A 57,192-nucleotide genomic window follows, 5' to 3' on the forward strand; every position below is an offset into this window, starting at 1 on the left:
CGGAGGCTGCGGTTGCGGCAGCGGCTTCGGTGGCGGCTTCGGTGGCGGCTTCGGTGGTGGTTTCGGCGGCGGCTTTGGAGGCGGTTTCGGCAGCGGCGGTTTCGGCAAGGGTGGCGGCTACGGCGGAGGTTCCGGCTCCGGCGGCGGTCACGGTGGCGGCAGCGGACACTGAGGCCGCTGGACGGCGCCCGCCGCACCGTCCTACGACGACGACAATCGCGCAATGCAGGCGCTTCCTGGCCAGCGTTGGCGGTGACGCCCGGTCCCCCGGTCGGGCGTCACCGCCCCTCGCCGAAAAGCTTAGAGCATCTCGAGCGGCTGCTTGCTGCGCGGCGGACGGAAGTGCGCATCGATCGCCGCGAGGTCGTCGGCGGAAAGCGGCAGGTCGAGCGCGCGCCGGTTGTCGCGCACATGTTCGATGCGCCCGGACTTCGGAATCGCGAACACACCGGGCTGGCGCAACACCCACGCGAGCGCGACCTGAATCGACGAGACGCCGTGCTTCTGCGCGAGATCGTCGAGCGGCGAGCGCCTGGGCAGGCGCGCATGATCGACGGGGCTATACGCCATCGCGGGCATCTTGCGGCCGGCGAGCCACGGCAGCAGATCGAATTCCGGCCCGCGCCGCGCGACGTTGTAGAGAATCTGATTCGTCGCGCATGCATCGCCGCCAGGTACGCCGACGAGTTCTTCCATGTCGTCGACATCGAAATTGCTCACGCCCCAGTGGCGAATCTTGCCGTCGCGCTGCAGCGCTTCGAAGCCGGCCACTGTTTCTTCGAGCGGCACGGAGCCGCGCCAGTGCAGCAGATACAGATCGAGGCGATCGGTCTTCAGCCGCCTGAGCGACTGCTCGCAGGCATGCTGCACGCCGCGCTTGCTCGCGTTGTGCGGATAGACCTTGCTGACGAGAAACACGTCGTCGCGCAGGCCTTGCAGCGCTTCGCCGACTAGCGACTCCGTGGCGCCCTCACCGTACATTTCCGCGGTATCGACGAGTGTCATGCCGAGTTCGATGCCGGCGCGCAGCGCTTCGATTTCGGCCTTGCGCCGCGACGGATGCTCGCCCATTTCCCACGTGCCCTGCCCCAGCTTCGGGATGCGCTCGCCGTCGGGCAGCGTCACGCTGGCAATGTCGTTCGTCATGATTGCGTCCTCGCGGATGATGTCGTGAAGGTCGATGCAGTCAACCCGATGAGTGTAGCGCTTCGTCGCGACGCGCATCGGCGTCCCGGCAAAACCCCGCTATAACGCCGCGCGCCAATGACATAGAATTGCCGCTTGCCCTTCTTGCGCCCGTCACATGAACTCAGCCTCGGAAGACCGCTGGCGCGATCTGCGCCCGGACCCGGAAAACGATACGCCGCTGTACCTTCAGCTCGCCCGCAAGCTCGGCAACGCGATCCACGAAAACCGCTGGAACGCAGGCGAAGCGCTGCCTTCGGAGCGCGTGCTGTCGGATGCGCTCGGCGTGTCGCGCATCACGGCGCGCAAGGCGATCGCGCTGCTCGTCGAACAAGGGCTGATCCGCCGCTCGCAAGGCGCGGGGAGTTTCATCACGCCACGCTACGAAGACCCGCTGTCGCGGCTGTCGAGCTTCAGCGAAATGCTGCGCCGGCGCGGCTTCACACCAAGCTCGCAATGGCTGTCGCGCGAAATCGTGCCCGCCAACCGCGAAGAAGTCATCCAGCTCGGGCTCTCGCCCGCTGCCGCCGTCGCGCGACTGCGCCGCCTGCGTCTGGCCGATGGCATCGTGATGGCCGTCGAAAACTCCACGTTTCCCGCGTCGGTCATTCCCGACCCGCAGGCGGTCGGCGATTCGCTGTACACCTATCTGGAACAGCGCGGCTTGACGATCGTGCGCGCGTTGCAACATTTTCGCGCGGTCAACGCGAGCGACGAGATCGCGCAGCAAATGAGCATTGCGCCGAACGATGCGCTGCTGCTGATCACACGCGTTGGCTACACCTCCGACCAGCGCGCCATCGAGCTCACCGACACCTACTGCCGCAACGACTACTACGACTTTGTCGCGGAGCTGCGCAAATAGGGCTCACGAATCGGGCTCACGAATAAAGCTCACTGCGAGAGCTCACTGCGCGCACGACGAGAGCACGAGGTTCAATCGTCCCAGCTTGCCGCATGCGTGCCGATGGGCACGGGCGGCCGCGCATAAAACGCGGGCGTCTCCGACAGGCGCTCGGCGGGCGCCGCCGCTCGCACGCGGCCAAACGGCGAATCGACGTCGTGGAGGGCGTCCTGCACGTCGCCGAAGGTAACGTCGGGCACGCGCCAGCCGTCCTCGATCTGTCCCATCGACTGCAGCCAGCGCCCCGTCTGCGCGAGCGACAGCCGCACATGCCAGCTGCCGCCCTCTTGCGCGCGGCGCGCGAGCGCGACCATTGCGCCGAATGCGGCCAGATAGCCCGTGGCGTGATCGAGCGCCTGACACGGCAGATGCTTCGGTCCATCGACGCCCGCCGCGCGGCTCTCCGTGTACGCGATGCCGCTTGCCGACTGCACGAGGCTGTCGAAGCCGCGCCGCGTCGCCCACGGACCCGCGTGCCCATATGCCGACACCGACACGCAAACGATGCCCGGCCTGATGCCCGCCAGCGTGTCAGGATCGAAGCCGCGCGCCGCCAACGAACCCGGCCGATACGCCTGCAGGAACACATCCGCTTGCTGCGCGAGCGCTCGAGTTGCGCGCGCGCGGCCGCATCGCGCAGATCGAGCGTCGCCGAGCGCTTGCCGCGGCCATTGTCGATCACGAGCGGCGCGATGTTCGGCAGATGCGGGCCGTTGATCAGCAGCACGTCGGCGCCATGCTGCGCGAGCGCGCGCCCCGCCACCGGCCCCGCGATGATGCGCGACAGGTCGAGCACCCGCGTGCCCGACAATGGCCGCTGCGCCGCGCCTGCGCCAGGCGCTTGCGGCGGCGCGTCCCCGATCCGTTCGATTTCGAACAGCGGCAGATTGGCGATCGCCTTCGCCTGATCGAGCGCCGCCCATTCTCGCGGCGAGCGGATCAACGCGGCGCACAGGCCCGCATCGGCGAGCGTTTGATCGAGCGTTGCGCCATCCCATTCACGAATCGCTTGCGCGACGGCGCCGGGGTCGCCGTCGCAGCAGAGTACCTTCAGCACGCCCTGCAGATGATGCGGAAAATTCGTGTGCAACTGAATCCAGCGCCCGTCGCGCGTCGCGTAGAAGCCGGTGACGGCGTGACGCAGCTCGGGCGGCGAGCCGTCGTTCACACGCAGATAGCGCTCGCTGCGAAACGCGACGAGCGCGCGCGGCACGCTGACGTCGACGCGCTGCATGCGGCCCGTGCGCAGCCTGAAGCAGTTCGCGGCCGCGAGGCCGACAGCCGCAATCGACGCGCTCGCAAGCGTGCCGACGCGAAACACGGAAGGCAAGGCGGGGTCGCCGCCGTCGATGTGGGCATGCGCGAGCAAGGTGGAATCGCAGCCAGCCACGGACCACAGATGATCGAGAGCGAGTTCGGGCGTCATGATGAGCGGACCTGTTTCGATGAAGTGCGTGGCCCAGTCTAGATTTGTGCCGCGCCTCGATCAATCTTGATTAATATAATCAATATATATCGATTTCTTTGGCTTTCCCGCTCCGATATGACCCAGCCCGTGGTGAACCAGCGCATGTCCGTGCCGCGTTATCTGTCCGCCGACGAAGCCGCCGCGATGCTCGGCATCAGCGTGACGACGCTCTATGCGTACGTGAGCCGCGGCATGCTGCGCTCGTCGCCCGATGCCGGCAGCAAGCGGCGCCTCTACGACGAAAGCGAGGTGCGGCGGCTCGCGCGCCGCAAGGCGGACGGCAAGCGCGCCGGCAAGGTTGCGCAAAAGGTGCTGGACTGGGGCGTGCCCGTGCTCGAATCGTCGATCACGCTGATCGCCGACGGCAAGCTGCTTTACCGCGGCCGCGACGCGGTGGGACTTGCGCGCACGGCGACGCTCGAAGACGTGGCGGCGCTGCTGTGGGAATGCAGCGCGCGGCGCATCGCCGAAGCGCCCGCCGCGCCGCTTGCCGCCGCGCAATGGTCGGCGTGGCTGAAGCTGTGGAGCGACAGCGCGCCGCTCGATCGCGCGCTGGTGCTGTTGCCCGCCGCCGCCGCGCAGATGCCGCGCGTCTGGGCGCTCGGCCGCGACGCGCAGCTCGACAACGCCTGCGTGCTGATCCGGCTGCTGGCAGCCGCGATGATTTCCGCCGCGCCGTCGAACGAACCGCTGCACAAGCAGCTCGCCGCCGCGTGGGGCGTGCGCAATCGCGCGCAGGTCAATCTGCTGAGAGCGGCGCTCGTCGCGTGCGCCGATCATGAACTGAATGCCTCGACCTTCACGGTCCGCTGCATCACGTCGACGGGCACGCATCTGTTCGGCGCCGTCGCGGGCGGGTTGGCCGCGCTATCGGGGCCGCGGCACGGCGGCGAGACGGCACGCATCGCCGCATTGTTCGACGAGGCCGCGCGCGCCGCCGACCTCGACCGGTATCTGGCGACGCGGCTCGCGCATCATGAAGTCGGCGCGCCGGGCGCGGTGATTTCCGGCTTCGGGCATCCGCTCTATCCGGACGGCGACCCGCGCGCGCGCTGCTGCTCGATCTGCTCGACGAATCCGCGCCCGCCCGCTCGCCGCTTGCGCAAGTGCAAAGGCTCGCGCGCGCCGTACATGACACGACGGGCGCCGCGCCGACCGTCGATTACGCGCTGGCGGCTATCGAGCGCGTGCTCGGACTGCCCGCCGGCGCGGCCTTCACGCTGTTCGCCGTGGGCCGCGTGACGGGCTGGATCGCGCACGCGCTGGAGCAGACCAGCGACGGCCGTCTGATCCGTCCGCGCGCGAGGTACGTCGGCGCGTACGAAGCGGACTGATTTGCCGGCTGCGGCGTCTCAGGCCGTCGCGTCTCAGACCGTCATCAGCCAGCGCGGCATCCACGTCCAGCGTGCCGGGCGCTGCCGCTGCACACGAACCGTGTCGTCCGCGCCGCCCGCTACCGACAGCGACAGCCGCGCACCGTCGCGCCCCGCGCTCAGCCATGCCACGGCCCCGCGCTTCAGTTCGTACGATTCGCCCGCCGCGAGCCAATAGTCTTCGGCATCGCCTTCGACGGTCAGCCAGAGTTCACCCGCCAGCACGTTCACGGCGAGCGGCTGCGCGACGCGCCAGGCGCTGGCCGGCTCGCCGCGTTCGAGTTCGAAAGTCCGGATTTCACGCATCGCTCGCTCCTTGAAGTGCTTTTTCGCTTGCATCCATTATTGGCGTGCGATGATGTCCGTCACATGCACAGTCCTGAACAGTTTCAGAAGAACTGTACAGTCGTAAAACCTGACAGTTGCCGGCGATTCAACCATGACAGCCCGCAACCGGGAACACGCCCATGAAACTAGACATCGACCTGAACCGCGAAACAGGCGTCCCCCTCACGGAACAGATCGTGAGCGGCGTGCAGGAATGGATACGCTCGCGCACCGCGCATCCCGGCGCGAAGCTGCCGTCGATCCGCCAGTTCGCCGCCGACAACGACATCAGCCGCTTCCCGGTGATCGAGGCGTACGACCGTCTGGTGTCGCTCGGCTATCTGGATTCGCGGCCCGGGTCGGGCTTCTACGTGGCCGAACGGCATCGTGCGATGAGCGCGCAGGGCGCTTCGGACCCGCGCCGCGCCGAGGACGAATCGGTGCACATCATGCAGCAGTTCAACCATCCGGGCGAAGCGCTGAAGCTCGGCAGCGGGTTCATTCCCGAAGCGTGGCGCGACATGGACAGCCTCGCGCAGGCCATTCGCCACGTGTCGCGCACGGACGGCGCGAGCATGATCGATTACGCGACGCCGCTCGGCAACGCGACCTTGCGCGAGCATCTGCAGACACGCGTCGCGCAGCTCGGCATCGAGGCGCAAGCGTCGCAGATCCTGATCACGATCGGCGCAAGCCAGGCGATGGACCTGGTCATGCGCTACATGCTCAAGCCCGGCGACACGATCTTTGTCGAAGATCCCGGCTACTACAATTTCAACGGCTTGCTGAAGCTGCATGGCGTGAAGCTCGTCGGCATTCCGCGCACGCGCACGGGCCCCGATCTCGACGCGCTGCACGTGCAGTTGCAGCAGCACCGGCCGAAGCTCTTCTTCGTCAACACGGTGTTCCACAACCCGACGGGCACGACGATCGCGCCGCCCGTCGCGTTCCGTCTGCTCGCGCTCGCGCGCGAGCACGGCTTCAAGATTCTCGAAGACGACATCTACGCCGACTTCCAGGCCGACGCCACGGACCGCCTCGCCACGCTCGACCAGCTCGAACACGTGATCTACATCGGCGGGCTGTCGAAGACGCTGTCGTCGTCGTTGCGCATCGGCTATGTGATCGCGGACCACGCGACCATCAAGGATCTCGCCGACATCAAGATGCTGACGAGCATCGGCGGCTCGCGTTTCGCGGAGGCCGTGACCGTCGCGCTGCTCGAACGTGGCATGTACCGCAAGCATCTGGAAAGGTTGCGGCGGCGCATGCGCGACGCCCTCGGCGCGACGGCGCAGGCGCTCGAAATGAGCGGCTGGGAAGTGTTCGAGACCCCGCTCGGCGGCAAGTTCGTGTGGGCGCGCGTGCCGCACGTCGAGGATGCGCAACGGCTCGTCGAATGCGGCGCGCCGCTCGGCGTGACGGTGGCGCCCGGCAGCTACTTCCGCCCGAACGCGGAACCGAGCCCGTGGATACGCATCAACGCCGCGTTCGCGAACGAGCCGCGCGCGCGCAAATTCTTCGAGGCAGCCGCGCAACTGGCGCCATAGCAGAGAGTCCGGGCGCAACGCTTGCTGGCTCGCGTGAGCGTCAATCGCTGCCGCCCACTCGCGAAGCCGGGACTCGCGAACCGTAGACCGCCATGTTTTTTCCTTAGAATGTGGCTCCCCGCCCTGCCGCCCTGCTCACGCCTTCATGTCCGACCCGACCGAATCCGCCCCAGCCGCACGCAGCCAGCCCGCATCGAAGACAGCACCCACGGCCCGCTCGCTCACCGTGATGCTGTGGATCGTCGCGACGGGCTTCTTCATGCAGACGCTCGACTCGACGATCGTCAACACCGCGCTGCCCGCGATGGCGACGAGCCTCGGCGAATTGCCGTTGCGCATGCAATCGGTGGTGATCGCGTATTCGCTGACGATGGCCGTGATGATCCCCGTATCCGGCTGGCTCGCCGACAAGCTCGGCACGCGGCGCGTGTTCATGAGCGCGATCCTCGTGTTCACGATCGGCTCGCTGCTCTGCGCGAACGCGCAGACGCTCACGCAGCTTGTGTGCTATCGCGTGCTGCAGGGCGTGGGCGGCGCGATGCTGTTGCCCGTCGGGCGGCTTGCCGTGCTGCGCGTGTTTCCCGCCGAACGCTATCTGCCCGCGCTGTCGTTCGTCGCAATTCCGGGGCTGATCGGGCCGCTGATCGGGCCGACGCTCGGCGGCTGGCTCGTCAAGATCGCGTCGTGGCACTGGATCTTTCTGATCAACGTGCCCGTCGGCATCATCGGCGTGATTGCGACGTTCGTCTTCATGCCCGACAGCCGCAATCCCGACACCGGGAAGTTCGACATCAAAGGCTATTTGCTGCTGATCGTCGGCATGGTGTCGATCTCGATGGCGCTCGACGGCCGTACCGAGTTTTCGATCCAGCACGCCACGGTCCTGATGCTGCTGATTCTTTCGCTCGGCTGTTTCGTCGCCTACGGCCTGCACGCGGTGCGCGCGGCGAACCCGATCTTCTCGCTCGATCTGTTCAAGATCCACACGTTCAGCGTCGGGCTGCTCGGCAATCTGTTCGCGCGCATCGGCAGCGGCGCAATGCCGTATCTGATTCCGCTGCTGTTGCAGGTGAGCCTCGGCTACAGCGCATTCGAAGCCGGCCTCATGATGCTGCCTGTCGCCGCCGCGGGCATGTCGTCCAAGCGGCTCGTCACGCGCCTGATCATGAAGTACGGCTACCGGCGCGTGCTGGTGACGAACACGGTGCTGGTCGGCCTCGCGATGGCGAGCTTCTCGCTTGTCAGCGCGCATCAGCCGCTGTGGCTGCGCCTCGTGCAACTGGCGTTCTTCGGCGGCGTCAATTCGATGCAATTCACCGCGATGAACACGCTCACGCTGAAAGACCTCGGCACGGGCGGCGCAAGCAGCGGCAACAGCCTGTTCTCGCTCGTGCAGATGCTCGCGATGAGCCTCGGCGTGACCGTCGCGGGCGCGTTGCTGACCACCTTCACAGGGCTGATGCCGCGCGTCACGGCGGCCAATTCGCTGCCCGCCTTTCACGCGACCTTCCTGTGTGTCGGGCTGATCACGGCGGCGACGTCGTGGATCTTCGCGCAGTTGTCGGCCGACATCCGGCAGCCCGTGCGGCGTTCCGATCCGCAAGAGCGCACATGACGCGGCGCGCGCCGCGAACCTGATCGGGGCGCGCGACGCACCATCGATGTGCGCTTCGCGCCTCGCGCGCATGACAGCGGCGGCGTTCCCGGCGCACAATCGAGGGCGCCGCGCGGCGGGCGGCCCGCATGCGCCCTGCAGATGACCCGCAGGTGCCCCTGTTAGCGGCGCAATCCACGGCGGCCTTGCGGCGAAACGCGCAGTGCGGCGCCATGCGCATGTTTCTTGCTGTCCTATCCTGTAAACTTGAAGTCTTCGCGCATATCGCGCGGCCCGCCTCGCTTCTCAAACGACGACCGACACGATGAGCATGATCGAACTCGATCCTCCCGGCTTCCAGCCTCCGCGCCCCGTAGCAGGCGATGAAGGCTCGCGCCGCACCGTCCGGTATGGCGGCTACACGGTTTTCAGCGTGTTTCAGCCGGTTTTCTCGGTGTCGCACCGTCGTGCGATCGGCTATCACGCGTCGCTGCGCGCGCACGACGAAAACGGCAAGCAGGTGCCGTCGGCCGAAGTCTTCACACAGGCCGCGCGGCGCGGCGATCTGCTCGAACTGGGCCGCCTTGCAGAGTCGCTGCATCTGGGCAACTTCAACGCGTTCGACAGTCACGACGAATGGCTCTTCCTGAGCCTGCACCCCGCCGCACTGATGGACACGAGTTACGGCGACGCGCTGCTCGCGGGCCTCAAGGCGCTCGGCTTGCCGCCGCAACGCGTGGTGCTGGAGGTGTCCGAACAGGCAGGCGGCGAAACCACGCGCTTCGCGGACATCATCGACTCGTTGCGCAAGTCGGGCTTTCTGATCGCGCTCGACGGCTTCGGCGCGAAGCATTCGAACATCGACCGCGTGTGGAATCTGCGGCCCGATATCGTCACGCTGGACCGCTGCATCCTCGCGCAAGCCAGCGAGCATTCGCATATCGAGCGCGTGCTGCCCGGCATCGTGTCGATGCTGCACGAGTCAGGACAACTGGTGCTGATGGGCGGCCTGACGACGGAGCGCGACGCGCTGATCGCGCTCGAATGCAATGTCGATTTCGTGCAGGGCACTTTCTTTGCGGCGCCAAGCGTCGAGCCCGTCGCGCGTCAGGCGACGGTGAAGCTGATGGACGAACTGTCGGCGGCGCTGCGCACGCGTGGCCGAGCGCGAACGCGCGCAGTCCGAGCGCCTGGCGCCGTTCGTCACGGCGCTTGAAGCCGCGAGCGCGCAACTCGTCGAAGGCGAATCGATGGCGGACGCCACGGCGCCGCTGCTCGCGCTGCGCGAAACGGCCCGCTGCTTTCTGCTCGATGGCTCGGGCCGTCAGATCGGCGACAACGTGCTGCCCACCGGCCGCGCGTCGCAACGCGCGAAGCGATTCCGGCCGCTGCTCCATTCGGAAGGCGCAAGCTGGGAGCGTCGCCCGTATTTCATCGCTGCCGTGCGCGCGCCCGGTCAGGTCCATCTGACGCCGCCGTATCTGTCGATCAACGAGGCGCACCTGTGCGTGACGGCGTCGATCGCGGCGGAAACGGTGCGCGGCATGCAGGTGCTATGCGTCGATATCAACTGGGAAGTGGCCGCGCATCGTAACTGACGCAGCCTGGCTGCTGACGGGCTGCAGCAGCCGCATGACGGCCGCGCGTCCGAATACGCGCGTGGCGGGCGCGAGCCTTATCGCCGCCGTCACGATGCGCAGCGCGACGATGCGCTCATCCTCGCCGATCGTGATGTCGAGCAGCGCGTCGAACTCGCCGTCGCGCATCAGCGCCACCGCCTGCGCACCGTTCATCGACACCGTCTCTACCTGATCGCCACGGCTTCTCATCGCGAGCGTCGCCGCGACCTGCTCGGCCGTCGCGACGGCATCGACGGTTTCGGGCGCGTCGCTGATCACGCTCGGCACGTCGCAGAACAGACGGACGAGGCCCGCGCGGTCGTGCGTCTCCAGCGCCGCCCGCAAGCGCTCGACGATGCGCGCATGCGCGGCGGGATCGGCGGGCTTGTCAGCGGGCTTGTCGGCGTACTTTTCGCCGCGCTTACCCGCATACTTGTCGGTGCACTTCAAGGGCACGCCTGCGCGCTTCAGACGCTCTTTCGCGCGATGCACCATCTGCCGGCAGTGCGCGGGCGTCCTCGCGAGAATCTTCGCGATCTCCGCGTAATCGCAATCGAAGGCTTCGTGCAGCACGAAGGCGGCGCGCTCCTCGGGCTTGAGCCGTTCGAGCAGCAGCATCAGGCCGTACGACATCTGCATGGCCTGCAACGCCACGTCTTCCGCCGATGGCGCGAGCCCCTCGATCCACGGCTCCGGCATCCATGCGCTCGCACGCGTCGCGCGCTCGATCCGCAGATGCCGCAAGCGATCGATGGCAAGACGCGTCGCGATGGTCGTGAGCCACGCGGCGGACGAGCGCAGCTCGCTGGCGTCGGCGGCATGCCATCGGAGCCATGCGTCCTGCACGATATCTTCCGCTTCCGCGCGGCTGCCGAGCATCCGGTACGCGAGTGCGAACAGCTTCGCGCGCATCGCCTCGAATTCCGCTGCCTTGGTTCTGTCCGTCCGGTCCATGCGTCCCGCTCCTGTCGCTTTGTCTCGTCTGTTGACGGCCAAGCCGCCTGCAATGTGACAGGTCGGCGCAAAAATTTTTTCGTCGGTCTGCCTGTCACATCGCGCCGCGCTTTCGCGTCATGCGACTGAACCCGCCCCGTGCGGGCCATTCAGCCAATCAGCGAGGCAACGCATGCACCGTCCGTTTTCTTCCACCACCTATTCCGGTCTCAATCTCGTGCCGACCGTGATTGAGCAATCGAGCCGCGGCGAGCGCGCCTACGACATCTACTCGCGTCTGCTGCGCGAGCGGATCGTGTTTCTGGTCGGCCCCGTCAACGATCAATCGGCGAGCCTGATCGTCGCGCAACTGCTGTTTCTCGAATCGGAGAACCCCGATAAGGATATTTCGTTTTACATCAATTCGCCGGGCGGTTCCGTCTACGACGGCCTCGCGATCTTCGACACGATGCAGTTCATCAAGCCCGACGTATCGACGCTGTGCACCGGCTTTGCGGCCAGCATGGGCAGTTTCCTGCTGGCGGCGGGCGCGCCCGGCAAGCGCTTCGCGCTGCCGAACGCGCGCATCATGATTCATCAGCCGTCGGGCGGCGGCCAGGGCACGGCGTCCGACGTCGGGATTCATGCGAAAGAAGTGCTGTACCTGCGCGAGCGGCTCAACAGCGTGCTGGCGCAGCGCACCGGTCAAAGCATCGCGCAGATCGAGAAAGACACCGACCGTGACAACTTCATGTCAGCCGCTGCGGCCAAAGCGTACGGCATCGTCGACGATGTGCTCACGACGCGCGCGCCCGCTTCCGTCGATATGCTGCGCAGCGCCGGCTGACGACGCGCCTTTTCCCGTGCGGCGCGGCGCGGCGCACGCTGCGCAGCGGGAACAGCAATTGCGTGGCGATGGTATTCGCGTGATGGCGAGGCGGCGCCCGACCGTGCCAATGCTCGATCGATGCGGCATTGTGTGAGACGATCGAGCCTGCACTTCCACTGGAGAAGCATATGGCGTCATCCCAGGATACCGTCAGCATGGCGCTGTTCTGTGATTTCGAAAACGTGGCGCTCGGCGTGCGCGACGCGAAATACGAGAAATTCGACATCAAGCTGGTTCTCGAACGACTGCTGCTCAAAGGCAGCATTGTCGTGAAGAAAGCGTATTGCGACTGGGACCGCTACAAGGGCTTCAAGGCCGCGATGCACGAAGCGAACTTCGAGCTGATCGAAATTCCGCACGTGCGGCAGTCGGGCAAGAACTCCGCGGACATTCGCCTCGTCGTCGACGCACTCGATCTTTGCTACACGAAGTCGCACGTGAATACATTCGTGATCATCAGCGGCGATTCGGATTTTTCGCCGCTGGTGTCGAAGCTGCGCGAAAACGCGAAGCAGGTGATCGGCGTGGGCGTGCAGCGCTCCACGTCCGATCTGCTGACGGCCAACTGCGACGAATTCATCTTCTATGACGATCTCGTGCGCGAAAGCCAGCGCGCCGCCGCCAAGCGCGACAACGTGAAGGCTGCGCAACAACAGGCCGCGCAGCAGGCATCGAAACGCGCCGATGGCGAGAAGCGCAAGGAAGATCTGGAAACGCGCAAGACCAAGGCAATCGACCTTGCGGTGCAGACCTTCGACGCGCTCGCATCCGAGCGCGGCGACAGCGGCAAGATCTGGGCCTCTGTGCTGAAGAATGCGATCAAGCGCCGCAAGCCCGATTTCAACGAGACGTACTACGGGTTTCGCGCGTTCGGCAATCTGCTCGAAGAGGCGCAGTCGCGCGGTCTGCTCGAAGTGGGCCGCGACGAGAAGTCGGGCACGTTCGTCTATCGCAGCGCCGGGGCCGCGGCTGCGCCTGTCGAGGTCGTGACGCCGCGCCCGCTCATCGAGGAACGCGGCTACGAACCCGGCGACGAATGGGCAGCGTTGCCCGCTGCCGCAGAAATCGTCGATATCGAAGAGGCGGCTGTCGCGGGTGCGCCTGCCGATCAGGGCGTCGCAGAACGGGAGACGGCTGAAGCCGCGCCGTCCTCTGGCGCGACCGAGCGCGCGGAAAGCGGCCAGGACGAGAAGCGTCACAAGGGTCGCGGCGCGCGCAAGACCGCGGCGAAGAAGGCAAAGAAAGCGAAGCCCGCGAACGCTGCCGAAAGCGATTCGGGCTTGCCGCTCTTCGCCGAAGCGCAGGCCGTGCCCGCGCCGCAGGCTGCCGCGCCGGAATCGCACACGCCAGTCGTCGCGGAAGAACAACCCGCATCGAAAGCATCAGCCGCAAAGAAACCTTCGCGCAAGTCCGCGACGCGCAGCCGCCGGCCTCGCAAGACGGAAGCAACGAGCGAGCCGGAGTAAGCCGCTCCTGATCGCGATGCATCAACGCGAACGCCGCTCGATGAGCGGCGTTTTTTTATGACGCTTCGTTTTGCTGCCGCGCATTCGTCGGCACGCGCTTTCAATGGAACGCAAATGCAGCGCGTTGCTCACGCGACACAATGCGTGTAGGGAAGAGAGAAAAATTTCACACCTTCTTGTGAGGAAAGAAAACCTTGTTGTAACACCAAGCGCCATTGAGAATATTCCGATAGAAGCCACCCTGAGCGAACACGAAGATGAGCACTCCCCACACCGCGGGGCCGACCTCGATCCGATAAGGTCGGGCAATTGGAATCGCAGTCCGGGCCGTCGTCGGCGACGGCCCCGTGCCGGTTCAATGTGCATGATGCACATCATCTTCATCATTTAATCAGGAACACGAAGTATGAAAAAGATCGCATTTCCGCTGGTCATTGCAGCCATGAGTCTTGCAAGCGTCGCGGCACACGCTGGCTCGAGCAACGGCGGCGTGGTGACCATCAACGGCCAGCTGATGGCGAACACCTGCACGGTGAGCGGCAACGGCCAGGGCGCCAACTTTACCGTCACGCTGCCGACGCTGTCCGCTGCGGAACTGTCGGCTGCGGGCGCGACGGCGGGTGCGACGGGCTTCAACATCGCCCTTTCCAGCTGCACGCCGGCTACGGGCAATGTGCACACGTTCTGGGAATACGGCACCAACACGCTGGCTGACGGCAACCTGAAGAACAATGGCACGGCCACGAACGTGGAAGTCCAGCTGCTCGACTACAACGGCTCGCAAAAAGTTCTTAACGTCAGCAAGGCAGACGGTGCGCAAAACGCGCAGTCAGTGGCGATCGCGAGCGGCAACGCCAGCCTGCAATATGCGGCGCAGTACGCTTCGCCCGCGGGCGGCGCGACGGCCGGCACCGTGACGACAACGGTGACCTACTCGATGGTCTACCAGTAAGCACTGTCGCACCCGGCAACTGACGATGCATCTCATCTGATCAGGATGCCTATCCAAATGCTGTCGATCACGACGATGCAGAACGTGATCGACGGCATCGCAAGTGCAAAAACGCAGAAGTGCTCGAGCGCTACTCCCCGGCATGTCCGTGAGGGCGCGTAGCGATCACCTGTCTGTACACGTCTTGCCGAGCGCAAACGGGCGCCGCGCACCCGCACGGCGTCCGTCATCGAAGGCCCGTTTTCTGTTGAGTGTCATGAGTATCCGAAGAATCGTTTCTTGCGCATTGGGCGCCACCATGCTGGCCCTGGGTCTGATGTTGTCGTTTGCGGCGGACGCGTCGGTCGTGATCGCCGGCACGCGCGTGGTCTACAACGCCGCCGACAGCGAAGTGACGCTCAAGCTTTCCAACGTCGGCAAATCGCCCGCGCTGACGCAGATCTGGCTCGACAAGGGCGACCTGAAGGCCGACCCGAGCAAGCTCGATCTGCCGTTCATGCTGACGCCGCCGCTCGCACGCATCGATCCCGGCAAATCGCAGACCATCCGCATCGCCTACACGGGTGAAGCGATGCCGCAGGATCGCGAAACGCTGTTGTGGTTCAACGTGCTCGAAGTGCCGCCCAAGCCGACGGCGGACCAGGCGGGAACGAACCACGTGCAGCTCGCATTCCGCTCGCGCCTGAAGTTCTTTTTCCGTCCGGCTGGCCTTGCTGGCAAGTCCGACGATGCGCCCGAGCGCCTGACCTGGCGCGTCGCCGAGCAGAACGGCCGTCCGGCGCTGCTGGTTTCGAACCCGACGCCGTATCACGTGACGATCATCGAGGCTCAGGTCGGCGAAGGCGAACACGCGCCCAGGTTCGACGACGGCGGCATGGTGGCGCCCGGCGGCCAGCTCGCGCTGCCGCTGTCCGCTGCGCCCGCTGCTGGCGGCAAGGTGTCGTTCACCACGCTCAACGACTACGGCGGCCCTGTGAAGCACGAGGCGGCACTTCCGTAGCCATCACCGGCTGCTTACACCCTGACGAATGCTGACGAACGCCGGCACGAACGGCTCAGAGATTCGTCAACCGTCTGGACTGAGCGTCGAGGGATGAAGCCTTCGTCGCTCGCCGCATCACCGCACGCATTTTCCGCGAGGTAGACGCTTCGGATGCCGATGGCTTCTTGCATCGGCAGGGGCCGGTCTTGCCTGCGAATCCGGCTCACTATGAACAACTGCAACTCGAAAACGAAATTCCGGGCAGTCCACGCCAGTCCTTTCAGGCTAAGCCAGGCGAGCGTCGCCGTGCTGCTCGCGTTGTCCGCTGCGCATGCGCGGGCGGAAGGCGCGCATACGGCTGGCAGGCAGGCAGACGTCTTTCCACCCGCCGATGTGCTCGATTCCTCCGCATCGCATCAGGGCAATGCCGGTGCTCTGACAAGCGCGACGCCCACGGCGCCTGCGCCTTCCGCGGGGCAAGACGCACCGGAAACGGCGCGCACGCGCACGAGCGCATCGCCGATGAAGCTGACGCTGGCCACGCCGTCGAACGCATCTGCAACCGCGAGCAAACCTTCACCGTCCGCTGCGCAATCGACCGCCTCGACCGAGCCCGCCGCCGTCGAGTTCAACCCACAGTTCCTGACGGGCACGGGCGCGGCGCAGACCGACATCAGCCGCTTCGACAAGGGCAACGTCGCGCTGCCTGGGCGCTATCGCGCGGCGCTGTATGTGAACCAGGTGTGGGTCGGCACGGCGGAAATCACGCTGCGCCAGCTGGACGCGCCCGGCCACCCTGTGCGTCCCGTATTCGATCGCGATCTTCTCGCACGCATCGGCGTGGACATGACGCGCCTTCCCGCTAACACGCTCGCCATGCTCGACGGCGCGAGCGATCACCGCGGCACGCCCCTGCCCGACCTGATTCCGCAAGCGACGGCATCATTCGACATGGGCGAGCAACGCCTCGACGTGAGCGTGCCGCAAGCGATGATGAGCCGCAACGCGCGCGGCTGGGTCGATCCTAAGTTCTGGGACGACGGCATGCCCGCCGCCGTGCTGCAATACAACGCGAACGTCTATCACAGCAACGCCGCCGGCTTCGCGAACACGCAGAGCTACGTCGGCCTGACGGCGGGCGCGAACATCGGCGCATGGCGCTTTCGCTACAACGGCAACGTCACGAACTCGACCCTCGCGGGCACGCATGTGCAAAGCATGCAAACGTACGCGCAGCGCTCGTTCGCGCCGATCAAAAGCCAGCTCACGGTGGGCGACGCATTCACCGACGGCACGATCTTCGATTCGTTCGGCGTGCGCGGCGTGCAGCTCAGCACCGACGACCGCATGTATCCGGAGTCGCAGCGCGGCTACGCGCCGACTGTGCGCGGCATCGCGAACACCAATGCGAAGGTTCAGGTGAGGCAGAGCGGCAACATCATCTACGAAACGACGGTGCCGCCCGGCCCGTTCGAGATCAACGATCTCTATCCGACCGGCTATGGCGGCGATCTGCAGGTCGTCGTGACGGAGGCCGACGGCAGCCAGCACATCGCATCGCTGCCGTACTCGGCGCCCGTCAACGCGCTGCGCGAAGGGCGATGGCGCTACAGCGTGTCGGCTGGGCAGTACCGCAACACGAGCCTGAACACGCATCCGTTCGTGTTCGAAGGCGGCGTGCAACGCGGTCTGAACAACTTCGTCACGCTGTACGGCGGCAGCGTGCTGGGCGAAGACTATGTGTCCGCGGCGGCAGGCGTTGCGCTCGATACGCCCGTCGGTGCATTCGGCTTCGATGTGACGCAGGCGAGCACGGATCTACACAGCTTGGGCAATCGCAGCGGACAGAGTTTGCGCCTGTCGTTCTCGCGCACCTTCGCGCCGACGGACACGGCCGTCACGCTGGCCGCGTATCGCTATTCGACGAGCGGCTTCCTCGACTATCAGGACGCGATGACGCTGCGCGATCTCGCGCTGCACGGCACGGCGTTCACGAACAACGGCATCCAGAAAGGCCGCCTGCAACTGACGCTGAACCAGACGCTCGGCAAGTACGGTTCGGTCTATGCATCGGGCTACACGCAGAATTACTGGAACAAGACAGGCCGCGACACCGCCTTCCAGGTCGGCTACAACACCAACGTGGGCCGGGTGGGCGTCAACGTGTCGGCGTCGCGCGAACTCGAAGTGAACACGGCGCGCTGGGACAACCGCATGATGCTCAACCTCAGCATTCCGCTCAACATCGGCTCGACGGTCGCGAACACGCAGACGAGCTTCACGCACGACTCGAACGACAACAGCAACCAGATTCAGGAGACTTTTTCGGGCGCGGCCGGCAAGGACTTCGACATCAACTACGGCGTCACGGCGGGACGCACATGGGGCAGCACGTCGGGCAACAGCATCAATGCGAACGTCGGCTATCTCACGCGCTGGTCGCAGTTGCGCGCCAACGCGGGTTATGCGAACGGCTACACGCAAGGCGGCTTCGGCGCGACAGGCTCGATCGTCGGCTATGACGGCGGCGTCGTGCTCACGCCGCAAACGGGCGACACCTATGCCGTGATCGAGGCGAAAGATGCCGCTGGCGCCCGCATCGCCACATCGCCGGGCGTGCGGCTGAACGGCCGCGGACAGGCCGCCGTGGCGGGCATGCAGCCGTATTCGCTGAACAACATCGAGATCGATACGAAGGGGTTGCCGCTCGGCGTGCAACTGAAAACCACGGAGCACCGCTTCGCGCCGACAGCGGGCTCGGTGGTGCGCGTGAAGTTCGATACCGAGGATCGCGGCCGCGCCGTGCTCATGCGCGTGCGGCGTCTTGACGGCGACGCGGTGCCGTTCGGCGCCGATGTCATCGATGCAGGCGGCAATCTCGTCGGCACGGTCAGTCAGGGTAGCCGCGCGATGTTTTACATGAAGACGCCTGAAGGTCAATTCCGCATCAAGTGGGGCGACAGCAATACGCAGAGTTGCACGGTGCGCTACGCGCTGCCAAAGAACGCCAAGGCGACATCCACACCCGCCGCGCCGACTGTATTCGCCGATGCCGTCTGCGAGTAAGCCCATGTCCGGCCGCTTGTGCGCAACGGCCTTCTTCAATCTTCGTGGAGAACCTCCCAGATGCGAACACTCAAACTGCTGACGGGCGTGCTCGTCGCAGCCGCTGTCACTGCCACTGCGCCCGCCTTTGCGATCGACGCGACGCTCTATTTCACAGGGCAGATTTCACAGCCGTCGTGCACCGTCGATACATCGTCGCAGAACCAGACGATCAATCTGGGCAGCGCGTCGGTCACGGATTTCGCGGCGATCGGCAGCACGCTGAACGCGACGGCGTTCAACATGCTGCTGACCAGTTGCGCGCCGGGCACGAAAGTCACGATGACCGTGAACGGCACGATGAACACCGTCGCGAGCGTGTTGCAGAACACGGGCACGGCGACGCAGCTAGGCGTGCAGTTGCTGCAGGCCGCAAGCGTCGGCGGCACGACGGGCACGCCGATCACGCTCAACAGCGCGATCAATCTCGGCACGGTCGACGCGACCAACACGATGACGATTCCGATGGTCGCGCAGTTCTATCGGCTGGGCACATTGACGGCGGGGTCGGTGACGGCCACGGCGACGGTGAACTTCACTTACAACTGACGCCGCGCACGACATGAGAACTGCTGTCGCCCGCGCGATCCAGCGCCACCTTGTTTAACAATCACGCTATGACCTACCCCATGATTTCGACGCATCGATCCAGGGCGATGCAGTTACTGATGCTGTGCCTGCTGAGTCTGTTCCTGCTGACTGCCTCTCCGGGTGCGAAGGCGGATAGTTGCAGCGGTTCGACGGGCACTTACACGGTCAACCTGCCCGCGTCAGTCACTGTGCCACGCGATGCCCCCGTCGGAACCATACTGACAGGTTGGACGATGAGTAGCGGCACATACATCGGCATGTGGAGCTGCACCGTAACGACAAGTGGCGGAGGCCCAGGCGCTGTAGGCAGGTCGTTGCTGGCCTCATCTGGTACGCAGGTCTCATACGGCGGACAGACCTACACCGTCTTCGACACGGGCTATCCCGGCATCGGCATGATCATCACGTTCTACGACGGGGAGAATGGATGCGGCGGTGGCTTCTATAACGAAGGAAGTATTTCGCCGTCGGTCTTCCTCGGCGGTGGGTGCTACAACTACGGGTCAGGTCCTTCCGGCGCCGAGATCAGTGTTGCCCTGGTGAAAACGGGTCAGGCAGCCGCCGGTACCTTGTCGAATATGTCGATCGCGCAAGCGGCACCTGGGATAACGATAGCTTCAGGCACTATAGGCATCTATACGTCATACACCGTGTCATTCCAGACCACGCCTGTGCAGATCGTCAACGGATCATGCACCACGCCGGACGTGTCGATTCCACTCGGTAATTTTCTTACCAGCACTTTCACGGGCACAGGTTCGACATCGTCTGCTGCCTCGTTCACGATCAACGTGAACAACTGTCCTGTGGGCATGAACAGCGTCAAGTACCGCATCGACCCGACGACGACCGTCGTGAACAGCGCGCAATCAGTGGTGGCACTCGACAGCACATCGACTGCAACGGGTGTCGGCGTCCAGCTTCTGAACAGCGCAGGCTCGGCGGCATTTCCATTGAGCAGCACCCAGACGCTCAGCAGCTACAGCAGCAGCACGGGCGGCAGTTATACGATTGCGCTCAAGGCGCGCTATTACCAGACGGCGAGCAGCGTCACACCCGGCCCGGCCAATACATCGATGACGGTCACGATGACCTATCAGTAAACCTCGCGACGCCCTTCACGCATGAATAAAAAAAAGCTCTCGCACGCGAGAGCTTTTTCATTTGCTTCGGTTTCCAAAGCTTATTCGGAAACCTCGGCAGCACGACAGCAGAACTTAGCCGAAATTCTTCTCGGCAAAATCCCAGTTCACGATGTTCCAGTAAGCCTCGACGAACTTCGGACGCGCGTTGCGGTAGTCGATGTAGTACGCGTGTTCCCATACGTCGATAGTCAGCAGCGGCTTCGCGTCCGTTGTCAGCGGCGTAGCGGCGTTGCTCGTCGACACGAGATCGAGCGAACCGTCCGCCTTCTTCACGAGCCATGCCCAGCCCGAGCCGAACGTGCCGACTGCCGTCTTCGTGAACTCTTCCTTGAATTTATCGAAGGAACCCCACTTCGCGTTGATCGCGTCGGCCAGCTTGCCCTTCGGCGCACCACCACCTTGCGGCGACAGGCTGTTCCAGAAGAACGTGTGGTTCCACACTTGCGCGGAGTTGTTGAAGATACCGCCCGACGACTTCTTGACGATTTCTTCCAGCGACAGGCTTTCGAACTCGGTGCCCTTGATCAGATTGTTCAGGTTGGTCACATAGGTCTGGTGATGCTTGCCGTAGTGAAACTCGAGCGTCTCTTCCGACATGTTCGGAGCGAGCGCGTTCTTCGCGAACGGCAGCGGCGGGAGCGTATGTTCCATGGTGCTTATTCCTTTGTATCTGTTTATGGGGAGTCTGCGGATAACGCTGCGGAGAACCCGATTGTAGGCGACTTGGAATAACCCCGCAAACGGAAGCCCATTATGGTGTTCATTGCGAAAATGCGCCGCGCGGGCAGCGTAATTAATGCTCGCGCAGCATGCATTCATGCATCGTATGAAGGTCAAAACTACTGTGAAAGACAGGCTTCAGAAGCCATCCGTAAGACGCGGCTGGACATCCGCCAACGCGATATCCGCCGAGCCTTCCGCGAGATGCACCGTCATCCTGCGGCCAGGCTTCAGTGCGGAAGGTGCGCGCACCGCGCGGCCGTTCTGCGCGTCGAGCAGCGCCGCGTAACCGCGCTCGAGCGTGCGCTGCGGGCTCAGCACTTCGAGCCGCGCAGCCAGTGTTTCCACTCGCGCATGATGTCTTTCATGCTGGCGCAACAACGCGCGTTCCAGCCGCTCGGCCAGTCCATCGACCTTCGCGCGATGCAACGACAGATCGGGCCGCCAGCGCTGCCAGCGCATCTGCGCGAGCGAGAAACGCGCGCGCGCATCGCGCACGGGCCGCGCCCCCGCCGACGCAAGCCGCACGCGCAGTTGCTGCAAATGCGTGCGTTGCCGCGCCAGTCTTTCAGCCGGCGAGACGAGACGTCGTGCAGCGCGAGCTGCGAGCACGCGCTCCATCATGCGTCCGAAGCCCCGCGCGAGCGCCGCATGGCGGTGATCAGATCGCGCAGCAGCACGCGCTGCGGGCTGACGAGTTCGGCGGCACCTGTAGGGGTGGGCGCGCGCACGTCGGCGGCGAAGTCGGCGATCGTGAAGTCGGTTTCGTGACCAACGCCGCTCACGACGGGCACCTCGCTCGCCGCGATCGCGCGCGCCAGCACTTCTTCGTTGAACGCCCACAGGTCTTCGATCGATCCGCCGCCGCGGCACACGATCAGCACATCCACCTCACGGCGGCGGTTCGCGCATTCGACCATCGCGGCCAGCTTCGCGCTGACGCCCGCGCCCTGCACGGGCGCCGGATACACGACGACGGGAATGTGCGGTGCGCGGCGCGCCAGCGTGGTCAACACGTCGCGCAACGCAGCCGCCTGCAGCGACGTGACGATGCCGATCGAGCGCGGATGCGACGGCAGCGCGCGTTTGCGCGCAGGATCGAACAGACCTTCGGCTTCGAGTTGCGCTTTCAGCCGCAGGAACGCTTCATACAGGCGTCCCTGGCCCGTGCGGCGCACGGCCTCGACGTTCAACTGCAGTTCGCCGCGCGGCTCGTACATCGTGACGAGCGCGCGCACTTCGATCTTGTCGCCTTCGCGCGGCATGAACTCCGCATACTGCGCGCGGCCGCGAAACATCACGCAGCGCATCTGCGCCTGCGGGTCCTTGATCGAGAAGTACCAGTGGCCGCTCGCGGCGCGCGTGAAGTTCGACACTTCGCCGGACACCCATACGAGCGGAAACGAGCGTTCGAGCATCGTGCCAATCGCGCGATTGAGAACCGACACCGGGACGACGGCATCGCCGCCCGCGCCGGACGCAGACGAGAAAGGACTTTCGGAAATCATGCGGGAAGAGGTTTTATCAGGCCGGACAGACGATAGACCGAACGGCCAGCCAGGTCCAGCCCGTTCTCCGCGCGGTTAGTCGCGCGGTTAGTCGGATTGTTAAAAGTGTCCACATGTCGGGAGAAACATGTCGGACGCCCGAAAAACCGCGCCAGAGCCCACTTAATACCATTTAAACCATTGATTTTTAAACACATTTTTGTCTTTCCAAATCGGCCATCGCCGAGCCGAGGCTTGCGCCACGGCCTTGCCGACCGTTTGCAAGGCACGTTCTCCACAAAGTTATCCACAGGCTATGGATAAAGCATTCGCCGTGCGCAGACGGCTTTCGGCGGGCTTTCCGACTTGCGGTCGAAGCAGCCGACGCGCTAGAGTGCCGGGTTCTGGCGAAATCTGCCTGTCGGGCAGACTGTGCGCCCGGCACTTCCGAAGGGCCGCACAATCGTTCCCTGATGCGCGCAGCCGCTGGGCGCATTCGGCAAAAGCGCGACGGGCGTCCGCATGCCGTCGCGCGCCTGCTGCCGCATTTGCCTGTGGTTTTCCGCTTGCCGCTGTCCCGTCTTGAGCGCGTTGTGGTTCGCCTGGTCTTTCAACCGTCGGTGCAACCGACTGCCCGGAGATGCCTGCCGATGTTCGCTTTGTCCGTCCTGTCTGACGCGCCGCGCCAGCCGGCTGCCCGCCGATGAGCGAACTCGCGTCGCGCATCGAGGCGCGCATCACGCGCGAGTGGCGCCAGCGCGGCCCGCTCGCGTGGGCGCTGACGCCGCTCGCCTGCCTGTTCGGCGCGGTGGCGCTCGGCCGGCGCGCTGCGTTTGAACTGGGCTGGCTGAAATCGGTACGCATTCGCGTGCCCGTGGTCGTCGTCGGCAACGTGACGGTCGGCGGCACGGGCAAGACGCCCACTGTGATCGCGCTGGTGCAGGCGTTGCGCAGCGCCGGTTTCACGCCGGGCGTCATCTCGCGCGGCTACGGCGCGAAGATCACGCTGCCGACGCTCGTCACGCCCACCTCGAAGGCGACCCAGGCGGGCGACGAGCCGCTGTTGATCGCGCGCCGCACGGGCGCGCCCGTGTTCGTGTGCCCGGACCGCGTGGCCGCCGCCGAGGCGCTGTGCAAGGCGCACCGCGACGCGGACGTGATCGTCAGCGACGACGGCCTGCAGCACTACCGGCTCGAACGCGACGCGGAAATCGTCGTGTTCGATCACCGGTTGGGCGGCAACGGTTTTCTGCTGCCGGCCGGGCCGCTGCGCGAGCCGCTGTCGCGCAAACGCGACGCGACGCTCATCAACAACCCGTACGACCGCGCGCTGCCGCCGTGGCCGAACACGTTTTCGCTCGAACTCGCTCCCGGCGACGCCTGGCATCTCGACAACCCGCGCCTGCGCCGCCCGCTCGCGCAATTCGCTGGTGAGCGCGTGCTGGCGGCCGCGGGCATCGGCGCGCCCGAGCGGTTCTTCGCGACGCTGCGCGCGGCGGGTCTCTCGCCCGACACGCGCGCACTGCCCGATCATTACGCGTTCAGCACCAATCCGTTTGTCGATGTCGACGCCGACGCGATCCTGATCACCGAAAAGGATGCGGTAAAATTGGGGTCCTGGCATGACGCGCGGCTGTGGGTCGTTCCCGTCGAAGCCACGCTCGATCATCGCCTCATTGCACTCGTTGTGGAGAAAGTCCGTGGACGCTCGCCTGCTTGAAATTCTCGTCTGCCCGATCTGCAAGGGCCCGCTCAGCTACGACCGCGCCGCGCAGGAATTGATCTGCAACGCAGACAAGCTCGCCTATCCGATCCGCGACGGCATTCCCGTGATGCTCGTGGACGAGGCGCGTCAAACGGTCGAAGGCACGCCCGTCGATCTGAATCCCGGCTCGGTCGCGTAAGCGCGCGGCACCCGGCACAACACCGCGCCTCGCAGTCAACCGGATGATCCGCGCCGCCGACCAGGCGGCGCGTCTTTCTCGGCCTCATCGAGGCCAGATGTCGCCAGTTCATAGCCACTCCACCGTCCTTCACGCCGAATCCCAGCGGCCCCCTTCCGATGAACGCCACCCAGCCCACTCCACCCTTCATCGCCGTCGTGCCGGCGCGCCTCGCGTCGACGCGTCTGCCGAACAAGCCGCTCGCCGACATCGGCGGCAAGCCGATGGTCGTGCGCGTCGCGGAGCGCGCGCTCGAATCGGGCGCGCAGCAGGTGCTGATCGCCACCGATGCGCAAGCGGTGCTCGACGTCGCCCGCGCGCATGGCATCGACGCGATGCTGACGCGCGTCGATCATCCGTCGGGCACGGACCGGCTCGCGGAAGTCGCGGCGCACTACGGCTGGAGCGACGACACGATCGTCGTCAACGTGCAGGGCGACGAACCGCTGATCGATCCGGCGCTGGTGCGCGGCGTAGCGTCGCACCTCGCGGCCACGGACGGCTGCGCGATCGCGACGGCCGCGCATCCCATCCACGCGAGCGCGGACGTGTTCAATCCGAACGTCGTGAAGGTCGTGCTCGATGCGCGCGGTGTCGCGCTGTACTTCTCGCGCGCGCCGATTCCATGGGCCCGCGACGCTTACCAGCCGCATTGGCCCGAGGTCGCGCGGATGCCCGCGCGCCCGCGCCCGCCACCGTCTATCGGCATATCGGGCTGTACGCCTATCGCGCGAACTTCCTCCGTACTTACCCGAGCCTGTCGATCTCGCCGATCGAGCAGGCCGAAGCGCTCGAACAGTTGCGCGCACTGTGGCACGGCGAGCGCATCGCCGTGCTCGTCACACACGACGCGCCTCTGCCCGGCGTCGATACACCCGACGATCTGGCCCGAGTACAAGCTTTTTTCGGGCCCGTGGCGTAAAAGGGATGGCATAATCGATCGTTCGCGCGATTCATCCGATGTCGATGCGCATTGATCGACATCGCCATTCGCCCGTATTTTTAAACCGCTGTTGTGCCGTTTGCTTCGCTGCGCCGTCCATGACGTGCAGCGCGAAGCCGACAGGGCCGAGCGCTCCGGCAACCACAGCGGCAACCAAGAATGAAGAGCGTCGACCGCAGCAGACAATCATGCGCGGTCCGCCATACAGAATTGACATAGATCTGGAGATATCACATGCGTTTGATCCTGTTGGGCGCTCCTGGCGCGGGCAAGGGCACCCAGGCGAACTTCATCAAGGAAAAGTTCGGCATTCCGCAAATCTCGACGGGCGACATGCTGCGCGCCGCCGTCAAGGCAGGCACGCCGCTCGGCATCGAAGCAAAGCGCTACATGGATGCCGGCGAACTCGTTACCGATGAACTCATCATCAATCTCGTCAAGGAACGTCTGCAAGACTGCGACTGCGAGAACGGTTATCTGTTCGACGGCTTTCCGCGCACCATTCCGCAAGCGGAAGCGATGAAGCAGGCAGGCGTCGCGATCGACTACGTGCTGGAAATCGACGTGCCGTTCGACGAGATCATCACGCGCATGAGCGGCCGCCGCACGCACCCGGCGTCGGGCCGCACCTATCACGTGAAGTTCAATCCGCCAAAGGTGGAAGGCGTCGACGACGTAACGGGCGAGCCGCTGATCCAGCGCGACGACGACAAGGAAGAAACGGTCAGGAAGCGCCTCGATGTCTACGTCGCGCAAACCAAGCCGCTAATCGACTACTACAACAACTGGGCGAAGAACGGCGACCCATCCACGCCGCTGAAAGCGCCGCAATACCGCCGCATCTCGGGCCTCGGCACCGTCGACGAAATCCGCGACCGCGTGTTCGACGCGCTGAAGTAAGCCGCGCATCGTTTGTCAGCCCATGAAGAACCCGCCTGTTACGGCGGGTTTTTTTATTCGCGCTTGTGCTTTCATTCGGAGCACTGAGAAAGCAATGAGCGAGCACGAAGAAAACACTGTGCGGCCGCCGCCGTCCACGCGTTTTGACGCGCCTGGGCGAGCCGTTAAAATCGACCGGCGATAACGATTCGAACAGCGTCAAACACATTCCATCAAGGAGAAGACATGGACATCAAGGACAACGTGTTTCTGATCACGGGCGGCGCATCGGGCCTCGGCGCCGCAACGGCGCGCCTCGTCGCGCAAAACGGCGGCAAGGTCGTGCTCGCCGACCTGAACCACGATGCAGGCGAGGCGCTCGCGAAAGAGTTGGGCGGCGTGTTCGTCAAGTGCGACGTAAGCCGCGAAGACGACGCCGCGCAGGCCGTCGAAGCCGCCACGAAGCTCGGCTCGCTGCGCGGCCTCGTCAACTGCGCCGGCGTCGCACCCGCGATGAAAACAGTCGGCAAGGACGGCCCGCACCCGCTGCACTCGTTTGCGCGCACCGTGTCGATCAACCTCGTCGGCACCTTCAACATGATTCGCCTCGCGGCTGCGGAGATGGCGAAGCTCGCGCCGAACGCGCTCGGCGAACGGGGCGTGATCGTGAATACGGCTTCCGTGGCCGCGTTCGACGGGCAGATCGGCCAGGCGGCGTATGCGGCGTCGAAGGCGGGCGTCGCGGGCATGACGCTGCCCATCGCGCGCGATCTGTCGCGCAACGCGATCCGCGTGATGACGATTGCGCCCGGCATCTTCGAAACGCCGATGCTGCTCGGCATGCCGCAGGAAGTGCAGGACGCGCTTGGCGCGATGGTGCCGTTCCCGTCGCGTCTGGGCAAGCCGGACGAGTTCGCCATGCTCGTCAAGCACATTTTCGACAACCCAATGCTCAACGGCGAAGTGATCCGTCTGGACGGCGCGATCCGTATGCAGCCGAAGTGAGCGCGCGACACGCGTGCCGCTGAAATGAAAAACGCCTGCGTGTCGTTGCTCACGCAGGCGTTTTGACGAGAAACGGCGATCAGCGCTCGATGCTCAATCGCGATCGTCGTGCTGCGTGCGCTGACGCAGTTCGTGCAATTGCGATTCGACCACCGTCGCATCCTCCGCATCGGGCCGGTCGCCGAGATAGCGCTCGAGATCTTCGAGGGCAGGCCGCAGGTAATCGAGGCGCGCATACGCAAAGCCGCGATCGCGCACTTCTTCGATATTTTCCGGCAGCAGGATCACGAGCCGCTGCTGCACGGCAAGCAGCCGCTGCCAGCGCTCCGTCTGCACATACGTCGCCTTCAGATTACGCAGCATGCGCGCGATGATCTCGCGGCGCGTCGCCGGCTGCAGCAGCATGCGCAGCGCGCGGCTCACCGACTCGCCCGCCTTCGCCACATACGGCTCCAGCATCTCGACCATTTCGGGCTCCGTCAGCGGATGGCCCGTAGTGGGATCGATCATGGCGTCGCCTTCGGGCAGCGTCACGCGCAACAGAAAATGCCCGGGAAACGATACGCCGCGCACGGGAATATCGACCTGCGACGCCATCTCCAGGTACAGCACCGCGAGCGAAATCGGAATGCCGCGGCGCCGCTTGAGCACCATGTTCAGATGGCTGTTGTCCGGGTCGTAGTAGTCGTTGACGTTCGCCGCGAAACCCAGTTCGCGGAAGAAGTAGCGATTCAGAATGCCGACGCGCTGCTGGATATCGGCGTCGTCGGGAATGCGGCGCTTGACGCGCAATGCGAGTTCGTCGATCTCGGCGAGCACGGCTTGCAGATCGAGATCGGGGTAAGCATCCTGCGCGAGCGAGAGCGCCGCTTCCGTGAGGGGAAGCCCATCGTCGTCGGCGACGAGCGCGCTGAAATAGTCGAGAACTCGCGTCATCGTGATCACTTCACTCGCCTTTTGAAATACGCGTACTTGAAGCCCATCAGCCACAGCATACCGAAATATAGCGCGGCGAACAGCACGAGGCATGCCGCGAGCAGCACCATGCGCCGCACGGGCTCGGCGTGCATGCCGATCCAGTCGAAGCTGATCGCGAGCCAGTGCATCACGCCCGCCAGCACCAGGCACGCGCCGACGAGCTGCACGAAGAACACGCTCCAGCCCGCCGACGGCATATAGATGCCGCGCCGCCGCAAACCGATGAACAGGCACAGCGCATTGACGCATGCGCCAAGCCCGACGGACAGCGTCAGCCCGGCGTGCGCGAAGATCGGCACGAACACGTAGTTGCTCAGCTGCGTGACCACCAGCACGAACACGCCGATCTTCACGGGCGTCTTGATGTCCTGCTTCGCGTAGAAGCCGGGCGCGAGAATCTTGATCAGGATGAGACCCACGAGGCCGACGCCGTAAGCGGCGAGCGCCCGCCCCACCATCACGACGGCATTGCCGTCGAACTTGCCATAGTGGAAGAGCGTGGCGGTCAGCGGCTCGGCGAAGAAAAACAGCGCGACGGCGCTCGGCGCGGCGAGCAGAAACGTCACGCGCAAGCCCCAGTCGAGCAGCGACGAATATTCGTGCGTGTCGGCATCGACGTGTGCTTTCGACAGACTCGGCAGCAGGATCGTGCCGAGCGCGACGCCAAGCAGCGCCGTCGGGAATTCCATCAGACGATCGGCGTAGTTGATCCACGACACGGCGCCCGGCCCGATGTGCGACGCGATGTTCGTATTGATGATCAGGCTGATCTGCGCGACGGAAACGGCGAACATCGCGGGGACCATCTTCGCAAGCACGCGCTTCACGCCGCGATGCGCGACGGCCTTCAGCGGATTGAGCCCGATGCGCGGGATCATGTCGATTTTCTTCAGACCGGGCAACTGCACGATGAACTGCGCGATGCCGCCCGCGATCACGGCCCACGCGAGCGCGTACACGGGCACCTTCATCAGCGGCGCGACGAACACGGCGGCGATGATGAACGCGACGTTCAGCAGCACGGGCGCGAAGGCCGGCAGCGAGAAGTTCTTGTACGTGTTCAGTACGCCCGACGCCAGCGACGTCAGCGAAATGAACAGGATGTACGGGAACATGATCCGCGTCATCGACACGGCGAGCGTGAACGCCTGGCCGTCGCCGCGCAGGCCGGACGCCACCACCAGCACGACCCACGTCGCGCCCGCCACGCCGAGCAGCGACAGGAACGCCAGCGCCCAGGCGAGCACCGTCGACGTGGCATCGACGAGCGCCTTCGTCGCGTCGTGGCCCTGCTGGTTCTTGAACTCGGCGAGGATCGGCACGAAGGCCTGCGAAAATGCGCCTTCGGCGGAAATGCGGCGCAGCAGGTTCGGGATGCGGAAGGCGACGTAGAAGGCGTCGGTGTACTGGCTCGCACCGAACGCGCGGGCGATCAGGGTTTCGCGGGCCAGTCCGGTCACGCGCGACAGCAGCGTGAATCCGCTGACAGTCAGCAGGGCTCTGAATAGATTCATGGGGCGCTTATTATACGGGTGCGTCCAGGGCGGTCGGCATGTCAGGTCGGGATTCGTCGCAATCACGACAGAATCGGGACTCTTTGGGACCGGTTTGCAGCAAAGTCGTTCGTTTTGTCGACGGATTTGTCTGCGTGTTTTGCCGAAGGCGGCACGCGAACCCCTGCGCCGTCCTGCGCCCGCACGGCGGGCCTCGCGGGCGGCGCGACAGCCGTTGTGCCGCGCCCCGACCTCCGGCAACACTGCGCGGTTGCCACGTGTCTGATTTTGTTGCTATAATCGCCGGTTTCGAAGCTCGCTCAACCTGCTGCCTTGTTCGCCCGGGCCGAAATGGGACAGAGCGGATTCACGTCGTTCTCAGTTGTTTTGTCTATTTGCGCCCTTGGGCAATCGCTCTCAGGGGTTCGATCTAAAGCAGCGCCTGCCCCTTCACATCAAGGCAGGTACTGGAAACAGGAACAGGATAAGGAACCGTCATGGCTAACTCCGCACAAGCACGCAAGCGCGCCCGTCAAGCCGCCAAGGCTAACTCGCACAACTCGGCGCTGCGCTCGAAGTACCGCACGGCTGTCAAGGCTGTCCGCAAGGCAATCGAAGCCGGCGACGCAGCGCAAGCCGCTGAAATCTTCAAGGCATCGGCAAAGACGCTGGACATCATTGCCGACAAGAAAATCGTTCACAAGAACAAGGCAGCTCGCCATAAGAGCCGCCTCGCTGCAGCCATCAAGGGTCTGCAAGCGCCCGCAGCGCAGTAATTTACGAATCCCGCAGCTCGCTCAGGCGGGCTGCTTCCTGTTTCCGCTGCGTCATCAAAGCCCGCTTTGGCGGGCTTTTTTGTTTGGCGCGCCGCTCCGTGTGAAAGGCAGACGCAAGCAGATCAGAAAATCGGATACAAAAAAACCCGCCGATGCGGGTTCTGTTGATCTATTGCATCTTCACTGCCTTCACAGCCGCCGATGCCGCGCTCAGGGCGTCGGCGCCTTGCGCGCTTCGTGTTCGGGCGGCAGTTCGCAGGCTTCCGTGACGAGCAGGTCGTTGTCTTTCGCAAAGTTCATCACGAAGTCGAAAGCCATTGGCTCGATGTCCCGCAACCGCGAATCCAGGATGACGCACTTCAGATCGCCGATCATCGTAGGGCGCACATAGTGGGAATACTGCAGGCGCGCGTTCGGCCCTCTTCTGGCGCCGGGACCGTAGCACGACATCACGCCCGCCAGCCGTTCCGACCAGTCGCTCGGACGAAACTTGCGTCCATTCGACGTGATGCCTTGAATGAAGTATTCGGTTGGGGGTGTGTCGGCCATGTACGAAACCCTGTGTGACTGCCCAGCGATCTGCCGGTGAGGAGCCCGCGAAGGATGACTGCCTGAAACGCTGCGTGAACACGTCTTGCGACCAGGCGAAACTGCAGTGAAGCCCGTCGTTCACCCGCCGCGGCGAGTGCACCTTGGGCGGCAGCCCGACGACGCACAGCGGCACATGACAGATGCGCCAGCGGGTGCGCGAAGCCGTGTCGCCAAAGCGTTGAGCCTGCCCATCGGGCTTTAAGAAAACTTTGAGATTATAGCGTACCCAGGGTTCTTCCGCACCGCACACAAGCGGTCCGAAACAGTCCTTTGCAATCTGACGGCAAGTGACGTATGCGGTCTGGCCGACTCGTCAAAACATTCAAAATCCTTTATGCTGCATTGACTTACCACAAACAACGGCGGCCCAGTCCGGCATCTTCGCCCGGCTGAATCCGCCGTATTTGTTTCATGACCGCCAAGAAAATCCGCCACTACCTGCAGTTCAACGATTTCTCGCTGGAAGAGTACGAGTACGTGCTTGAACGGGCGCGCATCCTGAAGCGCAAGTTCAAGAACTACGAGACCTATCATCCGTTGCACGACCGCACGCTGGCGATGATCTTCGAGAAGAATTCGACGCGCACGCGCCTGTCGTTCGAGGCGGGCATCTTCCAGCTGGGCGGTCACGCCGTCTTCATGAGCACGCGCGACACGCAACTCGGCCGCGGCGAGCCGATCGAAGATGCCGCGCAAGTGATCTCGCGGATGGTCGACATCATCATGATCCGCACGTTCGGCCAGGACATCATCAAGCGCTTCGCGGAAAACTCGCGCGTGCCCGTCATCAACGGGCTGACGAACGAGTATCACCCGTGCCAGGTGCTCGCCGACATCTTCACGTACTACGAACATCGCGGCCCGATTCGCGGCAAGACGGTTGCATGGGTCGGCGACGCGAACAACATGCTGTACACATGGATCGAGGCCGCGCAGATTCTCGGCTTCAAGCTGCGCCTGTCCACGCCGCCTGGCTACAAGCTCGATCGCGGCATGGTCGCACCGGAAAGCGCGCCGTTCTATGAAGAATTCGATGATCCGAACGAGGCCTGCAACGGCGCCGACCTCGTCACGACTGACGTCTGGACCAGCATGGGCTTCGAGGCGGAAAACGAAGCGCGCAAGAAGGCGTTCGCCGACTGGTGCGTGGACGCCGACATGATGTCGCGCGCAAGCAAAGACGCCCTCTTCATGCACTGCCTGCCCGCGCATCGCGGCGAGGAAGTGAGCGCGGAGGTGATCGACGGGCCGCAGAGCGTCGTGTGGGACGAAGCGGAGAACCGTCTGCACGTGCAGAAGGCATTGATGGAATTCCTGCTGCTCGGCAAGCTGAATCACTGAACGTCAACATTGACGCGTCGAACGAAATCGCCGGCCATGCGCCGGCGACTTCATTTCAACGTCGCCTCAGCGCGGCCAGGTACACAACACGGCACACGACGAACCGCAACAAATCGGCCGCTCACAGACAAACAGGCTCTGCCTCCAGCGTCACGCCGAAGCGCTGGGCGACGTCCTGCTGGATCGCCTTCGCAAGCGCAAGCACGTCGGCGCCGCTCGCGCCGCCGCGATTGACGAGCACGAGCGCCTGCCGTTCATGCACGCCTGCCGCCCCCAGCGCGCGCCCCTTCCAGCCGCAGCGGTCGATCAGCCAACCCGCCGCAAGCTTCACGCGCCCGTCGGCCTGGCGATACGAAACGATCTCCGGCTCCTTCGCGAGCAGCGCATCGAACTGCGCCGCGTCGACGACAGGATTCTTGAAAAAACTGCCGGCGTTGCCGAGCGTGAGCGGGTCGGGCAGCTTCGCGCGCCGCACCGCGACGACGGCATCGAAGATCGCCTGAGGCGTCGGCGTTGCATCGCCGAGTCCGACGGCAGCCAGTTCGCGCGCGATGTCGGCGTAGCCGGCGCGCGGCACCCAGGCTTTCGGCAACCTGAACGTCACCGACATGATCACGTAACGCTCGCGCCCTTCCTGCTTGAACAGGCTGTCGCGATAGCCGAAGCGGCAGGCGCTGGCGTCGAGCTCGACGGTTTCGCCCGTCGCCAGCTCGATTGCGCGCAGCGACGCGAAGCGCTCGCACATCTCCAGCCCGTACGCGCCGATGTTCTGGATCGGCGCCGCGCCCACCGTGCCCGGAATCAGCGCGAGATTTTCGAGGCCGGGCATGCCCTCTGCGAGCGTCCACGACACGAACTCGTGCCAGTTCTCGCCTGCCGCCGCCTCGACATACCAGGCGTCGGCGTCCTCGCGAACCAGCTTGCGGCCGCGCAGACCGATCAACAGCACGACGCCGTCGACATCGCGCGTCAACACGACGTTGCTGCCGCCGCCCAGCACCAGCCGCGGCAGGCCCGCCACGCGCGGGTCGCGCAGAGCGGCAAGCAGTTGCGCCTCGCTTTCGATGCGGCAGGCGAGCTGAGCGCGGACGTCGAAACCGAACGTGTTGTGCGACTTGAGCGGGTAGTCGGCAGAGAAGGAAACGGAATCGGGCTGGGACATCTGAGGTTCTGGCAAGCGCCGCGCGGCTGACGAGGCGGGCGGCAACCCGCCCGCGAACCTTGGGCAAAAGGGAAAGGCGTCGGTAAAATGACACCGGTTCGTGATTATAGCGAGTGCGCCGCCCGCAGCCTTGCGCGGCGCCCCGCGAAACAAATGGGAGAAAGCAATGCCATCGTTTGACGTCGTCTGCGAAGCCAACATGATCGAAGTGAAGAACGCGATCGAGCAGTCCAACAAGGAAATCTCGACGCGCTTCGACTTCAAGGGCTCGGACGCCCGCGTCGAGCAGAAAGAACGCGAACTGACCGCGTTCGCCGACGATGAATTCAAGCTCGGCCAGGTGAAGGACGTGCTGGTGTCGAAAATGGCCAAGCGCAATGTGGACGTGCGCTTCCTGGACTACGGCAAGATCGAGAAGATCGGCGGCGACAAGGTCAAGCAGGTCGTCACCGTGAAGAAGGGCGTGTCGGGCGATCTCGCGAAGAAGATCGTCAAGCTCGTGAAGGACAGCAAGATCAAGGTGCAGGCGAGCATCCAGGGCGACGCGGTGCGTGTGACGGGCGCCAAGCGCGACGACCTGCAAAGCGTGATCGCGATGCTGCGCAAGGACGTGACCGACACGCCTCTCGACTTCAACAACTTCCGCGATTGAGCGCGACCTTCTTCAGGCACCGCGCAAACGGCGGCGCATGAAAGGCGCTTCAGGCGCATGCAAGGAAATGCGCCGCCCGAAGCGGCGCAAGGCTGGCGAAAGCAAAACCAAAAGCTAGCAGCCAGCTCAATGCTTGTTCGAAGCCGTGCCCGTCGACGCTTGCGCCTTCTTCTTGTCGCCGATGCGGCTCTCCTGCCCCGCCACCAGCTTCCCGATGTTTGCGCGGTGCCGCCAGATCAGCAGCGCACTCATCACGACGACGGCCAGCGCGATCACATTCGCGCCGAACAGAAAGCCGTCGAACAGCGGCGCGAAGATTGCCGCGCACAGCGCGGCCAGCGACGAATAGCGCGTGAAGAACGCGACGATCAGCCAGGTGAGTAGCGTCGCGATACCGAGAATGGGATTGATCGCGAGCAGCACGCCCGCCGCCGTCGCGACGCCCTTGCCGCCCTTGAAGCGAAAGAAGATCGGATACAGGTGACCGAGAAACACGGCGACGGCCGAAATCGCGACGGATGTATCGTCGAGCCCGAAGCGCGCCGACAAGTGCCCCGTGAGCCACACGGCGAGCCAGCCTTTGAATGCGTCGCCAAGCAGCGTCAGGATCGCGGCCTTCTTGTTGCCGCTGCGCAGCACGTTCGTCGCGCCTGGGTTCTTCGAGCCGTACGAGCGCGGGTCGGCCAGCCCCATCGCGGCGCTGACGATCACGGCAAACGACACCGAGCCGATCAGGTAGCTCACGACGGCGACAATCAGGTTTTCCATGTTGAAACTCTTATCAGTGTCGGAAAGCGCAAGGAGCACGGGCGCCCGCGCTGGTCACGAGGGGCCGCTAGCGCAACGGCGCACATTCTACCGAACCCTTCACCTGCTTTTACAGGCGCGTGCAACAGGCGCGTGCAACAGGCGCGTGCAACGGCACACGCAACACCCGCGCGTCTCAGTCGACGCTCGCGCACTGCACCGCCTTCGCCGACAGCAGCGAAGTCAGCACGTGGGGTTCGATGCTGATGAGAAATCCACGCCGGCCGCCGTTGATCCAGATCTTCGCGAGTTCGAGTATCGTCGATTCGACGTACACGGGCATCGCTTTCTTCGTGCCGAACGGCGACGTGCCGCCGATCATGTAGCCCGAATGCCGGCTTGCCACTTCGGGTTTGCACGGTTCGACGCGCTTCGCGCCGATCTGCCGCGCGAGGTTCTTGGTCGATACCGTGCGGTCGCCGTGCATCAGCACGATCAGCGGCTTGGCGTGCTCGTCCTCCATCAACAGCGTCTTGACAACGTGATGCTCGTCCACGCCGAGCTGCCGCGCGGATTCGGCCGTGCCGCCATGCTCGACGTAGTCGTACGGATGCTCGCCGAACGCGACGTTTTGACGGCGCAGAAACTGCGTGGCAGGCGTTTCGGAAACGTGTCTGGATTTGCTCATCGGCGCATTGTAATGTCCGCGCAACGCAACGGCCATTTGCCGAATGGCCAATTGTGCGCACCCCGGATCGATGGCACGATCGTTCGGAATATGCCGGCGCTGCGAGAGCAGCAGAGTCGCGCACCTGTCGCCCACCTGCGGCGCCCATCAAGGAGACACCGTTGAATCCAGCCCAGCAATCTCCCGCCCTCGCACAGGGTATCGACGTGACCGCGCTGCTCGCCGCGCTCCCTTCCCGCATTGCCGATATCGTTAAACTCGCCGCCGCGCGCGAGCCGCAGCGTGTCGCGCTGATCGAGGAGGAACGACGCCTGACGCGCGCGCAGCTCGCCGAAGCCGTCGATCAAGTGGCCGCGATGCTTTCGGAACAAGGCGTGCGCCCCGGCGATCGCGTGATGATCGTGGCGGAGAACAGCATCGTGCAGATCGTGCTGCTGTTCGCGGCGGCGAAACTCGATGCGTGGGCGCTCGTGTCGAACGCGCGGCTGTCGGCGGCGGAGGTCGATGCGATCCGCGCGCACGCACAGCCGCGCATGGTCGCCTATGCCGTCGACGCGTCGCCGGATGCGCGCCAGCATGGGCAGCGCCATGACGCTCTGCCGGCGCGCGTGGGCGCCATCGACATCGGCGCGTGGTCGTATGCCATCGACGAAGACGCGCAACCCGAGCCCACCGTCGCGGCCAGCGACAGCCAGTGCGCCGCGCTGATCTACACGACGGGGACGACGGGTGCGCCCAAGGGCGTGATGCTGTCGCACCGCAACCTGCTGTTCATTGCCGCCGTTTCCAGCACATTGCGACGCGTGAACACCGACGACGTCGTCTACGCCGTGCTGCCCATTTCTCATGTGTACGGGCTCGCGTCGGTGTGTCTGGGCAGCCTGTTTGCGGGAGCGGCGTTGCGGCTCGCGCCGCGCTTTTCGCCCGAAGCCGTGCGCCGCGCGCTCGCCGACGAGCGCGTGTCGATCTTCCAGGGCGTACCCGCCATGCACGCAAAGCTGCTCGATCATCTGCAAGTCGAGCACCTGCCGTGGTCCGCGCCGCATCTGCGCTTTGCCTATTCGGGCGGCTCGCCGCTCGACGCCGCGCTGAAATCGCGCGTCGAGAGCGTCTATGGCGTCACGCTGCACAACGGCTATGGCATGACGGAGAGCAGCCCGACCGTGGCCCAGACCATGCTCGATGCGCCCCGCACCGATTGCTCGGTCGGGCAAGTGATTCCGGGCGTCGAAGTGCGGTTCGTCGGGATGGATGGCGTCGACGTCGCGCCAGGTGAAGTCGGCGAGCTATGGGTGCGTGGACCGAACGTGATGCTCGGTTACTATCGCAATCCGCAGCAGACGCACGCCACCGTCACGCAGGACGGCTGGCTCAAGACAGGCGATCTCGCGCGTCGCGACGCGGACGGCGCGCTGCATATCGCCGGGCGCAGCAAGGAGCTGATCATCCGCTCGGGCTTCAACGTCTATCCCGCCGAAGTCGAGCAAGTGCTGAACGCGCATCCCGAGGTCGTGCAGTCGGCGGTCATCGGGCGCGCCGTGGAGGGCAACGAGGAAGTCGTGGCGTTTGTCGAACTGACGGCGGGCGCGCACGCAACGCCCGCCGATCTCGACGCGTGGTGCGAAACGAGGCTCGCGCCGTACAAGCGGCCCGCCGAAATCAACGTGCTCGCGGCGTTGCCCGCGGCATCGACGGGCAAGATTCTCAAACACCGGTTGCGCGATCTGGCATGAGGCTCGCCAGCCGCGCCGCGCAGGAAGCCGCGCAGCAAGCAACGTGCGAGCCGCGCGCAAAGCGAGTAGCGCAAGCGCTGGCCGGCTTCAGCCGCGCGGATGATGCGTCGCGTGCAGCGACTTGAGGCGCTCGCGTGCGACGTGCGTGTAGATCTGCGTCGTCGAAATGTCGGTGTGGCCGAGCAGCAGTTGCACAACACGCAGATCCGCGCCGTGATTGAGCAGATGCGTCGCGAACGCATGGCGCAACGTATGCGGCGACAGCGGCGCGTGAACGTGCGCCGTCATCGCGTGGCGCTTGATGATGTTCCAGAACTGCTGCCGCGTCATGCCTTCGGCGCGCGCAGTGACGAACAGAGCATCGGCGGAACGCTGGCCCAGCAGCGCGGGCCGCGATTCACGCAGATAACGCTCGATCCATCCATGCGCCTCTTCGCCAAACGGAATGAGCCGCTCTTTCGAGCCCTTGCCCATCACGCGCACGACGCCTTCGTTCAGACCGACTTCCACCGTCTTCAGTGTGACAAGTTCGCTGACGCGCAGGCCGCTTGCGTACATCAGCTCGAGCATCGTGCGATCGCGCAGGCCGAGCGGCGTGGTCACATCGGGCGCGCCGAGCAGCGCTTCGACCTGGGCTTCCGTGAGCGTCGACGGAAAGCGCGGCGGCTGCTTGGCCGAACGGATACGCAGCGTCGGGTCCGCCGCCGCGCGATGCTCGCGCACGGCCCACGCATAGTAGCGGCGAAAAACCGACAGGCGCCGGTTCGCCGACGTCGATTTGTCGCTCGACCGCGCGGCGCTGTACGCAGTCAGATCGGCTTCGCTCGCCGTATCGAGCGAAGCGGTGCGCGTCTGCGCGAGCCACTCGGAAAAGAGCCGCAAGTCGCGCCGATACGCGTCGAGCGTGTTGCGCGCGAGACCATGCTCGAGCCACAGTGCATCGCAGAACGCGTCGATCGACGCGCCGCTCGTCAAAAGCAGCGGCGACGCGGGCTGCGCGTTCCCCGCGAGCTCATCAGTCTGCACATCAGTCATGCGTAGGGAATGCCTTCGTGTTTGAGTAGCCAGCGTTTGACGTTGCGATAGTAGCCGTCGCCGCCCGTATGCGCAAAGCCGCCGATGCCGCCCGCCCCGACCACGCGATGACACGGAATCACAATCGGAAAGAAGTTCGAGCCGCACGCTTGCCCGACCGCGCGCGGCACGCTGCCGATCTCTTTGGCCAGTTGTCCGTAAGTCAGCACGACGCCAGGCGCAATCGCGCTGATCGCTTGCCACACGCGCCGCTGGAATGGCGTGCCGACGTCGGCGAGGGGCAGATCGAAGGTCGCCGACGCACGTTCAAGGTAGTGTCCGATCTGCTCGACGGCTTCTTTGGCGAGCGGCGAATCGGGCGCGACACTCGCCACCGAGTCCGGCAAATAGACGATCTCGCGCACGGTCTCGCCTTGCGTTCGCACGCCGATCTTGCCGAACGGCGCATCGATCACTGCATTGAACATGATGTGGTCCCCTTCTTCTCTCTTCGAACGGCCGGCCTACGCGGCTTCGAGCGCCCATCCGACATGCTCGCGCACGAGCGCCGACGGATCATCGGCGCGCCGGCGCAGCGCCTCGACGATAGCCGTGCGCGCATCGGCGGACAGCGTGTCGCGCGGCGCGCGCAGCGCATTGCCCATGCCGACGGCCAGATTGCGCAGCCAGCATTCGTAGCCGATGCGGCGGATCGCGCTGCCTTGCATGCGCGTGTCGAAGTCCATTGCGCTCCAGCCGAACAGCTCGACCAGCGACGCGCGATCCAGTCCATGCCGCACGTCGAAATCGCCGACGGGCGCGGCCTGCGCGAACTTGTTCCATGGACACGCGAGCTGGCAATCGTCACAGCCATACACACGATTGCCGATCAGCGGCCGCAAGTCCTGGGGAATACTGCCCTTCAGTTCGATCGTCAGATAGGAGATGCAGCGGCGCGCATCGACGCGATACGGCGCGACGATGGCCGCCGTCGGACAGACGTCGATACAGCGCGTGCAGCTTCCGCAATGCGCGCCGGGCGTCTCGGGCGCGCTTTTGACCGCGCGTTCGGCCGCGCCTTTGTCCGCGCCTTTGTCCAACACGTCGGCATCAGTCGGCAGCGGCAGATCGACGAAGATCTCGCCGAGAAAGAACAGCGAGCCCGCGTCGCGCTGAAGCAGCAGCGTGTGCTTGCCGCGCCAGCCCGTGCCCGCCTTCTGCGCGAGTTCGACTTCGAGCACGGGCGCCGAATCGGTGAACACGCGGTAGCCGTACGCGCCAATGTCGGCCTCGATGCGCTCGGCGAGTTGCTGCAGGCGGTTGCGCATCACCTTGTGATAGTCGCGGCCACGCGCATAAATCGACACGACGGCCGCAGCGGGATCGGCGAGCCGCGCGCGTTCTTCGAGCCGCCAGTCGTGCTGGACCTGCTGCGCGTGCTGATCGGCAGGGCCCGCGTCTCCCGCACTTTCAACGCCCTTTCGCGCACCTGAAGAAACGGGCAGATAGGCCATGCGCACGGAGATCACGCGTCGCGTGCCGGCCACAAGCTCGGCGGGGCGCGCACGTTTCATCCCATGTTTGGCCATATAATCCATCTCGCCGTGACAACCCGCGTCGAGCCAGGCTGCAAGCCCCGCTTCGGCGTTCGACAGATCGATGTCGCTGATGCCGACCGCGCCGAAACCCAGTTCGCGCCCCCAGTCCTTGATACGCGAAGCAAGCGCGGCCAGTTGCGCTTCATCATTGCGAAGCGCAACAGGTGCTTCATCATGCGGTGCCTGATTCGACGTCTCATTCGGCAGACCGGGCGGCGATGATCCATCGCGATGCGGGTCGGACACGGGATGCTTCTGGCCTTGGTTCATTACGCCATTTTACGAGAATGCCCGATCAACCCCGTCACGCCAATCGACCGTCTGCCGCCGTCCTGCTGGAGCGCCAGTTCGCGCTCGCGGACGAAGCCGCGACGACGGCATTCGGCGAACGGTTCGCGCAGGCCATCGTGGCCGTGCGCGGCGCGGCCAGCGCGACGGGCCAGCGTACTTTCAACGGCCTCCAGGTGCAGCTCGAAGGCGACCTGGGCGCCGGCAAGACGACGCTCGTGCGCGCCACGTTGCGCGCCCTCGGACACACGGGCCGCGTGCGCAGCCCGACCTATACGCTCGTCGAGCCCTACACGGTCGAGCTGCCGGATGGGGAACTCGCGCTGTACCACTTCGATCTCTACCGTTTCAATGATCCGGCCGAATGGGCCGATGCAGGCTTTCGCGAGTACTTCGACAGCGGCGCCGTCTGCCTCGTCGAATGGCCGCAACGCGCGGGCAGTCTGCTGGGTGGGCCGGATCTCGTCTTCTCGCTCGACGTCGACGGCGATGGCCGCGTGCTGGTCGCCCGGGCGTACAGCGAACCAGGAAAGGCATGTCTCGAAAGATGTTGATCAAACCGTTCCGCTCGATCGAATCCGCGGCCACCGCGACGCATAACTGGCGGCGCCGGCAGATTCTTCGCGCGGGCGCTTCCACGCTCGTCCTCGGGCTCGCGGCGCCGCGCTTCGCGTTCGCTTCTTCCGTGCTCGGCGTGCGCGTATGGCCCGCGCGCGACTACACGCGCGTGACCATCGAGTCCGACCAGCCGCTGCAGAATACGCAGCAGTTGCTGCAAGGCCCGGACCGGCTGGTCGTCGATCTGAACGGTCTCGATCTCGATCAGGCGCTGAAGGATCTTGTCTCGAAGATCGCGCCGAATGATCCGCAGATTCAATCGGTGCGGGTCGGGCAGTACCAGCCGCATGTCGTGCGGATGGTGTTCGACCTGAAAGGCTCGGTGAAGCCGCAGGTGTTTACGCTGCCGCCCGTCGGCACGTATAAGTATCGGCTCGTGTTCGATCTGTATCCCGCCGTCGCGCCCGATCCGCTGATGGACCTGCTCGCGCAGACCGAGCGCAAGGAACAGCAACTGAAGGACAACGCTGCGCCGCCGGCTGCAACCTTGAGCGGCCCGACCACGCCGCCCGGCGACAGCAGCGAAGCGTTCTTCGAGAAGTACGCGCAGAACAACGCCCCTTCGGGTTCGCCATCGGCCCCCGTGCTGCGGCCGCCCGCGCACATCGCACCTGCACCCGCGCCTGCGCCGCACGCGCCGTCGAAGCCCCGCTGCGCCGCCCGCGCCCCCCGTCATCGCGCGCAACAACGACAGCGACACGGACACCGACAGCAACGCCGACGACGATACCTACAAGTTCACAGGGCCGAAGAAAGGCAGCAATACGGTGCGCCTGCTCACCGTGGCGATCGATCCCGGCCACGGCGGCGAAGACCCCGGCGCGATCGGCGGCAGCGGCACCTACGAGAAGCACGTCGCGCTCGACATCGCGAAGAAACTGCGCGCGAAGATCGACGCGCAGCCGAACATGCGCGCGATGATGACGCGCGACGCCGACTTCTTCGTGCCGCTGAACGTGCGCGTGCAGAAGGCGCGGCGGGTCGGCGCGGACCTGTTCGTGTCGATCCACGCCGACGCGTTCACGACGCCGGAAGCGAGCGGATCATCGGTGTTCGCGCTGTCGGAGCATGGCGCGTCGAGCGCGGCCGCGCGCTGGATGGCGAACAAGGAGAACTCGTCGGATCAGATCGGCGGCATCAACATCAAATCCGCCGATGCCAACGTCAACCGCGCGCTGTTCGACATGTCGACGACCGCGCAGATCCGCGATTCGATGCGCTACGGCAATTTCGTGCTGAAGGAAATCGGCGGGATCAACAAGCTGCACAAGGGCAGCGTCGAGCAGGCGGGCTTCGCGGTGCTGAAGGCGCCCGACATTCCGTCGATCCTCGTCGAGACCGCGTTCATCAGCAACCCGGACGAAGAGCGCCGCCTGAACGACGACGCTTATCGCGACAAGATGGCCAACGCGATCATGAGCGGTATCAAACGGTACTTCGCGGCGAATCCGCCGCTGGCGAAGAGCCGGATGACCTGAACGTCCCGTTGTTGTCCGCAACGCGTCGGGTTCGCTGGCATGCGCATGGGTCCTTCGTGCTGCTGGCGAAATCGCAAGGTATCAGGGACCACACGCTGTCAGCGGGCAACTGCGAGCCGTTCGGCGACCCAGCCGCCGAACACATTCACAGCGAGCCCCGCCATCACCAGTGCCGCGCCGCCGATCTGGGCAGCCGACAGCGACTCGCCCAGCAACAACGACGCCGACGCCAGCCCGACGATCGGCACCAGCAGCGAAAACGGCGCGACCTGCCCCGCGGGATGGCGCGACAGCAGACGGCTCCACAAGCCATAGCCGAGCAGCGTCGCGACGAACGCCAGATAGACGATCGCCAGCACCGACGAAACGCCGATGCCCGTCAACGCCGCGCCAATCCGCTGCGGCCCTTCGAGCAGATACGAGAGCGCGAAGAACGGCACGGGCGGAACCAGGCTGCCCCACACCACCAGCCCGACCAGATCGACCTTGCCGACCTTCTTCGTGACGATGTTGCCGAGCGCCCACATGACGGCCGCGCACAGCGTGAGCAGAAAGCCGGCGAGCGTCATCGCGCGGCCGCCCTGCATGCCGATCACGGCAAGACCGATCGCCGCGATCGCGAGGCCGAGCACGTTTTGCGCGCGAAAGCGCTCATGCAGGAACAGCGCGGCGAAGCCGAGCGTGAAGAACGCCTGCGCCTGCAGGACGAGGGACGCAAGACCGGCCGGCATGCCGACGTACATCGCCGAAAACAGAAAGGCGAACTGGCCGAGCGAGATCGTCGCGCCGTAGGCGACGAGCCAGCGCCACGGCATCTGCGGGCGTTTGATAAAGAACACGGCGGGGATGGCGGCGAGCGTGAAACGCAGCCCACCGAGCAGCATCGGCGGAACGCCATGCAGGCCGACCTTGATCACCACGAAGTTGACGCCCCACGCCAGAACGACGATCAGCGCGAACAGCAGATCTTTCGGCGACATCCGGACTCCTCTTTGATCTTCTTCAAACAGATGAGTGTAGCGGAGCGGCGAGCAAGTGCGGCGCTCGCCACGCGCTTGCCGACGCCTGAAGACGCTTGCCGGTGCGCGCCCTGCCACGCGCGCACTGCCCTCGGGCAGTAGAATGACCCGTCCTGTCCCCACCCACCGAGCCCGTCATGCCCTCCTCGATCAAAGCGGTTCTCAAGCCTCACGTGCGCGACATCGGCAACCTGGCCGTGCGCCGCGTCTTGCCTGCCATGGCCGCGCGCCTTGTTGGTCCGTTCATCTTCTTCGATCACATGGGCCCTGCCACGCTGCCCGCAGGCACGGGCCTCGATGTGCGTCCGCATCCGCATATCGGCCTCGCGACCGTCACGTATCTGTTCGAAGGCGCAATCATGCATCGCGACAGCCTCGGCTCCGAACAGAAGATCGTCCCCGGCGACGTCAACTGGATGACGGCGGGCCGCGGCATCGTCCATTCGGAGCGCACGCCGGAGCCGGAGCGCGCCAACGGGTCGACGGTTCACGGCATCCAGACATGGGTCGCGCTGCCCCTCGCCGACGAGGACACCGAGCCTTCGTTCGAGCACCATGCGGGCGCCACGCTGCCGGAAATCGAGCGCAACGGCGTCACGTTGCGGATCATCGCGGGCACCTCGTTCGGCAAGACGGCGCCGACGCGCACGTTCTCCGGCACGCTGTATGCTGCTGCTCATTTTTCCCCCGGCAGCGCGCTTGCGCTCGAACCCGAGCACGAAGAACGCGGCGTCTATCTGGTCGACGGCGACCTGTCGCTCGACGGCGAGCCCTTCGAAGTCGCGCAGATGGCCGTGCTCGCCCCGGGCGAAACCGTCACGCTTGCCAGCACGAACGGCGCAACGGTGATGCTGCTCGGCGGCGAGAAACTCGAAGGCGAGCGCTTCATCGAATGGAATTTCGTCGCGAGTTCGCGCGAAAAAATCGAGCGCGCGAAGCTCGCGTGGACCCATCAGGAAATGGGCAAGGTGCCCGGCGAAACCGAGTGGATTCCGCTGCCCGAGCGCAAGCCGCGCTAGACTGACTGGCTGGCATCGATGGCGCGCGCGGTTTCGATGCCGCACGCGTTGGCACGCGTGTCGTACCGCGCCGCGCCGCATTGAAACCGCGCGCGCCGCCCCCAACTATTCAAGCGTACCGATTCAAGGAAGAGACAGCCCATGGACACCACTCTCGCGACTTTCGAAAAGGACGTCATCAGCGCATCGATGCTCACGCCCGTACTGGTCGACTTCTGGGCGCCGTGGTGCGGACCGTGCAAGACGCTCGGCCCGATGCTCGAGAAGCTCGAAGCCGAATACGAAGGCAAATGGCGCCTCGTGAAGGTGAACGTCGACGAGAACCAGGAACTCGCGGCGCACTTCCAGGTGCGCAGCATTCCGCACGTCGTCGCGTTCGCGGACGGACGGCCGGTCGATCAGTTCATCGGCGTGCTGCCCGAAGGCCAGCTGCGCCAGTTCCTCGACCGCCTCGTGCCGGACGGCGCGGAAGCCGCGCGCGCGGAAGCCGCGATGGCGCTCGCCGAAGGCCGCCGCGCCGACGCGTATGACGCGCTGAAGGCCGCGCTCGCTTACGACCCGGGCTTCGACGAAGCGCGGCTCGATCTGATGGAGCTGCTGCTCGAAGACAACCGCCTCGACGAAGCGCAAAAAGAAAACGATCTGCTGTCGCCGAAAACGACGCAAGGCATCGACGCGCGCTACAACGCGATCAAGACGCGCCTGGACGCCGTCGACGCTGCCGCCGACCTGCCGCCCACGGATGCGCTCGAAGCTCAGGTGGCCGCGCATCCCGACGACCTCGACGCGCGCTTCGATCTCGCGAGCGCATTCATCGCGCGTCGCAAGTACGAGCCGGCTCTCGAACATCTGCTGGCCATCGTGCAGCGCGACCGTGCGTTCCGTGAGGACATCGGCCGCAAGACGATGCTGTCGGTGTTCGATCTCGCGGCGCACCAGCCGGAGCTGGTGGCGAAATGGCGTCGCAGGTTGAGCGCGTTGCTGAACTGAGCGTTTGCACGCAACCATGAAAAAACGCGGCCATGTGCCGCGTTTTTTCGTTCAGCGGGCGCGGGTCGAACGTGACGTCAGGACGCGCTCTTCGCCAGCGCGCGCAGCACATGCGATACGGCAGCGAAGCCGAAGCTCGCCGTCACGCACACGCTCGACCCGAACCCCGCGCAGTTCAGGCCGACGGGTCCATGATGACCGGGCGACGTCGTGACGTGCTCGGCCACTTCGTCGATATCGCACACGGCCGCATCCGGATAGATCAGCGGCTCGTCCGAGTACACGGCGCTGACCTTGAACTTCGCTTTCGGTCCGCGCGCAAAGCCGTGGTGCTTGCGCAACTGGCCGCGCACTTTCGACAGCAGCGGGTCCTGGATGGTCTGCGCGAGATCGTCGATGCGGATGCGCGTCGGATCGAGCTGCCCGCCCGCGCCGCCGACCGTGATGAGCGGCTGCCCGTGTTCGACGCACCACGCGATCAGCGCCGTCTTCGTGCGCACGCTGTCGATCGCGTCGACCACGTAGTCGAAGCCGCCGCCCAGCACCTTGGCGAAGTTGTCGGGCTCGATGAAGTCTTCGATCACGCGCACGTCGCACTGCGGATCGATCAGCTTGATGCGCTCGGCCATCGCATCGACTTTCGGCTTGCCGTAGTTGCCGTCGAGCGCGTGAATCTGCCGGTTCGTGTTGCTCTCGGCGACGTTGTCGAGATCGATCAGCGTGATGCTGCCGATCGCCGTGCGCGCGAGCGCTTCGCCGCCCACGAGCCGACGCCCCCGATGCCGATCACGGCCCACGCGAGCGCGCTCGAACGCGGCCAGCGCGCCCGCGCCGTACAGACGCGCGACGCCCCCGAAACGGCGCGCGCGGTCGATGGTTTCATGCGCGTTGAGGTCGGTAGTAAGATCGGATTGCCCGGTAACGAGAGGCGTGGACATGATGTGTGGCTTGGCGGATTCGTGCGTCGGCAGGCTGACGGTTCGCTTGCGTATCGCGTATATCGCTTGGGCGTCGGCGTGCATTGAAGCTCGTATTTTGCCTGATCGCGCGCATCGACGCCGGCGGCCCGCTTTACGGCCCGCTTTACTGCCCGCTTTACGGCCCGCTTCACATCGAGCTTCACGTCCTGCCTTACGTCCCCTTCCGCGCGTCGTCGAACTGATCCTGTTGGACGCAGGAAATTCTGTCCTTAGCTATACTGGCCCCACTGTAGCGCTTGCATAAAAACATGAGCACTCTTGCCGACCTCCGCAAAAACTATTCGCGCGGCTCGCTGGACATCGCCGACGTCGACCCGAATCCGTTCCGTCAATTCGACGCCTGGTTCAAGCAGGCCATCGACGCGCAACTCCCCGAGCCGAACACGATGACCCTTGCGACGGTCGACGAGCGCGGCCGGCCTTCGGCGCGCATCGTGCTGATCAAGGGCGTGGACGAGCGAGGCTTCGTCTTCTTCACGAACTACGAAAGCCGCAAAGGCCGCGAACTCGCGCAAAACCCGCACGCAAGCCTGCTTTTCTACTGGATCGAACTCGAGCGTCAGGTGCGCATCGAGGGCACCGTCGTCAAGACAAGCGACGCAGAAAGCGATGCATACTTCGCCTCGCGTCCCGTCGGCTCGCGCATCGGCGCATGGGCGTCCGAGCAGAGTAAGGTGATTGAAAGCCGAGCGCTTCTGGAAGCGCGCGAACGTGAATTCAGCGCACAATACGGAGAAAATCCGCCGCGCCCGCCGCATTGGGGCGGTTATCGACTGACTCCCGAGGCGATCGAGTTCTGGCAAGGGCGCCCTTCGCGTCTGCACGACCGCATGCTCTATACGCGCGTGGGCACCGACTGGACGATTTCACGTCTGTCGCCCTGACGCTTCGATACGCCGGCCGCGCGGCGCGTCGTGCCCGACGATGCGCGACGCTCCGCTGCGCCGGCAGGATCGCATGCGCGTCGACTGAAGGTCCGAACGCGCGCGCCCAGACGGGCGCGCGCTGCGCACTGCGATTGAACAGGCTTTGCTTTGATTCATTGGACACGGAGAAATCACATGTTCTGGGAGAAGAAGCTGGCGCAGTGGGTAGAAGAAGTCAAAACGAAGGCCAATCTTCCGGCGCGCCTCGTGCTGTGGGATGGCCAGCAACACGACTTCGGCACGTTCGCGTCGCCGCAGGTCACGCTGAAGGTGAATAGCGCGTCGGCGCTGCCCCTCCTGCTCGAACCGAGTCTCGACAATCTCGGCGAGGCGTACGTGAAGGGCAAGATCGATATCGAAGGCAAGCTGTCCGACATCATCAACATCGGCTATTCGCTTGCGCGCAGCACGGTGACGAGCGCAAGCAAGCTCGCGCGCGTGCGGCGCTACTTCAATCACACGAAAACGTCGGACAAGAAAGCGATCCAGTATCACTACGATGTCTCGAACGAGTTCTACAGACTGTGGCTCGACGAGAACATGGTGTACTCGTGCGCGTACTTCGAGAACGGCGACGAAGATCTCGCGACCGCGCAGATCAAGAAGATCGACCACATCCTCACCAAGATCCAGGTCCAGCCGGGCCAGCGTCTGCTCGATATCGGCTGCGGCTGGGGCGCGCTCGTGCTGCGCGCGGCGCAGAAGTTCGGCGCGAAGTGCGTCGGCGTGACGCTGTCGCAGAACCAGTTCGATCTCGCCACGCAGCGCGTGAAGGACGCTGGACTCGAAGGCCAGATCGAGATCCGGCTGCAGGACTACCGCGACGTCGAAGGCCAGTTCGACCGCATCACGAGCGTCGGCATGTTCGAGCACGTGGGACGCAAGAATCTGCCCGGCTATTTCCAGAAGATTCACGACCTGCTGACGGACGACGGCATCGCGATGAATCACGGCATCACGTCGACGGATTACGACAGCGGCGAAACGGCGCTCGGCGGCGGCGAGTTCATCGACCGGTACGTGTTTCCCGACGGCGAGCTGCCGCATATCAGCCTCGCGCTCGAATCGATGCAGCGCGGCGGGCTCGAAGCGTTCGACGTCGAAAGCCTGCGCCGCCACTATGCTCATACGCTCGACATCTGGGCCGAGCGCTTCGAAGCAAACGCCGAGAAAGCCAAGCAGCTCGTCGACGACGAGAAGTTCCGCATCTGGCGCGTGTACCTCGCCGGCTGCGCGTACGCGTTCGAACACGACGACGTATCGATCTTCCAGGTGGTGTGCCGCAAGGCGGGACGCAGCGCCAAAACACTGCCGTGGTCGCGCCGCTTCATGTACGAGAAGCCGCTGTAAAATCGCGGGCTGAATCCGCTTCGGGCAGGACGCGTTTCGCGCGTTCGTCCGCAGCGGATGGGGTTCCCGTCACTCGCGATCAATCGATGGAAGACCACGCCGTTCCCGACGCGCCCGACGGCTGCGTGCAACTCGACATGTTCGGCAATCCCGTCGATGCCGCGCCGGCCGCCCGTCCCGCCGTTCCTTCACCGGCTGCGGCCGAGCCCGCCACGCCTCACTCGCCAGACGACGCGCCGCCCAAAAGGCGCCGCGCCCGCGACGTCCTCGCCGCTGCACCCGCCGACGACATCATCCAGCTCGCGAGCCAGTTGCCGCCGCAAGTGCATCTGGGTACGTCGACGTGGTCGTTTCCGGGCTGGAAAGGCATCGTCTACGGCGACGACTACAGCAACAGCAAGCTCTCGCGCGACGGACTCGCCGCGTACAGCGCGCATCCGCTGCTGCGCACGGTGAGCATCGACCGCTCGTTCTACGCGCCGCTGACGCTCACCGACTACCTGCGCTACGCGCAGCAGGTGCCCGACCATTTCCGCTTCATCGTGAAAGCACCGGCGCTCGTCACCGACGCGACCGTGCGCGCCGAACGCGGCGAGCCGGTGTCGGAGAATCCGTGCTTTCTGAATGCGCAGCTGGCGATCGACGAATTCGTGCGGCCATGTATCGACGGGCTCGGCAAGAAGGCGGGCGCGCTGGTGTTCCAGTTCTCGCCGCTGCCGAACCAGATGCTGGCGCAGCCCGCGTTGTTCGTCGACCGGCTGACGGCCTTCCTCGGCGCGCTGCCGGCTCTCGAAGGCGACACCTGCTACGCCGTCGAAATCCGCGACGCGAGTCTGCTGACGCCGCGCCTGATCCGCGCGCTGAAGGCGACGGGCGTGCGCTATTGCGTCGGCATTCATGCACGGATGCCCGATCCGTCGCGCCAGGCGGCCGCGCTCGCGATGCTCGACGAACCGCATGATCAGCCCGCGGGACCGCTGATCGTGCGCTGGAGCCTGCACGGCGGCTTCAGGTACGAGCAGGCGAAAGCGAAGTACGAACCGTTCGACAAGCTCGTCGACGAAGACCCGGACACCCGCAACGCGCTCGCCGAACTCGCCGCGCGTTACGCCATCGCCGGACAGCCGGTGCTGATCGCCGCGAACAACAAGGCCGAAGGGTCCGCGCCGCTCACCTGCGTGAAGCTCGCGGCGCAAATTGCCGCCGCCTGCGAGCGGCTGCGTGGCGCGAGGGCTGAAAGCGCGAAGACTGAAAACGCGCGTGCTGAAAGCGCATCGCAAGCTGATTGAACAAACGCGGCGCGAGCCAATCCGACCCGCGCCGCGCGACCTGCTACGTCAAATCTTCCCGATCAAGCCGTGATCACACGCCTGCCTTGATCCGGTGCGCGAACTTCTGCCTGAACTTCGCCACCTTCGGCGCGACGACGAACGCGCAATAGCCCTGATCCGGATGCTGCGCGAAGTAGTTTTGGTGATACGCCTCGGCGGGGAAGTAGTTGCCGTCGAGCGGCAGCACCTGCGTAACGATCTGGCCGTCGTAGATGCCTTCTGCCTGAATGTCGCGGATCGCCTGCAGCGCGCTGTCGCGCTGCGCGTCCGAGTGCGTGAAGATCACCGAGCGATATTGCGTGCCGACGTCGTTGCCCTGGCGGTTGAGCTGCGTCGGATCATGGATCGCGAAGAAAATATCGAGGATCTCGCGATAGGTGATGCGCGCCGGATCGAACTCGACCTTGACGACCTCCGCATGCCCCGTGTCGCCGTCACACACCTGCTCGTACGACGGATTCTGCACATGCCCGCCCGCATAGCCCGATTCCACCGACGTCACCCCATCGACGCCCAGATACACCGCTTCCAGGCACCAGAAACATCCGCCGCCCAGCGTGGCGGTTTCGACCGACTGACTCATGCTCGCTCCTTGGATTGGCTCACCGCGGCGCCTGCCTGTGCGCAAGCGCGGGTTCGCCGCAGTCATTTGAACTCGATGCTTCACCGCATCCGACCGGCGCCATACTCCGCTTTTTTGGGGATTCACGCACGCAGCATGCACCATCCGTACCATGCGCGCCGCCTTGTCCCGCCTGCCGCCCGCGCCAGAGTCCCTGCGATTGCAGTTAAAATTGGGGCAATTCGCCGAATTTCTACATGACCTTCGAACCGATTTTTTCCCTCTGGTCGCTGCATCAAGCGGTCCATTCGCCGGAATGCCTCGACCGATGAAGCGCGCCAACGCACCCAATTTCGACGCCGCCGCCTTTCGCCGCGCGCTGGGCCAATTCGCGACGGGCGTCACCGTCATTACGACACGCGCGCCGTCGGGTGCGTTGATCGGGATCACGGCCAGCTCGTTCAACTCGGTTTCGCTTTCGCCGCCGCTCGTGCTGTGGAGCCTCGCGACACGCTCGGCCTCGATGCCCGTGTTCCGCTCGAACAGTCATTATGTCGTCAACGTGCTGGCCGCGTCGCAGCTGGAGTTGTGCAAGCGCTTCGCGACCGTCAAGGGCGACCGGTTCGAAGGGGTGTCGCATGCGGCGGGCGACACGGGCATGCCCGTGCTCGATGGCGCGCTGGCGTGGTTCGAATGTCACAACCGCAGCCGTTACGACGAAGGCGATCACGTGATTTTCGTCGGCGAAGTGGAGCGCTGCGGCGTCCACGAGCACGCCTCGGAGACCGAGCCGCTCGTGTTCCACAATGGCGAGTTCCACGGTTTGAAGCGGCTGGGCTGAACGCTCGGCGTCAGCCGGGCACACGCGAGCCGCGTGCGCAAAACGCGGCGTGATTTTGCGGCCTGATTTTGCGGCCTGACTTCGCGGCCCGATTTTGCGGCCTCGAAGCGCGGCCTGAATACCCAGCCTGAAAGCGCCCCCACACCTGCCATATTCGCCGCGCTCCGAGCGCGGCGCCGCTATCCCGGCTGCTGCACCTTGGCGCCCGTCACGAGCGCAACGGGCACGCCCGAATCTTCCTTGAGCGTCTGCAGCACGATGTTCGAGCGGATGTCCATCACGCCCGGCGCCTTGTACAGCCGGCCGAGCACGAAATCCGAATAGTGCTTGAGATTGTGGGCGAGCACGCGCAGCAGGTAATGCGTCTCCCCCGTCACGACGAACGCGCCGACCACTTCCGGCCAGTCGCGCAGCGCCTCCGCGAAGCGCTCGTGCCAGTTTTCCTGGTCGTTGCGCATCGACACCTGCACGAACGCTTCCAGTTCGAACCCCAGCACTTCACGGTTCAGGCACGCGCGATAGCGCTCGATCACACCCTGCTCTTCCAGCAGGCGCAAACGGCGTAGACACGCTGACGGCGAAAGCGAGATGCGCTCCGCCAGATCGAGATTGCTGATTCGTCCTTCGTGCTGCAGCACCGTCAAGATACGGCAATCGGTGGCGTCCAGTGAGATCGCGTTCATTTTCGGTCTCCCTTTCCCGTTTGTCTCAAATTATGTTCCAAAGGCGCGGAAATAAACAGTTTTTTTAGCAAGCACATTTCGTCTGATGCCGCCTATCATCGATAGATGGATGCAGAACAACACAGGGGACGCATGAATACGCTGTGGGATATCACGCCCGCCGTCGATACGGCGACGCCCGTCTGGCCGGGCGACACGCCCGTCGGCATCGAGCGCGTATGGCGGATGGAGGCGGGCTCGCCCGTCAACGTCGCGCGGCTGACGCTCTCGCCGCACACAGGCGCGCACACCGACGCGCCGCTTCACTACGACGCGAACGGCGCGGCGATCGGCGCGGTGCCGCTCGATGCCTATCTGGGCCGCTGTCGGGTGATTCATTGCATTGGCGCGCAGCCGCTGGTGACGCCGTCGCACATCGCGGCGTCGCTCGACGATGTGCCGCCGCGCGTGCTGCTGCGCACCTATCGCGAGGCGCCGACGCGCACGTGGGACAGCGCGTTCTGCGCCGTTTCGCCCGGCACCATCGATCTGCTCGCCGCGCGCGGCGTGAAGCTGATCGGCATCGATACGCCGTCGCTCGATCCGCAGGAATCGAAAACGATGGACGCGCATCAGCGCATCCGCGTGCATCGGATGGCGATACTCGAAGGCATCGTGCTCGACGCCGTCGCGCCCGGCGATTACGAGCTGATCGCGCTGCCGCTCAAGCTGACGACGCTCGATGCCAGCCCCGTGCGCGCCGTGCTGCGTGCGCTGCCCGAACCGCGACATCGCGCCTGACCGCTTATCTCCGCTTCCGCTTTCTCTTTCGACTGAACGAACACCATGAATCAACGTGACGAAGCACTCGCCCTCGACGCAGCCGATCCGCTCGCGCCCTTGCGCAACCAGTTCGCGCTCGCGCCGGAGGTCATCTATCTGGACGGCAACTCGCTCGGCGTGCCGCCCGCCGCCGCCGCGCAGCGCGCGCAGACTGTGATCGGCGCCGAATGGGGCAACGGGCTGATCCGCAGCTGGAACACGGCCGGCTGGTTCGCGCTGCCCAGGCGCCTCGGCAACAAGCTCGCGCCGCTGATCGGCGCAGCGCACAACGAAGTCGTCGTCACCGACACGATTTCGATCAACCTCTTCAAGGTGCTGTCGGCGGCGCTGCGCATGCAGGACGCGCGTGATCCGAAGCGTCGCGTGATCGTGTCCGAGCGCTCCAATTTCCCAACCGATCTGTACATCGCGCAGGGCCTCATCAAGCAACTCGGTCGCGGCTATGAACTGCGGCTCATCGACGATCCTTCGGAACTGCCCGCCGCGCTCACCGACGATGTCGCCGTCGCGATGATCACGCACGTGAACTACCGCACCGGCTACATGCACGACATGGCCGCGCTCACGCAGCTGATCCATCGGGCGGGCGCGCTCGCGCTGTGGGATCTCGCGCACTCGGCGGGCGCCGTGCCTGTCGATCTGAACGGTGTCGGCGCGGATTGCGCCGTCGGCTGCACGTACAAATATCTGAACGGCGGCCCGGGTTCGCCTGCGTTCGTCTGGGTGCCGCACCGTCATCAGGGCGAGTTCGAGCAGCCGCTGTCGGGCTGGTGGGGACATCGCGCGCCGTTCGCGATGGAGCCGACCTACGCCGCCGACGACGGCATCGGCCGGTTCCTGTGCGGCACGCAGCCCATGGTGTCGATGGCGCTCGTCGAATGCGGGCTCGATGTATTCCTGCAAACCGACATGCAGGCCGTGCGCAAGAAGTCGCTGGCGTTGACCGATCTGTTCATCGAACTGGTCGAAACGCGCTGCAAGGAATTTCCGCTCAAGCTCGTTACGCCGCGCGCGCATGCGCAACGCGGCTCGCATGCGAGCTTCGAGCATCCGCACGGCTACGAGGTGATGCAGGCACTGATCGCGCGCGGCGTGATCGGCGACTATCGCGAGCCGCACGTGCTGCGTTTTGGTTTTACGCCGCTCTACACGCGTTACGTCGATGTGTGGGACGCCGTCGAGCATCTGCGCGACGTGCTCACGCGCGAGACCTGGCGCGCGCCCGAATTCGCCGCGCGCGGCGCCGTGACCTGAGGAGCCCGCGATGACCGACCACATGAAGATGACGGAAGAAGCACGCGCGCAAGGTTGCCCGTTCGGCCACGGCGGCACGGCGGCCACGCGCGAAACGCACGCGCCGCACATGAGCGCCGATGCAGCCGAGGGCTGGCACGACGCCAAGCTCGATTTCTCGAAGTCGATGAGCTATGGCGACTATCTCGCGCTGGGGTCGATCCTGCATGCGCAGCATCCGCTGTCGCCGGATCACAACGAGATGCTGTTCATCGTCCAGCATCAGACGAGCGAGCTATGGATGAAGCTCGCGCTGTACGAGCTGCGCGCGGCGCTTGCGAGCGTGCATCGCGACGAGTTGCCGCCGGCGTTCAAGATGCTCGCGCGTGTCTCGCGAATACTCGAGCAGCTCGTGCAGGCGTGGAACGTGCTGTCGACGATGACGCCGTCCGAATACACGGCGATGCGGCCGTTTCTCGGCAGCTCGTCGGGGTTTCAGTCGTACCAGTATCGCGAGCTGGAGTTCATGCTCGGCAACAAGAACGAGCAGATGCTCAAGCCGCATGCGCATCATCCCGATGTGCATGCCGAAGTGAAGGCAGCGCTCGAAGCGCCGTCGTTCTATGATGAAGTGGTGCGTTTGCTGGCGCGGCGCGGATTCGCCATCGACGCGTCGCGGCTCGAACGCGACTGGACCCAGCCGACGCAGCATGATGCGTCAGTGGAAGCCGCGTGGCTCGAGGTGTATCGCAATCCTTCGCAGCATTGGGAGTTGTACGAGATGGCCGAAGAGCTCGTCGATCTCGAGGATGCGTTCCGGCAGTGGCGGTTTCGACATGTGACGACTGTCGAGAGAATCATCGGCTTCAAGCAGGGAACGGGCGGCACAAGCGGCGCAACCTATTTGCGCAAGATGCTGGACGTCGTGCTGTTTCCCGAGCTTTGGCACGTCAGGACGTTGCTGTAATTCTCCGTGTGGTTCTGCGCGACGTGCCCGCGGTTTGCTTTCCTTGTAGACGGGAAGGCCCGCGATGCGCGTCGCGGCGGACTGCGTAAGCCAGCGCGCTGCCGAAAATCACCTCGCGGTGTATCCGCCATCGATAGGCAACACGATGCCGCTGATCATCGAAGCGGCATCGCTGAGCAGAAACAATATCGGCTCGGCCACTTCGCGCGGTTGGGCGAACCGCTTCAACGGAATCGCCTGCAGCGCAGGATCACGCTTCGAAGGCTCGCTCCACGCCTTCACCGCCATCGGCGTCAACGTTACCGTCGGGTTCACGCTGTTCACGCGAATCCCGTGACTCCCAAGCTCGACGCACAGCACACGTGTTATTGCATCCATGGCCGCCTTCGACGCGCAGTAGCTCAAATGATCCTCAAGGCCGACGAGCGCCGCCTGGCTCGATACGTTGACGATGCTCCCCGCCCGCTTCGCATCGATCATGCCGCGCGCGACATGCCGCGCGACCAGCGCCGCGCCGCGTGCATTCACGTTCATCACGCTGTCGAAGCTCGCAGCCGTCGTATCGATCGCGCGCTCCAGAACCGTCGTGCCGGCGCAATTCACCAGACCGTCGAACGCCGTGTCGCGCGAACCCAGCGCCTCGTCAATCGCGCGTTCATCGCCGACATCGAGCACCAAAGGTTCGCAGCCTGTCTCTTCGGCCAGCCGCGCGAGTTCGTTCACGTTGCGCGCCGCCGCCACCACCTGCGCGCCACTGGCGCACAGCAGTTCGACCGTCACGCGGCCGATGCCGCTCGACGCACCCGTCACCAGAACAGAGCGCCCTGAAAAATCGAAGTGTGTGTTCATTTTGCTTGCAGTCGATGCATGATCGGCTTCAATGCCGGATACAGGTCCGTATAAATGCCGAAACGCTCGGCATATAAGGCCTGCCGGGCAGGATCGGGCCTTACGCGCTCGACGAGCTTCACCCAGCCGCCGCGCGCCGTTTCCTGCGAAATCAGCTTCGCGCCATAGGCCGCAAGCAGGGCCGCGCCCATCGCCGCTTCCACTTCCTGTTCGATCGTGTAGACGGGAAAGCCTGTGATGTCCGCAATGATCGACATCCACAAGTCGGAATGCGCCGCGCCGCCGACGACGATCAGCTTGTCGTCGAGCGATTTCGCGCCCTTGCGCCCTGCGACGATGTTGTGTTGCAACGCGAATGCAACGCCTTCGAGCACCGCGCGATACCCATGCGCACGCGTGTGATACAGATTCAGACCGACGAACGCACCGCTCGCTTTCGCGTCCCATACCGGGCTGCGTTCGCCCATCAGGTACGGCAGGAACATGACGCCGTCCGCGCCCGCAGGGATTTGCGCGGCGTCCTCTTCGAGCAGTTGATGCGCGTCGCCATCGGGAAGCGCCTTCGCCGCTTCGATTTCAGCGTGACAGAACTGCTCGCGATACCACGCCACCGACGCGCCCGCCGTGATCGCGCCCCCGAACACATAGAAGTCATGCAAACCGTTGAACACGTGCGGCATGCTGACGAGGCCATGCCGCGCATCGACGCTCTGGTTGATGTAGCCCCAGCACATGCTCGTGCCGATCATCGCGACGTGCTGGCCCGCACGCGTGACGCCCGCCGCGTAAGTGGCCATCGCCGCATCCACGCCGCCCGCGACGATCGACGTGCCCGCGTCGAGCCCGAGTTGTTCCGTCCATTGCGACAGCAGTCCACCCACGACATCCGACGATTCGACCAGATGCTCCGGCATCATCGTGGCGGGGATGCCGAGCATGTCGAGCGCTTCGTCGGACCAATCGCGCTTTGCGATGTCGTAGACGCCGCCGATATTGCCCGCCGAACTGTGATCGACGGCCACCTCGCCCGTCAGCAGATAGATCACGTAAGCATTCGGCGGCAGAAAGAAGCGCGTGTTGGCCCACACGTTCGGCTCGTTTTCGCGCAGCCACAGCATCTTCGTATAGCCGTAGTAACTGTCGACGCCGTTGCCCGTGATCGCATACAGCCGATCGACATCGACGTTCTTGCGCACCCATTCGACCTGCGCCGTCGCGCGACGGTCCATCCAGATCAGACACGGATAGAGCGGCTTCATGTCGCTATCGACGGGAATGCCCGAGCCGCCGTACAGGCTGCTCACGCACACGGCTTTGATCGCACTCGATTCAACGCCCGCTTCGCGCGCCTTCGCGACGCAGCGCGCAATGCATTCGATCACGGCTTTCATCCATACCGTCGG

The 57,192-nt window shown here is 64.8% G+C and carries 46 protein-coding genes and 7 pseudogenes (1 of these 53 only partly in view); 32 read left to right on the forward strand and 21 right to left on the reverse strand.

The genetic code is table 11. From position 1 onward, the window contains the following. Positions 1-300: 300 nt before the first annotated feature. Positions 301-1,146 carry an aldo/keto reductase gene (locus H3V53_RS20735; RefSeq protein ID WP_336599562.1) on the reverse strand — a complete coding sequence of 282 codons (846 nt, stop codon included), beginning with the start codon at positions 1,144-1,146 and terminating at the stop codon, positions 301-303. A gap of 157 nt (positions 1,147-1,303) precedes the next feature. Between H3V53_RS20735 and H3V53_RS20740 the strand changes: the two genes are divergently transcribed. Beyond that, positions 1,304-2,050, forward strand: coding sequence for a UTRA domain-containing protein (locus tag H3V53_RS20740; RefSeq protein WP_054916893.1), 747 nt, complete (start codon positions 1,304-1,306; stop codon positions 2,048-2,050). A gap of 71 nt (positions 2,051-2,121) precedes the next feature. Here H3V53_RS20740 and H3V53_RS20745 read toward each other — a convergent pair. After that, a pseudogene (locus tag H3V53_RS20745) lies at positions 2,122-3,515 on the reverse strand (CoA transferase). 144 nt (positions 3,516-3,659) lie between these two features. Between H3V53_RS20745 and H3V53_RS20750 the strand changes: the two are divergent. Continuing rightward, positions 3,660-4,891: pseudogene (locus tag H3V53_RS20750) on the forward strand (citrate/2-methylcitrate synthase). Positions 4,892-4,924: 33 nt separating this feature from the next. Here H3V53_RS20750 and H3V53_RS20755 read toward each other — a convergent pair. Then, positions 4,925-5,236 carry a DUF2917 domain-containing protein gene (locus H3V53_RS20755; protein ID WP_336599563.1) on the reverse strand — a complete coding sequence of 104 codons (312 nt, stop codon included), beginning with the start codon at positions 5,234-5,236 and terminating at the stop codon, positions 4,925-4,927. Between the two features lie 161 nt (positions 5,237-5,397). Here H3V53_RS20755 and H3V53_RS20760 point away from each other — a divergent pair, with 161 nt between their 5' ends. From H3V53_RS20760 to H3V53_RS20770, 3 genes and pseudogenes are all read left to right on the forward strand, one after another. Beyond that, on the forward strand, positions 5,398-6,807 hold the full coding sequence (locus H3V53_RS20760) for an aminotransferase class I/II-fold pyridoxal phosphate-dependent enzyme (protein WP_054916898.1): 1,410 nt from the start codon (positions 5,398-5,400) through the stop codon (positions 6,805-6,807). 145 nt (positions 6,808-6,952) lie between these two features. Continuing rightward, positions 6,953-8,422: a multidrug transporter subunit MdtD gene (gene mdtD, locus H3V53_RS20765; RefSeq protein WP_336599564.1), complete on the forward strand. Its 1,470-nt coding sequence runs from the start codon at positions 6,953-6,955 to the stop codon at positions 8,420-8,422. A 304-nt stretch (positions 8,423-8,726) separates the two neighbouring features. Next, a pseudogene (locus H3V53_RS20770) lies at positions 8,727-9,999 on the forward strand (EAL domain-containing protein). Here the strand turns inward: H3V53_RS20770 and H3V53_RS20775 are convergent. Next, positions 9,955-10,974: a sigma-70 family RNA polymerase sigma factor gene (locus H3V53_RS20775; RefSeq protein WP_336599565.1), complete on the reverse strand. Its 1,020-nt coding sequence runs from the start codon at positions 10,972-10,974 to the stop codon at positions 9,955-9,957. The pseudogene H3V53_RS20770 and the gene H3V53_RS20775 overlap by 45 nt on opposite strands. Before the next feature lie 172 nt (positions 10,975-11,146). Between H3V53_RS20775 and clpP the strand changes: the two genes are divergently transcribed. From clpP to H3V53_RS20810, 7 genes are all read left to right on the forward strand, one after another. After that, positions 11,147-11,800 (forward strand): ATP-dependent Clp endopeptidase proteolytic subunit ClpP, encoded by a 654-nt coding sequence (gene clpP, locus H3V53_RS20780; protein WP_336599566.1) that lies wholly within the window; start codon positions 11,147-11,149, stop codon positions 11,798-11,800. Positions 11,801-11,970: 170 nt separating this feature from the next. After that, positions 11,971-13,308 carry an NYN domain-containing protein gene (locus tag H3V53_RS20785; protein WP_336599567.1) on the forward strand — a complete coding sequence of 446 codons (1,338 nt, stop codon included), beginning with the start codon at positions 11,971-11,973 and terminating at the stop codon, positions 13,306-13,308. A 406-nt stretch (positions 13,309-13,714) separates the two neighbouring features. Further along, complete coding sequence (locus H3V53_RS20790; RefSeq protein WP_054916911.1) at positions 13,715-14,260, forward strand: fimbrial protein; 546 nt, start codon at positions 13,715-13,717, stop codon at positions 14,258-14,260. A gap of 298 nt (positions 14,261-14,558) precedes the next feature. Further along, a complete protein-coding gene (locus tag H3V53_RS20795; RefSeq protein ID WP_336599568.1) occupies positions 14,559-15,260 on the forward strand; it encodes a fimbrial biogenesis chaperone in 702 nt (233 codons plus the stop codon). A gap of 210 nt (positions 15,261-15,470) precedes the next feature. Then, a complete protein-coding gene (locus H3V53_RS20800; RefSeq protein ID WP_336599569.1) occupies positions 15,471-18,308 on the forward strand; it encodes a fimbria/pilus outer membrane usher protein in 2,838 nt (945 codons plus the stop codon). 60 nt (positions 18,309-18,368) lie between these two features. Beyond that, positions 18,369-18,896, forward strand: a complete 528-nt coding sequence (locus tag H3V53_RS20805; RefSeq protein WP_336599570.1) for a fimbrial protein — start codon at positions 18,369-18,371, stop codon at positions 18,894-18,896. 356 nt (positions 18,897-19,252) lie between these two features. Next, entirely contained in the window at positions 19,253-20,041 is a 789-nt protein-coding gene (locus tag H3V53_RS20810; protein ID WP_336599571.1) for a fimbrial protein, read from the forward strand. A 114-nt stretch (positions 20,042-20,155) separates the two neighbouring features. On the opposite strand, the gene H3V53_RS20815 is transcribed toward H3V53_RS20810, so the two are convergent. Further along, on the reverse strand, positions 20,156-20,734 hold the full coding sequence (locus tag H3V53_RS20815; RefSeq protein ID WP_054916917.1) for a Fe-Mn family superoxide dismutase: 579 nt from the start codon (positions 20,732-20,734) through the stop codon (positions 20,156-20,158). A 207-nt stretch (positions 20,735-20,941) separates the two neighbouring features. Beyond that, a pseudogene (gene xseA / locus H3V53_RS20820) lies at positions 20,942-22,311 on the reverse strand (exodeoxyribonuclease VII large subunit). A 682-nt stretch (positions 22,312-22,993) separates the two neighbouring features. Between xseA and lpxK the strand changes: the two are divergent. From lpxK to H3V53_RS20845, 5 genes and pseudogenes are all read left to right on the forward strand, one after another. Next, entirely contained in the window at positions 22,994-24,010 is a 1,017-nt protein-coding gene (gene lpxK / locus H3V53_RS20825) for a tetraacyldisaccharide 4'-kinase (protein WP_336599572.1), read from the forward strand. Further along, entirely contained in the window at positions 23,991-24,194 is a 204-nt protein-coding gene (locus tag H3V53_RS20830; RefSeq protein ID WP_007180583.1) for a Trm112 family protein, read from the forward strand. Before lpxK ends, H3V53_RS20830 begins: the two co-directional genes overlap by 20 nt. Before the next feature lie 158 nt (positions 24,195-24,352). Beyond that, positions 24,353-25,155, forward strand: a pseudogene (kdsB, locus tag H3V53_RS20835) (3-deoxy-manno-octulosonate cytidylyltransferase). A gap of 255 nt (positions 25,156-25,410) precedes the next feature. Beyond that, positions 25,411-26,076 carry an adenylate kinase gene (adk, locus tag H3V53_RS20840; RefSeq protein WP_054916925.1) on the forward strand — a complete coding sequence of 222 codons (666 nt, stop codon included), beginning with the start codon at positions 25,411-25,413 and terminating at the stop codon, positions 26,074-26,076. A 225-nt stretch (positions 26,077-26,301) separates the two neighbouring features. Continuing rightward, the gene (locus H3V53_RS20845) at positions 26,302-27,060 is read left to right on the forward strand and encodes a 3-hydroxyacyl-CoA dehydrogenase (protein WP_336599573.1); all 759 of its coding nucleotides are present in this window, start codon (positions 26,302-26,304) and stop codon (positions 27,058-27,060) included. A 93-nt stretch (positions 27,061-27,153) separates the two neighbouring features. Here H3V53_RS20845 and H3V53_RS20850 read toward each other — a convergent pair whose 3' ends face one another. Together H3V53_RS20850 and murJ are read right to left on the reverse strand one after the other, a co-directional pair. After that, positions 27,154-27,996 carry a SirB1 family protein gene (locus tag H3V53_RS20850; RefSeq protein ID WP_336599610.1) on the reverse strand — a complete coding sequence of 281 codons (843 nt, stop codon included), beginning with the start codon at positions 27,994-27,996 and terminating at the stop codon, positions 27,154-27,156. A gap of 5 nt (positions 27,997-28,001) precedes the next feature. Beyond that, complete coding sequence (gene murJ, locus H3V53_RS20855; protein WP_054916929.1) at positions 28,002-29,552, reverse strand: murein biosynthesis integral membrane protein MurJ; 1,551 nt, start codon at positions 29,550-29,552, stop codon at positions 28,002-28,004. A gap of 476 nt (positions 29,553-30,028) precedes the next feature. Here murJ and rpsT point away from each other — a divergent pair, with 476 nt between their 5' ends. Further along, positions 30,029-30,307: a 30S ribosomal protein S20 gene (rpsT, locus tag H3V53_RS20860; RefSeq protein ID WP_054916931.1), complete on the forward strand. Its 279-nt coding sequence runs from the start codon at positions 30,029-30,031 to the stop codon at positions 30,305-30,307. 210 nt (positions 30,308-30,517) lie between these two features. On the opposite strand, the gene H3V53_RS20865 is transcribed toward rpsT, so the two are convergent. After that, on the reverse strand, positions 30,518-30,856 hold the full coding sequence (locus H3V53_RS20865; RefSeq protein WP_336599574.1) for a DUF3579 domain-containing protein: 339 nt from the start codon (positions 30,854-30,856) through the stop codon (positions 30,518-30,520). 453 nt (positions 30,857-31,309) lie between these two features. Here H3V53_RS20865 and argF point away from each other — a divergent pair, with 453 nt between their 5' ends. Continuing rightward, entirely contained in the window at positions 31,310-32,239 is a 930-nt protein-coding gene (argF, locus tag H3V53_RS20870; RefSeq protein WP_336599575.1) for an ornithine carbamoyltransferase, read from the forward strand. Positions 32,240-32,360: 121 nt separating this feature from the next. Here argF and murB read toward each other — a convergent pair whose 3' ends face one another. Continuing rightward, a complete protein-coding gene (gene murB, locus H3V53_RS20875) occupies positions 32,361-33,401 on the reverse strand; it encodes a UDP-N-acetylmuramate dehydrogenase (RefSeq protein ID WP_336599576.1) in 1,041 nt (346 codons plus the stop codon). Between the two features lie 166 nt (positions 33,402-33,567). Here murB and H3V53_RS20880 point away from each other — a divergent pair, with 166 nt between their 5' ends. Continuing rightward, complete coding sequence (locus H3V53_RS20880) at positions 33,568-34,053, forward strand: YajQ family cyclic di-GMP-binding protein (RefSeq protein WP_054916938.1); 486 nt, start codon at positions 33,568-33,570, stop codon at positions 34,051-34,053. 126 nt (positions 34,054-34,179) lie between these two features. Here the strand turns inward: H3V53_RS20880 and plsY are convergent, their stop codons facing one another. Then, a complete protein-coding gene (gene plsY, locus H3V53_RS20885; RefSeq protein ID WP_336599577.1) occupies positions 34,180-34,821 on the reverse strand; it encodes a glycerol-3-phosphate 1-O-acyltransferase PlsY in 642 nt (213 codons plus the stop codon). A 175-nt stretch (positions 34,822-34,996) separates the two neighbouring features. Beyond that, complete coding sequence (ybaK, locus tag H3V53_RS20890; protein WP_336599578.1) at positions 34,997-35,488, reverse strand: Cys-tRNA(Pro) deacylase; 492 nt, start codon at positions 35,486-35,488, stop codon at positions 34,997-34,999. A 161-nt stretch (positions 35,489-35,649) separates the two neighbouring features. Between ybaK and H3V53_RS20895 the strand changes: the two genes are divergently transcribed. Further along, on the forward strand, positions 35,650-37,221 hold the full coding sequence (locus H3V53_RS20895) for a class I adenylate-forming enzyme family protein (RefSeq protein ID WP_336599579.1): 1,572 nt from the start codon (positions 35,650-35,652) through the stop codon (positions 37,219-37,221). 87 nt (positions 37,222-37,308) lie between these two features. Here H3V53_RS20895 and xerD read toward each other — a convergent pair whose 3' ends face one another. Genes xerD through queG form a run of 3 tightly spaced genes read right to left on the reverse strand, consistent with a single transcriptional unit; the run spans position 37,309 to position 40,103 of the window. After that, complete coding sequence (gene xerD / locus H3V53_RS20900) at positions 37,309-38,256, reverse strand: site-specific tyrosine recombinase XerD (protein WP_336599580.1); 948 nt, start codon at positions 38,254-38,256, stop codon at positions 37,309-37,311. After that, entirely contained in the window at positions 38,253-38,723 is a 471-nt protein-coding gene (locus H3V53_RS20905; RefSeq protein ID WP_336599581.1) for a methylated-DNA--[protein]-cysteine S-methyltransferase, read from the reverse strand. Before H3V53_RS20905 ends, xerD begins: the two co-directional genes overlap by 4 nt. A 36-nt stretch (positions 38,724-38,759) precedes the next feature. Further along, complete coding sequence (gene queG / locus H3V53_RS20910; protein ID WP_336599582.1) at positions 38,760-40,103, reverse strand: tRNA epoxyqueuosine(34) reductase QueG; 1,344 nt, start codon at positions 40,101-40,103, stop codon at positions 38,760-38,762. A gap of 17 nt (positions 40,104-40,120) precedes the next feature. On the opposite strand from queG, the gene tsaE reads away from it, so the two are divergent. Then, positions 40,121-40,675: a tRNA (adenosine(37)-N6)-threonylcarbamoyltransferase complex ATPase subunit type 1 TsaE gene (gene tsaE, locus H3V53_RS20915; protein ID WP_336599583.1), complete on the forward strand. Its 555-nt coding sequence runs from the start codon at positions 40,121-40,123 to the stop codon at positions 40,673-40,675. After that, positions 40,657-42,217: pseudogene (locus H3V53_RS20920) on the forward strand (N-acetylmuramoyl-L-alanine amidase). Before tsaE ends, H3V53_RS20920 begins: the two are co-directional and overlap by 19 nt. Before the next feature lie 98 nt (positions 42,218-42,315). On the opposite strand, the gene H3V53_RS20925 reads toward H3V53_RS20920, so the two are convergent. Further along, positions 42,316-43,197 carry an EamA family transporter gene (locus H3V53_RS20925; RefSeq protein ID WP_336599584.1) on the reverse strand — a complete coding sequence of 294 codons (882 nt, stop codon included), beginning with the start codon at positions 43,195-43,197 and terminating at the stop codon, positions 42,316-42,318. Between the two features lie 176 nt (positions 43,198-43,373). Between H3V53_RS20925 and H3V53_RS20930 the strand changes: the two genes are divergently transcribed. Further along, complete coding sequence (locus H3V53_RS20930) at positions 43,374-44,255, forward strand: pirin family protein (RefSeq protein ID WP_336599585.1); 882 nt, start codon at positions 43,374-43,376, stop codon at positions 44,253-44,255. Between the two features lie 141 nt (positions 44,256-44,396). Then, complete coding sequence (gene trxA / locus H3V53_RS20935) at positions 44,397-45,245, forward strand: thioredoxin (RefSeq protein ID WP_054916967.1); 849 nt, start codon at positions 44,397-44,399, stop codon at positions 45,243-45,245. 77 nt (positions 45,246-45,322) lie between these two features. Here the strand turns inward: trxA and tcdA are convergent. Continuing rightward, positions 45,323-46,183, reverse strand: a pseudogene (gene tcdA, locus H3V53_RS20940) (tRNA cyclic N6-threonylcarbamoyladenosine(37) synthase TcdA). 290 nt (positions 46,184-46,473) lie between these two features. Here tcdA and pdxH point away from each other — a divergent pair. The 3 genes from pdxH (at position 46,474) to H3V53_RS20955 (ending at position 49,790) form a co-directional block, all read left to right on the forward strand. Continuing rightward, on the forward strand, positions 46,474-47,109 hold the full coding sequence (gene pdxH / locus H3V53_RS20945) for a pyridoxamine 5'-phosphate oxidase (protein WP_336599586.1): 636 nt from the start codon (positions 46,474-46,476) through the stop codon (positions 47,107-47,109). Between the two features lie 177 nt (positions 47,110-47,286). Continuing rightward, the gene (locus H3V53_RS20950; RefSeq protein WP_336599587.1) at positions 47,287-48,501 is read left to right on the forward strand and encodes a cyclopropane-fatty-acyl-phospholipid synthase family protein; all 1,215 of its coding nucleotides are present in this window, start codon (positions 47,287-47,289) and stop codon (positions 48,499-48,501) included. An 86-nt stretch (positions 48,502-48,587) separates the two neighbouring features. After that, a complete protein-coding gene (locus tag H3V53_RS20955) occupies positions 48,588-49,790 on the forward strand; it encodes a DUF72 domain-containing protein (protein ID WP_336599588.1) in 1,203 nt (400 codons plus the stop codon). A 73-nt stretch (positions 49,791-49,863) separates the two neighbouring features. Here the strand turns inward: H3V53_RS20955 and msrA are convergent, their stop codons facing one another. Beyond that, the gene (gene msrA, locus H3V53_RS20960) at positions 49,864-50,415 is read right to left on the reverse strand and encodes a peptide-methionine (S)-S-oxide reductase MsrA (RefSeq protein WP_054916979.1); all 552 of its coding nucleotides are present in this window, start codon (positions 50,413-50,415) and stop codon (positions 49,864-49,866) included. Between the two features lie 307 nt (positions 50,416-50,722). Between msrA and H3V53_RS20965 the strand changes: the two genes are divergently transcribed. Beyond that, entirely contained in the window at positions 50,723-51,235 is a 513-nt protein-coding gene (locus H3V53_RS20965) for a flavin reductase family protein (protein WP_336599589.1), read from the forward strand. A 179-nt stretch (positions 51,236-51,414) separates the two neighbouring features. Here the strand turns inward: H3V53_RS20965 and H3V53_RS20970 are convergent, their stop codons facing one another. Next, positions 51,415-51,918 (reverse strand): Lrp/AsnC ligand binding domain-containing protein, encoded by a 504-nt coding sequence (locus tag H3V53_RS20970; protein ID WP_054916985.1) that lies wholly within the window; start codon positions 51,916-51,918, stop codon positions 51,415-51,417. 132 nt (positions 51,919-52,050) lie between these two features. Here H3V53_RS20970 and kynB point away from each other — a divergent pair, with 132 nt between their 5' ends. The 3 genes from kynB to kynA are packed head-to-tail and all read left to right on the forward strand — an operon-like array spanning position 52,051 to position 54,940. Beyond that, positions 52,051-52,698: an arylformamidase gene (gene kynB / locus H3V53_RS20975; RefSeq protein ID WP_336599590.1), complete on the forward strand. Its 648-nt coding sequence runs from the start codon at positions 52,051-52,053 to the stop codon at positions 52,696-52,698. A gap of 45 nt (positions 52,699-52,743) precedes the next feature. Continuing rightward, positions 52,744-53,994, forward strand: a complete 1,251-nt coding sequence (kynU, locus tag H3V53_RS20980) for a kynureninase (protein ID WP_336599591.1) — start codon at positions 52,744-52,746, stop codon at positions 53,992-53,994. A 10-nt stretch (positions 53,995-54,004) separates the two neighbouring features. Further along, the gene (kynA, locus tag H3V53_RS20985) at positions 54,005-54,940 is read left to right on the forward strand and encodes a tryptophan 2,3-dioxygenase (protein WP_336599592.1); all 936 of its coding nucleotides are present in this window, start codon (positions 54,005-54,007) and stop codon (positions 54,938-54,940) included. Positions 54,941-55,048: 108 nt separating this feature from the next. On the opposite strand, the gene H3V53_RS20990 is transcribed toward kynA, so the two are convergent. Then, positions 55,049-55,789: an SDR family oxidoreductase gene (locus H3V53_RS20990; RefSeq protein ID WP_336599593.1), complete on the reverse strand. Its 741-nt coding sequence runs from the start codon at positions 55,787-55,789 to the stop codon at positions 55,049-55,051. Further along, positions 55,786-57,192, reverse strand: partial view of an FGGY-family carbohydrate kinase gene (locus H3V53_RS20995; RefSeq protein ID WP_336599594.1) — the 3' portion only. Its footprint extends 138 nt past the window's final position; only the last 1,407 of its 1,545 coding nucleotides appear in the window; its start codon lies off the right edge, out of view; its stop codon occupies positions 55,786-55,788. The genes H3V53_RS20990 and H3V53_RS20995 overlap by 4 nt, the downstream gene beginning before the upstream one ends.

This window comes from Paraburkholderia bengalensis, from assembly GCF_037126505.1.
Taxonomy (GTDB): Bacteria; Pseudomonadota; Gammaproteobacteria; order Burkholderiales; family Burkholderiaceae; genus Paraburkholderia; species Paraburkholderia bengalensis.

Excerpts from the sequence above, each read along its gene's own strand:
- H3V53_RS20735 (WP_336599562.1), bottom strand. The coding sequence starts at position 1,146 with ATGACGAACGACATTGCCAGCGTGACGCTGCCCGACGGCGAGCGCATC.
- H3V53_RS20740 (WP_054916893.1), top strand. The coding sequence starts at position 1,304 with ATGAACTCAGCCTCGGAAGACCGCTGGCGCGATCTGCGCCCGGACCCG.
- H3V53_RS20755 (WP_336599563.1), bottom strand. The coding sequence starts at position 5,236 with ATGCGTGAAATCCGGACTTTCGAACTCGAACGCGGCGAGCCGGCCAGC.
- H3V53_RS20760 (WP_054916898.1), top strand. The coding sequence starts at position 5,398 with ATGAAACTAGACATCGACCTGAACCGCGAAACAGGCGTCCCCCTCACG.
- mdtD (WP_336599564.1), top strand. The coding sequence starts at position 6,953 with ATGTCCGACCCGACCGAATCCGCCCCAGCCGCACGCAGCCAGCCCGCA.
- H3V53_RS20775 (WP_336599565.1), bottom strand. The coding sequence starts at position 10,974 with ATGGACCGGACGGACAGAACCAAGGCAGCGGAATTCGAGGCGATGCGC.
- clpP (WP_336599566.1), top strand. The coding sequence starts at position 11,147 with ATGCACCGTCCGTTTTCTTCCACCACCTATTCCGGTCTCAATCTCGTG.
- H3V53_RS20785 (WP_336599567.1), top strand. The coding sequence starts at position 11,971 with ATGGCGTCATCCCAGGATACCGTCAGCATGGCGCTGTTCTGTGATTTC.
- H3V53_RS20790 (WP_054916911.1), top strand. The coding sequence starts at position 13,715 with ATGAAAAAGATCGCATTTCCGCTGGTCATTGCAGCCATGAGTCTTGCA.
- H3V53_RS20795 (WP_336599568.1), top strand. The coding sequence starts at position 14,559 with ATGCTGGCCCTGGGTCTGATGTTGTCGTTTGCGGCGGACGCGTCGGTC.
- H3V53_RS20800 (WP_336599569.1), top strand. The coding sequence starts at position 15,471 with ATGAACAACTGCAACTCGAAAACGAAATTCCGGGCAGTCCACGCCAGT.
- H3V53_RS20805 (WP_336599570.1), top strand. The coding sequence starts at position 18,369 with ATGCGAACACTCAAACTGCTGACGGGCGTGCTCGTCGCAGCCGCTGTC.
- H3V53_RS20815 (WP_054916917.1), bottom strand. The coding sequence starts at position 20,734 with ATGGAACATACGCTCCCGCCGCTGCCGTTCGCGAAGAACGCGCTCGCT.
- lpxK (WP_336599572.1), top strand. The coding sequence starts at position 22,994 with ATGAGCGAACTCGCGTCGCGCATCGAGGCGCGCATCACGCGCGAGTGG.
- adk (WP_054916925.1), top strand. The coding sequence starts at position 25,411 with ATGCGTTTGATCCTGTTGGGCGCTCCTGGCGCGGGCAAGGGCACCCAG.
- H3V53_RS20845 (WP_336599573.1), top strand. The coding sequence starts at position 26,302 with ATGGACATCAAGGACAACGTGTTTCTGATCACGGGCGGCGCATCGGGC.
- H3V53_RS20850 (WP_336599610.1), bottom strand. The coding sequence starts at position 27,996 with ATGACGCGAGTTCTCGACTATTTCAGCGCGCTCGTCGCCGACGACGAT.
- murJ (WP_054916929.1), bottom strand. The coding sequence starts at position 29,552 with ATGAATCTATTCAGAGCCCTGCTGACTGTCAGCGGATTCACGCTGCTG.
- rpsT (WP_054916931.1), top strand. The coding sequence starts at position 30,029 with ATGGCTAACTCCGCACAAGCACGCAAGCGCGCCCGTCAAGCCGCCAAG.
- H3V53_RS20865 (WP_336599574.1), bottom strand. The coding sequence starts at position 30,856 with ATGGCCGACACACCCCCAACCGAATACTTCATTCAAGGCATCACGTCG.
- argF (WP_336599575.1), top strand. The coding sequence starts at position 31,310 with ATGACCGCCAAGAAAATCCGCCACTACCTGCAGTTCAACGATTTCTCG.
- murB (WP_336599576.1), bottom strand. The coding sequence starts at position 33,401 with ATGTCCCAGCCCGATTCCGTTTCCTTCTCTGCCGACTACCCGCTCAAG.
- H3V53_RS20880 (WP_054916938.1), top strand. The coding sequence starts at position 33,568 with ATGCCATCGTTTGACGTCGTCTGCGAAGCCAACATGATCGAAGTGAAG.
- plsY (WP_336599577.1), bottom strand. The coding sequence starts at position 34,821 with ATGGAAAACCTGATTGTCGCCGTCGTGAGCTACCTGATCGGCTCGGTG.
- ybaK (WP_336599578.1), bottom strand. The coding sequence starts at position 35,488 with ATGAGCAAATCCAGACACGTTTCCGAAACGCCTGCCACGCAGTTTCTG.
- xerD (WP_336599580.1), bottom strand. The coding sequence starts at position 38,256 with ATGACTGATGTGCAGACTGATGAGCTCGCGGGGAACGCGCAGCCCGCG.
- H3V53_RS20905 (WP_336599581.1), bottom strand. The coding sequence starts at position 38,723 with ATGTTCAATGCAGTGATCGATGCGCCGTTCGGCAAGATCGGCGTGCGA.
- queG (WP_336599582.1), bottom strand. The coding sequence starts at position 40,103 with ATGAACCAAGGCCAGAAGCATCCCGTGTCCGACCCGCATCGCGATGGA.
- tsaE (WP_336599583.1), top strand. The coding sequence starts at position 40,121 with ATGCCCGATCAACCCCGTCACGCCAATCGACCGTCTGCCGCCGTCCTG.
- H3V53_RS20925 (WP_336599584.1), bottom strand. The coding sequence starts at position 43,197 with ATGTCGCCGAAAGATCTGCTGTTCGCGCTGATCGTCGTTCTGGCGTGG.
- H3V53_RS20930 (WP_336599585.1), top strand. The coding sequence starts at position 43,374 with ATGCCCTCCTCGATCAAAGCGGTTCTCAAGCCTCACGTGCGCGACATC.
- trxA (WP_054916967.1), top strand. The coding sequence starts at position 44,397 with ATGGACACCACTCTCGCGACTTTCGAAAAGGACGTCATCAGCGCATCG.
- pdxH (WP_336599586.1), top strand. The coding sequence starts at position 46,474 with ATGAGCACTCTTGCCGACCTCCGCAAAAACTATTCGCGCGGCTCGCTG.
- H3V53_RS20950 (WP_336599587.1), top strand. The coding sequence starts at position 47,287 with ATGTTCTGGGAGAAGAAGCTGGCGCAGTGGGTAGAAGAAGTCAAAACG.
- H3V53_RS20955 (WP_336599588.1), top strand. The coding sequence starts at position 48,588 with ATGGAAGACCACGCCGTTCCCGACGCGCCCGACGGCTGCGTGCAACTC.
- msrA (WP_054916979.1), bottom strand. The coding sequence starts at position 50,415 with ATGAGTCAGTCGGTCGAAACCGCCACGCTGGGCGGCGGATGTTTCTGG.
- H3V53_RS20965 (WP_336599589.1), top strand. The coding sequence starts at position 50,723 with ATGAAGCGCGCCAACGCACCCAATTTCGACGCCGCCGCCTTTCGCCGC.
- H3V53_RS20970 (WP_054916985.1), bottom strand. The coding sequence starts at position 51,918 with ATGAACGCGATCTCACTGGACGCCACCGATTGCCGTATCTTGACGGTG.
- kynB (WP_336599590.1), top strand. The coding sequence starts at position 52,051 with ATGAATACGCTGTGGGATATCACGCCCGCCGTCGATACGGCGACGCCC.
- kynU (WP_336599591.1), top strand. The coding sequence starts at position 52,744 with ATGAATCAACGTGACGAAGCACTCGCCCTCGACGCAGCCGATCCGCTC.
- kynA (WP_336599592.1), top strand. The coding sequence starts at position 54,005 with ATGACCGACCACATGAAGATGACGGAAGAAGCACGCGCGCAAGGTTGC.
- H3V53_RS20990 (WP_336599593.1), bottom strand. The coding sequence starts at position 55,789 with ATGAACACACACTTCGATTTTTCAGGGCGCTCTGTTCTGGTGACGGGT.